The organism is Epibacterium sp. ABZ3_068 (assembly GCF_056159265.1).
Genome location: NZ_JBSWUV010000001.1, coordinates 1,547,731 through 1,605,401, shown reverse-complemented (window position 1 = coordinate 1,605,401; position 57,671 = coordinate 1,547,731). Strand labels below are relative to the sequence as shown.

General features: G+C 57.1%; 44 protein-coding genes (2 of these 44 only partly in view). 23 read left to right on the top strand and 21 right to left on the bottom strand.

The window, feature by feature from the left end; translation table 11 throughout:
* A protein-coding gene (locus tag ACXAEW_RS07530) for a DUF6478 family protein (RefSeq protein ID WP_474940737.1) crosses the window boundary here: on the top strand, positions 1 to 252 show its final stretch. The gene continues 510 nt to the left of window position 1, outside the view; only the last 252 of its 762 coding nucleotides appear in the window; its start codon lies off the left edge, out of view; the stop codon is at positions 250 to 252.
* A 21-nt stretch (positions 253 to 273) separates the two neighbouring features.
* The gene (locus tag ACXAEW_RS07525) at positions 274 to 651 is read left to right on the top strand and encodes a hypothetical protein (RefSeq protein WP_474940736.1); all 378 of its coding nucleotides are present in this window, start codon (positions 274 to 276) and stop codon (positions 649 to 651) included.
* A gap of 3 nt (positions 652 to 654) precedes the next feature.
* Here the strand turns inward: ACXAEW_RS07525 and ACXAEW_RS07520 are convergent, their stop codons facing one another.
* The 8 genes from ACXAEW_RS07520 to ACXAEW_RS07485 form a co-directional block, all read right to left on the bottom strand.
* Complete coding sequence (locus tag ACXAEW_RS07520) at positions 655 to 1,401, bottom strand: isocitrate lyase/PEP mutase family protein (RefSeq protein ID WP_474940735.1); 747 nt, start codon at positions 1,399 to 1,401, stop codon at positions 655 to 657.
* Positions 1,398 to 2,462: a bifunctional transcriptional activator/DNA repair enzyme AdaA gene (locus ACXAEW_RS07515; protein WP_474940734.1), complete on the bottom strand. Its 1,065-nt coding sequence runs from the start codon at positions 2,460 to 2,462 to the stop codon at positions 1,398 to 1,400. The genes ACXAEW_RS07520 and ACXAEW_RS07515 overlap by 4 nt, the downstream gene beginning before the upstream one ends.
* A gap of 123 nt (positions 2,463 to 2,585) precedes the next feature.
* Positions 2,586 to 3,920 carry a S41 family peptidase gene (locus ACXAEW_RS07510; protein WP_474940733.1) on the bottom strand — a complete coding sequence of 445 codons (1,335 nt, stop codon included), beginning with the start codon at positions 3,918 to 3,920 and terminating at the stop codon, positions 2,586 to 2,588.
* A 5-nt stretch (positions 3,921 to 3,925) separates the two neighbouring features.
* The gene (locus ACXAEW_RS07505) at positions 3,926 to 5,026 is read right to left on the bottom strand and encodes a murein hydrolase activator EnvC family protein (RefSeq protein WP_474943001.1); all 1,101 of its coding nucleotides are present in this window, start codon (positions 5,024 to 5,026) and stop codon (positions 3,926 to 3,928) included.
* A gap of 38 nt (positions 5,027 to 5,064) precedes the next feature.
* Positions 5,065 to 6,585, bottom strand: coding sequence for a 2,3-bisphosphoglycerate-independent phosphoglycerate mutase (gpmI, locus tag ACXAEW_RS07500; protein WP_474940732.1), 1,521 nt, complete (start codon positions 6,583 to 6,585; stop codon positions 5,065 to 5,067).
* Positions 6,586 to 6,718: 133 nt separating this feature from the next.
* Complete coding sequence (locus tag ACXAEW_RS07495) at positions 6,719 to 9,667, bottom strand: error-prone DNA polymerase (RefSeq protein WP_474940731.1); 2,949 nt, start codon at positions 9,665 to 9,667, stop codon at positions 6,719 to 6,721.
* 128 nt (positions 9,668 to 9,795) lie between these two features.
* Positions 9,796 to 11,073, bottom strand: coding sequence for an NAD(P)/FAD-dependent oxidoreductase (locus ACXAEW_RS07490; RefSeq protein ID WP_474940730.1), 1,278 nt, complete (start codon positions 11,071 to 11,073; stop codon positions 9,796 to 9,798).
* Positions 11,074 to 11,302: 229 nt separating this feature from the next.
* A complete protein-coding gene (locus ACXAEW_RS07485) occupies positions 11,303 to 12,235 on the bottom strand; it encodes an ABC transporter ATP-binding protein (protein ID WP_474940729.1) in 933 nt (310 codons plus the stop codon).
* A gap of 71 nt (positions 12,236 to 12,306) precedes the next feature.
* Between ACXAEW_RS07485 and ACXAEW_RS07480 the strand changes: the two genes are divergently transcribed.
* Complete coding sequence (locus tag ACXAEW_RS07480; protein WP_474940728.1) at positions 12,307 to 12,489, top strand: zinc-finger domain-containing protein; 183 nt, start codon at positions 12,307 to 12,309, stop codon at positions 12,487 to 12,489.
* Between the two features lie 159 nt (positions 12,490 to 12,648).
* Here the strand turns inward: ACXAEW_RS07480 and ACXAEW_RS07475 are convergent, their stop codons facing one another.
* Positions 12,649 to 13,203 (bottom strand): hypothetical protein, encoded by a 555-nt coding sequence (locus ACXAEW_RS07475; protein ID WP_474940727.1) that lies wholly within the window; start codon positions 13,201 to 13,203, stop codon positions 12,649 to 12,651.
* Between the two features lie 37 nt (positions 13,204 to 13,240).
* On the opposite strand from ACXAEW_RS07475, the gene polA reads away from it, so the two are divergent.
* Positions 13,241 to 16,042 carry a DNA polymerase I gene (gene polA, locus ACXAEW_RS07470; protein ID WP_474940726.1) on the top strand — a complete coding sequence of 934 codons (2,802 nt, stop codon included), beginning with the start codon at positions 13,241 to 13,243 and terminating at the stop codon, positions 16,040 to 16,042.
* Positions 16,043 to 16,272: 230 nt separating this feature from the next.
* Here the strand turns inward: polA and ACXAEW_RS07465 are convergent, their stop codons facing one another.
* The 4 genes from ACXAEW_RS07465 to ACXAEW_RS07450 all read right to left on the bottom strand — a co-directional run bounded on the left by ACXAEW_RS07465 (position 16,273) and on the right by ACXAEW_RS07450 (position 18,943).
* Positions 16,273 to 16,512: a DUF2798 domain-containing protein gene (locus ACXAEW_RS07465; RefSeq protein WP_474940725.1), complete on the bottom strand. Its 240-nt coding sequence runs from the start codon at positions 16,510 to 16,512 to the stop codon at positions 16,273 to 16,275.
* Positions 16,513 to 16,592: 80 nt separating this feature from the next.
* Positions 16,593 to 17,345, bottom strand: coding sequence for a hydroxypyruvate isomerase family protein (locus ACXAEW_RS07460; RefSeq protein WP_474940724.1), 753 nt, complete (start codon positions 17,343 to 17,345; stop codon positions 16,593 to 16,595).
* Between the two features lie 113 nt (positions 17,346 to 17,458).
* Entirely contained in the window at positions 17,459 to 18,232 is a 774-nt protein-coding gene (locus ACXAEW_RS07455; protein ID WP_474940723.1) for an SDR family NAD(P)-dependent oxidoreductase, read from the bottom strand.
* Positions 18,233 to 18,364: 132 nt separating this feature from the next.
* Positions 18,365 to 18,943: a DUF1285 domain-containing protein gene (locus ACXAEW_RS07450; protein WP_474940722.1), complete on the bottom strand. Its 579-nt coding sequence runs from the start codon at positions 18,941 to 18,943 to the stop codon at positions 18,365 to 18,367.
* Positions 18,944 to 19,007: 64 nt separating this feature from the next.
* Between ACXAEW_RS07450 and ACXAEW_RS07445 the strand changes: the two genes are divergently transcribed.
* From ACXAEW_RS07445 to ACXAEW_RS07430, 4 genes are read left to right on the top strand one after another with little or no spacing between them, the layout of a single operon-like run.
* Positions 19,008 to 20,024 carry an AAA family ATPase gene (locus tag ACXAEW_RS07445; RefSeq protein WP_474940721.1) on the top strand — a complete coding sequence of 339 codons (1,017 nt, stop codon included), beginning with the start codon at positions 19,008 to 19,010 and terminating at the stop codon, positions 20,022 to 20,024.
* Positions 20,021 to 20,908, top strand: a complete 888-nt coding sequence (locus ACXAEW_RS07440; protein WP_474940720.1) for a DUF58 domain-containing protein — start codon at positions 20,021 to 20,023, stop codon at positions 20,906 to 20,908. Before ACXAEW_RS07445 ends, ACXAEW_RS07440 begins: the two co-directional genes overlap by 4 nt.
* Complete coding sequence (locus tag ACXAEW_RS07435; protein ID WP_474940719.1) at positions 20,905 to 23,664, top strand: DUF4159 domain-containing protein; 2,760 nt, start codon at positions 20,905 to 20,907, stop codon at positions 23,662 to 23,664. The genes ACXAEW_RS07440 and ACXAEW_RS07435 overlap by 4 nt, the downstream gene beginning before the upstream one ends.
* Positions 23,665 to 23,672: 8 nt before the next feature.
* Complete coding sequence (locus ACXAEW_RS07430) at positions 23,673 to 25,718, top strand: hypothetical protein (protein WP_474940718.1); 2,046 nt, start codon at positions 23,673 to 23,675, stop codon at positions 25,716 to 25,718.
* A 12-nt stretch (positions 25,719 to 25,730) separates the two neighbouring features.
* On the opposite strand, the gene pbpC is transcribed toward ACXAEW_RS07430, so the two are convergent.
* Together pbpC and ACXAEW_RS07420 are read right to left on the bottom strand one after the other, a co-directional pair.
* Entirely contained in the window at positions 25,731 to 27,761 is a 2,031-nt protein-coding gene (gene pbpC / locus ACXAEW_RS07425; RefSeq protein ID WP_474940717.1) for a penicillin-binding protein 1C, read from the bottom strand.
* A complete protein-coding gene (locus ACXAEW_RS07420; RefSeq protein ID WP_474940716.1) occupies positions 27,758 to 33,190 on the bottom strand; it encodes an alpha-2-macroglobulin family protein in 5,433 nt (1,810 codons plus the stop codon). Before ACXAEW_RS07420 ends, pbpC begins: the two co-directional genes overlap by 4 nt.
* A gap of 150 nt (positions 33,191 to 33,340) precedes the next feature.
* Here ACXAEW_RS07420 and ACXAEW_RS07415 point away from each other — a divergent pair, with 150 nt between their 5' ends.
* Entirely contained in the window at positions 33,341 to 35,566 is a 2,226-nt protein-coding gene (locus tag ACXAEW_RS07415) for a response regulator (protein ID WP_474940715.1), read from the top strand.
* On the opposite strand, the gene yaaA is transcribed toward ACXAEW_RS07415, so the two are convergent.
* From yaaA to ACXAEW_RS07400, 3 genes are all read right to left on the bottom strand, one after another.
* Positions 35,563 to 36,333 carry a peroxide stress protein YaaA gene (yaaA, locus tag ACXAEW_RS07410; RefSeq protein WP_474940714.1) on the bottom strand — a complete coding sequence of 257 codons (771 nt, stop codon included), beginning with the start codon at positions 36,331 to 36,333 and terminating at the stop codon, positions 35,563 to 35,565. The genes ACXAEW_RS07415 and yaaA overlap by 4 nt on opposite strands.
* Before the next feature lie 33 nt (positions 36,334 to 36,366).
* A complete protein-coding gene (recQ, locus tag ACXAEW_RS07405; RefSeq protein ID WP_474940713.1) occupies positions 36,367 to 38,415 on the bottom strand; it encodes a DNA helicase RecQ in 2,049 nt (682 codons plus the stop codon).
* Between the two features lie 98 nt (positions 38,416 to 38,513).
* Complete coding sequence (locus ACXAEW_RS07400) at positions 38,514 to 38,804, bottom strand: YggT family protein (protein ID WP_474940712.1); 291 nt, start codon at positions 38,802 to 38,804, stop codon at positions 38,514 to 38,516.
* A gap of 133 nt (positions 38,805 to 38,937) precedes the next feature.
* On the opposite strand from ACXAEW_RS07400, the gene ACXAEW_RS07395 reads away from it, so the two are divergent.
* The 9 genes from ACXAEW_RS07395 to idi all read left to right on the top strand — a co-directional run bounded on the left by ACXAEW_RS07395 (position 38,938) and on the right by idi (position 46,451).
* Complete coding sequence (locus ACXAEW_RS07395) at positions 38,938 to 39,477, top strand: acyl-CoA thioesterase (RefSeq protein WP_474940711.1); 540 nt, start codon at positions 38,938 to 38,940, stop codon at positions 39,475 to 39,477.
* 68 nt (positions 39,478 to 39,545) lie between these two features.
* Positions 39,546 to 40,910 carry an MFS transporter gene (locus ACXAEW_RS07390; RefSeq protein ID WP_474940710.1) on the top strand — a complete coding sequence of 455 codons (1,365 nt, stop codon included), beginning with the start codon at positions 39,546 to 39,548 and terminating at the stop codon, positions 40,908 to 40,910.
* A 50-nt stretch (positions 40,911 to 40,960) separates the two neighbouring features.
* Positions 40,961 to 41,776: a penicillin-insensitive murein endopeptidase gene (gene mepA, locus ACXAEW_RS07385; RefSeq protein ID WP_474943000.1), complete on the top strand. Its 816-nt coding sequence runs from the start codon at positions 40,961 to 40,963 to the stop codon at positions 41,774 to 41,776.
* Positions 41,749 to 42,660: an esterase-like activity of phytase family protein gene (locus ACXAEW_RS07380; protein ID WP_474940709.1), complete on the top strand. Its 912-nt coding sequence runs from the start codon at positions 41,749 to 41,751 to the stop codon at positions 42,658 to 42,660. Before mepA ends, ACXAEW_RS07380 begins: the two co-directional genes overlap by 28 nt.
* 181 nt (positions 42,661 to 42,841) lie before the next feature.
* Complete coding sequence (locus ACXAEW_RS07375; RefSeq protein WP_474940708.1) at positions 42,842 to 43,471, top strand: queuosine precursor transporter; 630 nt, start codon at positions 42,842 to 42,844, stop codon at positions 43,469 to 43,471.
* Between the two features lie 292 nt (positions 43,472 to 43,763).
* Complete coding sequence (arfB, locus tag ACXAEW_RS07370; RefSeq protein WP_474940707.1) at positions 43,764 to 44,183, top strand: alternative ribosome rescue aminoacyl-tRNA hydrolase ArfB; 420 nt, start codon at positions 43,764 to 43,766, stop codon at positions 44,181 to 44,183.
* 14 nt (positions 44,184 to 44,197) lie between these two features.
* On the top strand, positions 44,198 to 45,229 hold the full coding sequence (locus ACXAEW_RS07365) for a P1 family peptidase (protein ID WP_474940706.1): 1,032 nt from the start codon (positions 44,198 to 44,200) through the stop codon (positions 45,227 to 45,229).
* 112 nt (positions 45,230 to 45,341) lie between these two features.
* Positions 45,342 to 45,755: a c-type cytochrome gene (locus tag ACXAEW_RS07360; RefSeq protein WP_474940705.1), complete on the top strand. Its 414-nt coding sequence runs from the start codon at positions 45,342 to 45,344 to the stop codon at positions 45,753 to 45,755.
* A 165-nt stretch (positions 45,756 to 45,920) separates the two neighbouring features.
* Positions 45,921 to 46,451, top strand: a complete 531-nt coding sequence (gene idi / locus ACXAEW_RS07355; protein WP_474940704.1) for an isopentenyl-diphosphate Delta-isomerase — start codon at positions 45,921 to 45,923, stop codon at positions 46,449 to 46,451.
* Positions 46,452 to 46,470: 19 nt separating this feature from the next.
* On the opposite strand, the gene panC is transcribed toward idi, so the two are convergent.
* The 3 genes from panC to ACXAEW_RS07340 all read right to left on the bottom strand — a co-directional run bounded on the left by panC (position 46,471) and on the right by ACXAEW_RS07340 (position 49,533).
* Entirely contained in the window at positions 46,471 to 47,322 is an 852-nt protein-coding gene (gene panC, locus ACXAEW_RS07350) for a pantoate--beta-alanine ligase (RefSeq protein WP_474940703.1), read from the bottom strand.
* A complete protein-coding gene (panB, locus tag ACXAEW_RS07345; RefSeq protein ID WP_474940702.1) occupies positions 47,319 to 48,161 on the bottom strand; it encodes a 3-methyl-2-oxobutanoate hydroxymethyltransferase in 843 nt (280 codons plus the stop codon). The genes panC and panB overlap by 4 nt, the downstream gene beginning before the upstream one ends.
* 250 nt (positions 48,162 to 48,411) lie before the next feature.
* Positions 48,412 to 49,533, bottom strand: coding sequence for an acetoin utilization protein AcuC (locus tag ACXAEW_RS07340; protein WP_474940701.1), 1,122 nt, complete (start codon positions 49,531 to 49,533; stop codon positions 48,412 to 48,414).
* A 160-nt stretch (positions 49,534 to 49,693) separates the two neighbouring features.
* Here ACXAEW_RS07340 and ACXAEW_RS07335 point away from each other — a divergent pair, with 160 nt between their 5' ends.
* The 5 genes from ACXAEW_RS07335 to ACXAEW_RS07315 all read left to right on the top strand — a co-directional run.
* Positions 49,694 to 50,206: a GNAT family N-acetyltransferase gene (locus tag ACXAEW_RS07335; RefSeq protein WP_474940700.1), complete on the top strand. Its 513-nt coding sequence runs from the start codon at positions 49,694 to 49,696 to the stop codon at positions 50,204 to 50,206.
* Positions 50,207 to 50,905: 699 nt separating this feature from the next.
* Positions 50,906 to 51,169 carry a type II toxin-antitoxin system CcdA family antitoxin gene (locus tag ACXAEW_RS07330; protein WP_474940699.1) on the top strand — a complete coding sequence of 88 codons (264 nt, stop codon included), beginning with the start codon at positions 50,906 to 50,908 and terminating at the stop codon, positions 51,167 to 51,169.
* An 897-nt stretch (positions 51,170 to 52,066) separates the two neighbouring features.
* Positions 52,067 to 52,528 (top strand): mobile mystery protein A, encoded by a 462-nt coding sequence (locus tag ACXAEW_RS07325; protein WP_474940698.1) that lies wholly within the window; start codon positions 52,067 to 52,069, stop codon positions 52,526 to 52,528.
* Positions 52,525 to 53,130, top strand: a complete 606-nt coding sequence (locus ACXAEW_RS07320) for a mobile mystery protein B (protein WP_474940697.1) — start codon at positions 52,525 to 52,527, stop codon at positions 53,128 to 53,130. The genes ACXAEW_RS07325 and ACXAEW_RS07320 overlap by 4 nt, the downstream gene beginning before the upstream one ends.
* A 222-nt stretch (positions 53,131 to 53,352) precedes the next feature.
* Positions 53,353 to 57,671, top strand: partial view of a DUF3320 domain-containing protein gene (locus ACXAEW_RS07315; protein ID WP_474940696.1) — the 5' portion only. Its footprint extends 1,537 nt past the window's final position; only the first 4,319 of its 5,856 coding nucleotides appear in the window; the start codon lies at positions 53,353 to 53,355; its stop codon lies beyond the right edge, outside the window.

Genomic DNA, 57,671 nt, shown 5'->3' with positions numbered 1-57,671 from the left:
GTTGAGAGCGAGCAGCCGATTGAAATCTTTGCCCGTCTCAATATCAAGCACGGCCCCAATACGGAACAATTCGTGCGGGAGATTTCGTCGGACCAAAAGGACCAGATGGTGGAATTCGACCTGGCCTTTTCACGCATCAATGAGAAACGAATTGAAAAGCTGTGGCTCGATCTGATTTTCGAAGCCCCCGACCTGAACCAGGTGGTCCTGAGGGACCTTACATTCCTGCGCCTGCCCCGTGCTGCGCTTTGATCCAAACAGACGAGAACCGCGATGCCCGCTCTGACGCTCAGCAAAACCCGCTTTCGCAATGGCCTTTGGGAAGGCCGGATTGAGGGCAAGCCCACCTATGGCGGCCGCCCGATGATAGAGGTTCGCCTGTTTGACCAAGTGCTGGAGCATGTGAACCTGTCCGAAGGGGATCGCCCCGGTGTCTGGAACCTGTCTATCCCGATCCCGATGCAGGCCGTCGGCGAAGGAGTGCAGACCTTTGTGGTCTTTGACACCATGGAAGATGCCACATTGGGCAGTTTCACCCTGATCGGCGGCGAACCCGCCAATGACGACCTCAGGGCGGAGGTAGAGTTGTTGCGCGCCGAGCTTGATATGCTCAAACGCGCATTTCGTCGTCACTGCCGCGATACGGCCTGAGCCTTATCTCAAGGCTTGCTGAAACTGTTCAGCCAGTATCTCCATCAGCTGTGAATGGGGGATCGGGCCAAAGCTCGCACGGGCCGCGCCCGCCTGGCGTGCGTCTTCCAATGTGATCCCACGCATAAATGCGTTGACTGGTAAGGGACAGTCGGCACAAATTCGGGCAATCAGATCCAGATCCCGCAGACCCGGCACAAAAAAACAGCTGCCTCCGACCTCCGCATAGGCGGCAGCACGCTCTAGCGCCTCGGTCATCAGACCGGCATGTTTGGCGGTATCCTTTTCCTTTAGAAACAGATCGGTACGCGCGTTGATAAAAAGGTGAGGTTCCGCCGATCGGACTGCCGCCAGCCGTGTTGACTGCTCTGCGATGCTATAAAGCCCCTCTTGGCCCACAATCTGATCCTCGAAATTCAGGCCCACCGCTCCGGTTTTGACAAGCTGCGTGACATTCTGTGTCAACGCGTCGGGACCACGCGCATAACCGCCCTCAAAATCAATGGTCACGGGCAGTTCAACCGCGCCAATTATCTGCGTCGCTGTTTCCAGCAACCGGTCCAAGGGGATCTGTTCGCCATCCTCATACCCTTGGGCGGCGGCAAGCGGGTGGCTGCCAGTGGCAATCGCCTTGGCACCGGCCCCAGCAATGGCACGCGCGCTGCCCGCATCCCAGATGTTATAAAGAACAACCGGATCACCTGGTTGATGAAGTGCGGCAAAGGCTTTGGCCCGGGTTTCATAGGTCATGCGGACAGTCTCTCCTTATAGGTTGCTTCCACTTCGATCAGACGGCGTTTGCGCCAAAGGCCACCGCCATATCCGGTCAGATCGCCATTGGCTGCTATGATCCGATGACAGGGGATCAGGATTGCAATCTGGTTCTTTCCATTGGCGCGCGCCACCGCCCTGGTGGAGTTTGAGCGGCCTAAACTTTGCGCCAGATCGCTATAACTACGGGTCTGACCGGCAGGTATGTCCCGAAGTGCGCGCCAAACCTCCCGCTCGAATGCAGTGCCATGCAGGCAGCAGGGGGTCGCAAAGCTGTCCAGTTTCCCCGCAAAGAACAGTCCCAACTCGTCGCTGAGCTGGTCGGTGACAGGCGTTCGTCCAAATCCCAGGCCACCGGGCTGACGCTCTTGCAGTCTTTTGACCTCGGTTGGCAGGGCTTTGCGGTCAAAGAACTCCAACAGATGCAGTTGATGCTGGCAGGCGATGGCAACCATTGTGCCCAACGGCGTTTCAATCCAGTCCGCCCGCATCAGCGCATCACCGCGAAACTGTCCCGGAGCCAATCCGATCCGGCGCGCAAAGGCCGCCCGAAAGGCGCTGGCACTTTCAAATCCCGCATCCACCTGCGCCGCAATCACCGGCTCGCCCTCCTTCAAGGTGGTGAACCCCTCGCGCAGACGCCGTTGGCGCGCCATTTCAAGGAAGGTCATACCAAACTGGCGCTTGAACACCCGGCGCACGTTTGATGGATCAAACCCCATCGCAACAACATCGCCCTCTCGCCAGCGCCGGGTTGGTTCACGCTCTAGCGCCGCCAACAAAGGGGTCACAACCGGATCATCCCCCGCCGCCTGATGCAGCGGGCGGCAGCGTTTGCAGGCCCGAAAGCCTGCATCAATACACGCGCCAACAGACGGGAAGAAACGACAGTTTTCGAATTTGGGCTTTTTTGCCGTACACGAGAGGCGACAAAAGATCCCGGTGGAGGTCACCCCTACCCAGGCGCGCCCTTCATAGGTTTCGTCACGGTTCAAAAGCGCCTGATACAGCGTTTGGGAATCAACAGGGTCTATCATCATGTCGACACCCTATCCCAACGGACCAATGCGCAACGCCGTTTTTCGGGCAAGAAACTGTAAATCTCCAACAAAAAGGCCGCCCAAAATCAGGGGCGGCCTTTGCTGTTCTTCTCCCGAAACGGATCAGTTCGGAGCCAGTTTCGACAAACCTTTCAGGATATCGATCGCATAGGCCAGTTGGTAATCCTGCTCGCGCAATTCAGCTGCGGCTTCGGCCTTGGCACGGTCTTCCTCGATCTGGCGGATCTCATCCTCGGTCAGGCTGTCGTTATTCAGGCTGCCCCGCAGATCGGCCTCGGACCGCTGGAAGCGGTTTGGTGTCTCTTCCTCGACCTCGGCATTTGGATCACGACGCGGCTGTTCCACCACGATGTCCGGTGACACACCCAGCGCCTGGATCGAACGACCCGACGGCGTGTAATAGCGTGCAGTCGTCAGACGCATCGCGCCATTGCCCCGCAGCGGCATCACGGTCTGAACCGAGCCTTTGCCAAAGGATTTGGTCCCCACAACAATTGCGCGGTGATGATCCTGCAATGCGCCCGCCACAATCTCGGAAGCAGAGGCAGAACCACCATTGATCAGAACCACCATCGGCAGGCCTTTGGCCAGATCGCCCGGCGTTGCATTGAACCGCTCACCATCTTCGGGGTTACGGCCGCGGGTCGACACGATTTCACCCTTGTCGAGGAACGCATCGGACACTTTGATCGCCTGGTTCAACAAGCCACCGGGGTTATTGCGCAGATCCAGAACGATGCCTTCGATGTTCTCGATCCCGCCAGCCTCTTCGATCTGTTCTTCCAAGCCCGCTTCCAGGTTTGGATAGGTCTGGTCGTTAAAGGTGGTCACGCGCAGAACCGCGGTCTTCCCTTCGGTCCGGGCACGGACAGCGGTCAGGGTAATGGTGTCGCGAATGATCGAAACGTCAAAGGGCTCATCCGCGCCTTCCCGGACCACGGTGATCACAATTTCAGACCCGACGGGGCCGCGCATCAGATCCACGGCCTCATCCAGGGAGAGGCCAAGCACGCTTTCATTATCGACATGGGTAATGAAATCACCGGCTTCGATCCCGGCTTCATCTGCAGGGGTGCCATCAATGGGAGAGACAACTTTGACAAAGCCCTCTTCCTGTGTGACCTCAATCCCAAGACCGCCGAATTCCCCGCGGGTCTGCACCCGCATCGCAGATGCATCATCCGGCGAAAGATAAGAGGAATGCGGATCCAGAGAGGCCAACATGCCGGAAATGGCCGCCTCGATCAGTTCCTTGTCGTCGACCTGTTCAACATATTGCACGCGAATGCGTTCAAAAATGTCACCAAACAAATCCAGCTGCTCATAGACGCTTGTTTCGCGCGCGCCCTCCTGTGCCAGCAGCGGCCCCGTTACATATCCGGTTGCCACAATACCTGCCAGCGTGCCGCCAATTGCGGCCATCGCGATTTTCTTCATGAACGTCATCCATTCTTGCCGGTTTCGAACCAAGTTTCGGGGTCCACCGGGCTATTGTCCATTCTCACTTCTATATAGAGCGTTTCTGAACGATCAGTTCCAGCCCCTTCACCGCTTAGTGACAAAATAGCATCCGCTTGTGGCGTTTGACCGCCCATCAAACCAACCGGCGTGCCTTCAGGGATCACCTGCCCCGTCTCACCAAAGACCTCGGCGAGGCCGGAAAACACAAACAGCATGTCGGGCTGCGGTTCCAATATCACCACATTGCCAAGGTCCAGCAAAGGCCCGCGATAGCGGATCGTGGCAGCGGTGGGCGATTCGACCAGGGCGCGCGGCCGTGTCGCCACCAACAGTCCGGGCCGGGCGATACCCGCAGCGTCCCGTTGACCATAGCCGCGCAGCAACAGCCCCTGCACTGGCAGAGACAGATCCCCGCGCCGGTCACTGATATCGCTGGTATCAGCGGAAATCTCACTGCCTGCAATTTCGGACAAACCGCTGGCAAACCCGGTCAGGGTCTCTGTCGAAGAAATCAGGATCGCGGTACGGACAGGATCTTCGGTGAAACGTTTGGGTAAATCAGTGCGATCTGCGATGGCTGCCGACAGCGCGGAACGCGCTTCTTGCACGCCCTGCAGCCCGTCCTGCAAAGTGCCCAATGCGTTTTGCTGCAAAAGGCGCAGGGTTTTCACTTCTTCCAGATCTGCCTTTAACGCATTGACCCGCGCCTGCAGCCCAGGCGTCACTTCGGCCAGCATCATGGCAGACCGGGCCGCGCCCAAAGGGCCTGCGGGGTGGAGCATCAGAACCGGTGGTTCCGAGGTCTCAATCGTCTGCAAGATCCCCAACAGATCCGCGACCTCCCCCTCGCGCGCTTTCAGCTGTGCTGACAGCGCACTTTCCCGTCGCGCCACGCGCCGCAACCCGTCCCGCATAGCGGCCAGCCCGTCTTCATAGGCTTGCACAGTCTCGGTCAGGGCTTTGACACGGTCACGGGCACCGTCCGCATCGCGCAAGCGTTCACCCGCCGCTTCCAACCGTTCTGCCGCAGCCTGGGCGGCCACTGCAGGCTGCTGTGCGCCCACAGCCGAAGCCACCACCATACCTATGATCAGGCAAAAGGACCGCGCCGCGCCAAGGATCATTTCAGCAGGCTCTCCCCTGTCATTTCCGCCGGTTGTTCCAAGCCCATCAGGTCCAACAACGTTGGTGCCAGATCGGCGAGACGCCCGTTTCTCAGGCTTGCACCCTCCGGACCACCTACCAACGCAACCGGCACCAGATTGGTGGTATGCGCCGTATGGGCACCACCGGTTTCGGGGTCAACCATGACCTCGCAATTGCCGTGATCCGCCGTAACGATCATCGCGCCGTCGGCTTTTTCCAAAGCAGCCACAACCTGGGCCAAACCCTGATCCACTGCCTCACAGGCTTTCATGGCAGCTTGCAGATCACCAGTATGACCCACCATGTCGGGATTGGCATAGTTGGTAACAATCAGGTCATAGCCCGCTTCGATCGCTTCCACGAATTTTGCAGTCACTTCCGGAGCCGACATTTCAGGCTGCAAATCATAGGTCGCAACTTTCGGCGACTTTGGCATAAAACGGTCTTCGCCCACTTCGGGGTCTTCTTTGCCGCCGTTCAAAAAGAAGGTCACATGCGGGTATTTCTCGGTCTCTGCCAGACGGAACTGACGTTTGCCCTGTTTGGCAACCCATGCGCCCAGCGTGTTCACAATCTCCCGCTTGGGATAGGCTGTGGTCATATACGCGTTGTGGCCGTCGGAATATTCCACCATGCCCAAAAGAGCCGCCAGATCGGGGCGTGCGCCGGTCTCAAACTCGGCAAAACCCGGTTCGCCAATAGCGCGCAGGATCTCCCGCGCCCGGTCCGCGCGGAAGTTCAGGCAGAAAAACCCATCCCCATCCTGAACCCCTGCAAAATCGCCGATCACGGTCGCCTTTACAAATTCGTCCAGCTCTTCCCGGTCATAAGACCCTTCCACCGCCGCAATGGCTGTGTGGGCTGTGAATTGGCCAGCGCCTTTTATCATCGCCTCATAGGCCTGGCTGACCCGCTCCCAGCGGTTGTCGCGGTCCATTGCGTAATAGCGGCCCGTTACGGTTGCAACTTGGGCACCGTCCGCCATTTTCTCTTCTAGATCAGCAATATAACCCAACGCCGATTTCGGAGCCACATCGCGTCCATCAGTCACCGCATGCAGATAGACCGGCACGCCCGCGTCCCGAATGGCTTTGATCGCGGCCAAGATATGCGTGAGGTGGCCATGGACACCGCCATCAGACACCAGCCCCATCAAATGCGCAGCACCGCCGGTGTCTTTCAACTTGGCAATAAAGGCCTGCAAAGCCGCGTTTTCAAAAAACGAGCCATCCTCGATCGCCAGATCAATCTGCCCCAGATCCATCGCCACAACCCGGCCCGCGCCGATATTGGTGTGCCCCACTTCCGAATTGCCCATTTGCCCTGTAGGCAGGCCGACATCAGGACCATGGGTGATCAGCCGTGCCTGCGGACCTTTGGCCATAATCGCATCAAAGGTCGGCGTCTCTGCCAGATGCGGCGCGTTGGCGGCACCGCCTTCGGCGCTGCCCCAGCCATCCAGAATGCAAAGAACAACAGGTTTGGGTGTACTCATGAATTTGCTCCGGCGCTGTCTAGGCCCTTTCAGGGCTCAAATCTTTGGTTAGCTGCCTTCTACAGAGTTGCGCGCGGATGGGGAACCTCCTTCGCGCCACGCACTGGCCCCTCTTTCATCTTTTCCCAAATACTTAATCCCCCGCGCCCGGCGTGCCCGGTTCCTCAGCGTTCTGCGGGCTCAGCAAAGGGCGTAACAAAGCGACAGGATGCGCCTTGAGGCTCAGCCGCATGGCCACGTAATCCTCCACCACCTCCTCGCCCAGGGTCATCTTGGGCAGATGGGAGGCAGGTTCCGCAATCACCTCCCCCTCCATTTCGCGTTCAAACAGCGGCAGTGGGCGGCGTGCGGTAATAGCCTTGGCCGCCCACAGGGCCTCGCGCCGGGTCAGACCCAGCCCGGCAAAGGCATCCGCCTCTGCCAGACGCTCAATCACCGGAGGCAACAGCCCTGCCTTGCGCCAGACATCGCCTACCTCGTGATAACCATTGCCACGTGCCGCCGTCAGCCAGCTGGCGTCCTCGTCGCTCATCCCCTTGATCTGGCGGAACCCCAGCCGAAGCGCCAGCCCACCCCGTCCATCAGGCTCCATCACATTGTCCCAGTAGGAGTGGTTCACACAGATCGGGCGCACCTCCACCCCATGTTCACGGGCATCCCTGACGATCTGTGCAGGCGCATAAAATCCCATCGGCTGGGAATTCAAAAGTGCACAGGCGAAAATGCCCGGGTGGTGGCATTTGATCCAGGCCGACGCATAGACCAAAAGCGCAAAACTGGCCGCATGGCTTTCGGGAAACCCATAGGATCCAAAGCCCTCGATCTGGGAAAAACACCGTTCAGAGAATTCGGCGTCATAGCCGTTCCGGGCCATCCCCCGCAGGAACAGGCTGCGGAACTCGCCGACATTGCCGTGTTTTTTGAACGTCGCAAGAGAGCGGCGCAGCCGGTCCGCCTGTTCCGGCGTAAACCCCGCCCCCACCATGGCGATCTGCATGGCCTGTTCCTGAAACAACGGTACGCCCAATGTCTTGCCCAAGACTTCTCCCAGTTCATCGGAAGGGAAATCAACGCGTTCTTCGCCATTGCGGCGGCGAATATAGGGATGCACCATATCGCCCTGAATAGGGCCCGGACGGATGATCGCCACTTCGATCACCAGATCATAGAAATGACGAGGCCGCATCCGGGGTAGGAAATTCATCTGCGCCCGGCTTTCCACCTGAAAAACACCAATAGTGTCCGCCTTGCACAACATGTCATAAACCGCCGGAACTTCGGGCGGCAGAGTGGCCAAGGCGTAATCCAGCTGGTGATGTTGTCGCATAAGGTCAAAGGCTTTGCGGATACAGGTCAGCATGCCCAAGGACAGAACATCCACCTTGAGGATACCCAGTGCATCAATATCGTCCTTGTCCCAGCAAATGACCGTACGCCCTTCCATCGCGGCGTTTTCAATCGGCACCAGTTCATCCAGCCGTCCTTGCGTAATGATAAACCCGCCCACATGCTGGGACAGATGCCGGGGAAAGCCGATCAGCTCTTCCACCAGGGCCAAGGTCAGGCGCAGGCGACGGTCGTTGGGATCCAGTCCGATTTCCCGCAATCGCTCCTCGGTCACGGCACTGCTGGCGTAGAACCCCCACAATTGCGAGGCCATGGCGGCAATCGTATCCTCGCTGAGGCCCATAGCCCGGCCAACCTCACGAATGGCACGTTTGCCCCGGTAGTGGATCACTGTGGCACAGAGCCCCGCCCGTTCCCGGCCATAGCGCTGATAGATCCACTGGATCACCTCTTCGCGGCGTTCATGTTCAAAATCCACATCAATATCGGGCGGCTCATCACGCGCTTCACTGACAAAACGTTCAAAGACCATGGTTCCCATCTCAGGGCTGACAGAGGTCACCCCCAGGCAGAAACAGACCACGGAATTGGCCGCAGAACCGCGCCCCTGACACAGGATATCGCGGGAGCGGGCGAAATCGACGATGTCGTGCACCGTCAGGAAATAGGATTCATATTGCAGCTTGGCGATCAGTGCGAGCTCATGCTCCAGCATCCCGCGCACCTTTGGGGGAGCGCCATCCGGGTAACGCCAGCGCAGGCCCTCCTCGGCCAGACGGCGCAGTCGTTGAGTTGGGGTCTCGCCCTCAGCCTCATCCGGGTAATCGTAACGCAGTTCTGCCAAAGAAAAGGTCAGCGTCGCAGCCAGAGCAACAGTGCGATGGACAGCCTCCTCGAACCCTTTGAACAGATGCAGCATTTCTGTACCTGACCGCAGGCGCCGCTCGCTGTTGGCCAATGCGGCACGGCCCAGCCGGTCCACGCGACGGCCCAGACGAATGGCCGAGAGCACATCCGCCAGCCGCCGCCTGCGCCCGTGATGCATCTGCGGTGAAGCGCTGGCAAGGGTCGGCACGCCCAGCTTGGCGGCCATCGCAGTCACCGCACGGAAATGCACCTGATCCGCCCCATCATAGCGCGGTGCCATCATCAAATGCATGCGCCCCCCAAAGCGGCGCGTCAACGCGGCCATATGTGGCCCCCACCCGCCCGCGCCGCCCGGCATATGTTCCACCTGTGGCAACAGAATCAGGTGGAGATCTTCGGCGTATTCCAGAAGGTCTTTAAGGTGGAGAAGACAGCTGCCCTTTACTGCACGCCCCCGCCCCAATGACAAAAGCCGCGAAAGGTTGCCCCACCCCCGACGCGTTTGCGGCAAAGCAATCACGGGTGGCGCATCAGTGAAACGCAACTGAGCCGCCGGAATCAGCCGCGGGATTGCATAGATCGGAAAGCTCTCGGCTGGGGGGGGCACATGGTCAGGCCGCGGCGGTCCAATTGCGCTATGTCTGCGGTCCCAATCCTGCCGCTCCCGCACCCGGCGGGCGATATCCGCGGCCTCTGTATGGGCCCTCACAATACCGGCCACGGAATTGACATCCGCAATCGCCAGCGCCTCAACCCCGATGGTGAGCGCACGGGTGATATATTCCTCCGGATGTGATGCCCCGGTCAGGAAGGTGAAATTGGACAGGCAGGCGAATTCGACAAAGACAGCAGACATAACGCGGGGCATTATATTCCCCTTTTGTTCTCATTGCGAGTCCACATATTACCAGCCCCCGCCGCGCAGCGCGCGGCGCCAGGCCCAACGGGAACGGTTGCTTTTCAAAGCAACCAGATCCGGGCGGGAGCACCTGTTTCTTAGCTGCGAGCAGAGATGAGATGCATCAGGGTTGCGCCGGTTTCGTAATATGCACTGCGGGCAAAGGGGAGCGTTTCACGGTGGTCCAGCTCCACCGCAACGGGCAGCTGCTCTTTATCCCCCGACAGCAATGCCTTAGCGGCACTGGTGCCAAATACTGTGCCCGGACCTATACCACGTCCAGAGTAGCCAAAGATTGCAAGCGCTTGGGGACCGAACTCCACAATTTTGGGGATGTGGTCACTGGTCATAGCGATCTGGCCACTCCAACAATGCTCAAACGGCTGATCGGCCAGGTCTGGGAACACCTGCGCCAATTTCCGACGTGCCCATTGACCGTGCACCAAACGTCCCGGACCATCCACATTACCCATCCCACCGAGTATCAGCCGACCCGCCTGATCCATCCGAAAGGACGACATCACCAGTGCCGTGTCCCAGCACCCTTCGCCTCCGGCAATGATCTTGTCCCGCTGCGCCTCGGACAAGGGTTTCGTTGCGAACTGGCTGTACGACACCGGGACGAAAGCGGGACGATAGGGACTTTCAATCCCGTTGAAATAGGCGTTCGTCGCCAGAAGCAGCGCCTTGGCCGTGACCTGTCCCTGATCCGTCCTGACCTGCCAGGCCTCCCCGATTCGCGTGATGTCCAAGACGGGTGAACCGGAAAAAAGCTGTGCGCCGACATGCTGCGCCGCCCGCGCAAGCCCCGTGCAGTAGGAAAGCGGCTGGACAGTACCCGCTCGCGGATCAAAAAGCGCCCCGTGATACTGGTTCGACCCGGTACGACGCACGGCCTCTGCACGATCCAGAAGTTGCAATGGCGCACCATATTGGTTGCCCTGGCGGAAGCGTTCTTCCAGATCGCGCAGACCAGCTGGGGAATGCGCCAGATGCAGGGTGCCTTTGCGTGTGGCTTCACACGCAATTCCATGACGGTCAATCAAGTCGAACACGCGCGCTGGGGCCTCGGACAGGACAGAGATCAGCTTTTCTCCCGCCTCTTGCCCCATTTGTTTGATCACAACACCCGGCGGCAACCAAAGGCCTGCGTTGACCAACCCCACATTGCGACCAGATCCGCCAAAGCCGATAGTTTCGGCTTCCAGAAGCGCCACGCTTGCTCCGGATGTCGCAGCCTCCAGAGCCGCAGCGCAGCCGGTGAAACCGCCACCAATGATCACAAGGTCAACGGAGAGATCACCTGACAGCGGTTCTGAATCGCAGGTTTCGCTGCGACTGGTCTGCCAGAGGTTTGTTTGCGGAAGCTGTGGCATGCGAAAATCGTCCAAATTCAATCTGCGGCATAGTTAGCCACAGAGATTTCGTAATGGGAATGCCGAATGCGCACGCTTTTATGTTTTCCCACGTCATATACAACGACCGGGAAGATTACATGCCTTTTTCAGGCATGCCGCACCTCACCATAGGTTTCGCTGCGAAACCTATGGCATTGTTTTAAATATTAAAAATAAGCAAACGTGGCGCGCGCAGATGGCGCAACGCTTAGGCCGCCGAAGACGTCAGCGCGAGGAAAACATCTTCCAGATCGGCCTCTTCGGTTTTGACGTCGCGGATCGAGATGCCCGCGGTGCGCACCGCTTCCAGCACGGTTTCGGCGGTTGTGATCTGGCTGCGATAACGCAGCACAACCGCGCCATCCCCGCGCAGCTCGGCTTCGATCCCGGCACCTTGCGGCAGGGTTTCGACCGGAGCCGCCGGATGCACCACCATCGCGCGCCCATCCAGACGCCCCAAAAGATTGGACGTGGTATCACGGGCAACAACTTCGCCCTGATTGATAATCGCAATCTCGTCGCACATCTCCTCGGCTTCCTCCAGATAGTGGGTGGTGAGGATGATGGTCATGCCCTGCTGGTTGAGTTTGCGCACATTGTCCCACAGCATCTGACGCAGCTCGATGTCCACGCCTGCAGTTGGTTCATCCAGAACCAGAATATTGGGCCGATGCACCAACGCTTTCCCCAACAGCAGCCTACGCCGCATGCCACCGGAAAGGGTGCGGGCATAGGCCTCGGCCTTATCCTCAAGCCCGATCATCTGGAGAATCTCATCGCTGCGACGGTCGGATTTGGGTACACCATAAAGACCCGCCTGCACCTCCAACGCGCCGCGCGGGGTGAAAAACGGATCCAGGTTCAGTTCCTGTGGCATCACCCCAATGGAAGCGCGTGACTGGCGGGGATTGGTGTCCTGATCGAATCCCCAGATCGACACCCGCCCGCTGGTTTTCAGGACCAACCCGGCCAAGATATTGATCAGCGTCGATTTTCCGGCACCGTTGGGACCCAGCAGCCCAAAGACCGAGCCGCGCGGAATGGACAGGTCAATGCCCTTTAGCGCGTGTTTCTCGGGCTGACCTTTACGCCCTTTGTAGGTTTTTCGCACTGCTTCCAAACGGATTGCATCTTCGCTCATCCCAACACTTGCCCCCGGTTTTGGCTTGGCTCATAAATGCGACTATCTGAAATTCGAGAGGACCGCCAGCGATGAGCATCGAAGCGCCTGAAACCAAGATCGTGGATAGCTACCGCGTCGCCTGCGACGGCAGCGAAGGCGCATTGGGCCATCCACGCGTCTATCTGCAGATCCCCACCGACGAGGGATTTGTTGAATGCCCCTATTGCGACTGCAAATACATCCACAAGGATTTTGCAGACAAAGCGGCCTGATCCGGGCCCAGCCAGTTCCGAACGCGCCCCAGTATCAAGGGCGCGTTTTTTTTGTGACCTGGTTTTTTGTGACTTGGGTATGTGCCCTCAGTTAGGCTTGTGCCGTCAGGGGGCGTTGTTCTTTTCCTCAGAACAACGGTCGCTTGGCACGGTCGAAAATCATTCAGCCCAGACCGTGTCTTCGAGAGGGACCATGGTATTGCCGCATTTCAATGTCGGGCGATGATTTTGATCTTCCAGGAAACCCAGCACATTATGGCCGGTCCAGGCCCGGATCATTCTGCCCTGACTGTCCTTGCCAACGCCGATCTTGGTGCCGTCTTGCTCATCCCGGCTATCATAGACCAGATGGAAACGGGAGCCATCCGCGCATTTCAGGCGCGCGCGCCCTTCGCCACGGATATCCGTGCCATCAATGCTGCTCCAATGGCCGGAACACTGCACGCCGGCGCTGGTACGCCCAAGGATAATGCCAACCCCGTCGCCCCGCGCCTGACCGTCAAAGTAAAGCCCCTCGTCTCCGATACAGGCCAGCACCCGCATACAGGCGCGCTCTCCCAGAACCGAGGTATCGCAGGGCGGCAAGCCAGCCTGAAGGTCGGCGGTCAGGGTTGCCGCGGTAGCATCCGGTGAATGTATGTCCGTTGCATGGGCCGTCAGACCGGAAGAAACGGTCAGATGCAAAAGAGCGACTGGAAGAACAAAGCGGAACATGTCAGTAAACGATCAAAGAGGCTTGGAGAAGAATGACATGAGCAATACTGAATTCGGCAAGGGCTGTCACCTGCATCTTATCGATGGTTCTGCATTCATTTTCCGGGCCTATCACGCGCTTCCTCCGCTGACGCGCAAATCCGATGGGTTGCCGATTGGCGCGGTTTCCGGATTTTGCAACATGCTGCAGCGGTATGTCGAGGGGAACACAGGACCAGATGCCCCCACACACGCAGCTGTTATCTTTGACCATTCGGGCAAAAGCTTTCGCAACGAGCTTTATGATCTGTACAAGGCCAATCGGCCGCCCGCACCCGAGGACCTGAAGCCACAGTTTCCTCTGACCCGCGTTGCCACCCGCGCCTTTAACATCGCCTGCAAGGAGATTGAGGGCTTTGAGGCGGATGACATTATCGCGACACTGGCCTGTCAGGCCCGCGCCGCAGGAGGCCGCTGCACCATCATCAGCTCGGACAAGGATCTGATGCAGCTGGTGGGCGACGGTGTTGAAATGCTCGACGCGATGAAGAACAAGCGTATTGACCGGGACGGTGTGGCTGAGAAATTCGGAGTTGGTCCAGAACGTGTTGTAGACGTGCAGGCGCTGGCAGGCGACAGTGTGGACAACGTCCCAGGCGCCCCGGGCATCGGGATCAAGACCGCCGCTTTGCTGATCAACGAATTTGGCTCGCTCGAAGAGCTGCTGGACCGAGCCGAGGAAATCAAACAGCCCAAGCGCCGCCAGACCCTGATTGAGAAACGCGACCAGATTGAACTGTCAAAGAGACTGGTACAGCTTGACTGTGAGATGGAGCTGGATTTCACGCTGGAGGATCTGGAGGTGAAGGAGCCTGAGGCGGATGTGCTGTTGGGCTTTTTGGCGGAGATGGAATTCCGCACCTTGTCGAAACGAATGGCGGACCAATTGGGCAGAGAGGCCCCGGATATCCCAGAAGCCCCAGCAGCGGCTGCAGCAGTTGCGGCACCGGAAGCGGTTCCCTTTGATGCCACGAAATATGAATGCGTGCGTGACGCTGCGGCTTTGCAAGGATGGATCGACCAGATCCGTGAACGCGGATGGGTGGCGGTGGATACCGAAACCACGGGACTCAATGAAATGCTGGTGGATCTGGTTGGTATCTCGCTCTGCGTCGAGGCTGGGTCTGCCTGCTATATTCCACTGGCCCACAAGGCGGGTGGAGACGACCTGTTTGGTGGCGAAGGGCTGGCCGAGGGGCAGATGCCGTTGGAAGAGGCGCTGGAAATGCTCAAGCCTGTTCTGGAAGATCCGGCAATTCTGAAAATCGGCCAGAACATCAAATACGACAACAAGATCTTCAACCGTTACGGCGTCAACGTCGCCCCGATCGATGACACGATGTTGATGTCCTATGCGCTGCACGGTGGCGAACATGGACACGGGATGGACACACTGTCCGAACGTTATCTGGATCACACACCGATCCCGATCAAACCTTTGCTGGGAGCCGGTAAATCCGCCATTACCTTTGACAAGGTGGCAATTGATGAAGCCACCGCCTATGCCGCAGAGGATGCGGATATCACCCTGCGTCTGTGGCAACGGTTCAAACCCAAATTACATCAGCGTCAGGTCACCACAGTCTATGAGACGCTGGAGAGGCCACTCGTGCCAGTGTTGGCCGAAATGGAGATGCATGGGATCAAGGTCGACCGCGACACATTGAGCCGCATGTCCAATACGTTTGCGCAGAAGATGGCGGAGCTCGAGGCCGAGATTCATGAGCTGGCCGGAGAGAGTTTCAACGTGGGTTCTCCGGCGCAGTTAGGGGAGATCCTGTTTGACAAAATGTCCCTGCCCGGCGGCAAACGCGGCAAGAACGGCAAATACTCCACCGGAGCGGACATCCTGGAAGATCTCGCGACCGAGCATGATCTGCCGGGTAAAATTCTGGATTGGCGGCAATTGTCGAAACTGAAATCGACCTATACCGACGCTTTGCAGGATCATATCAATCCGGATACCGGTCGGGTGCATACCTCCTATCTGCAGACCGGGGCAAATACCGGCCGTATGGCATCCAGCGATCCAAACCTACAGAACATCCCTGTACGGTCTGAAGAAGGCCGCCGCATTCGCGAGGCGTTTGTGGCAGAGCCAGGGAACGTGCTCTTGTCGCTCGACTACTCTCAGATCGAGCTGCGTATTCTGGCCCATGTGGCCGGAATTGATGCGCTCAAGGCGGCCTTTGCGGCGGGCCAGGACATTCACGCGATGACCGCGAGTGAGATGTTTGACGTACCACTGGATGAGATGACGCCAGACATTCGGCGGCAGGCAAAAGCCATCAACTTTGGCGTGATCTACGGGATTTCCGGCTTTGGCCTTGCCCGAAACCTGCGCATCCCTCGCAAAGAAGCGCAAGGCTTTATCGACCGCTACTTTGAACGCTTCCCAGGCATTCGCCGTTACATGGATGAAACGGTGGAGTTCGCAAAGGAGCACGGCTACGTGCAGACGCTGTTTGGGCGCAAAATACACACGCCCGAGATCGCCGCCAAAGGGCCCAAGGCAGGCTTTGCCAAACGGGCGGCCATCAATGCGCCAATACAAGGCACGGCGGCGGACGTGATCCGCAGAGCCATGATCCGGATGCCAGCGGCCATTGCGCATCTGCCGGCACGTATGCTGTTGCAAGTTCATGACGAACTGCTGTTCGAAGTGCCCGAAGCCGCTGTAGAAGAGACCATTGCAGTCGCCAAAGCAACCATGGAAGGCGCTGCTGATCCAGCCGTGCATCTGGACGTGAAGCTTGTGGTGGAAGCAGGCCGTGGACAAAACTGGGCCGAAGCTCACTAGGCCGGTTTCCAACGCCCCTTAGGTGGGGCTCCCGCCTACTCTCCCCATCTCCTGACGGAGTTGGGGGTCACGGTTGGGCCTGGCGCCGCGCAGACGCGCGGCGCGGCGGTGGCCCGCATAGACCGGTGAAACCAAACGCAACCGCGCCGGGCGTCTGCCCGGCGCCAGGCCCAACGGGAGCAGATTTTATCTAAAATCAGCGACGGGCGGGAGTACTTCCCTAATGCGTCTCACGCAGAAGTTTCAGGGTCTCGAACCAATTTAGCAACTACGCGCCGCACAAATGGGGCAACAACCAGAACTACGCAAAAGGCGACAGGCCAAGCAAAACCCCAAGCTCCGAGCCAAGCCGTCAGGGTTTCTTCCCCAAACCCAACGGTCTTAACGCTCGCCACCAAGGTAACGATGCAGGACATAATCCCGGACAGAAAAAATCCAAAGAGGATCGGGGCGAAACGCGCAGGAAACATATGAACTCCGAAATATGTTATATGCCCTAAATAGTCACAATCCCATTCCAAACAATAGGAAAGATCCGGTCAAATTTTCATCAGCGCATCCAGTGCAGAGAGTCTGCAGTCCGCGCAGTCGTTGGGGTATATTCGGCACTGATCCAGCCAGCATACCCACTCGCATCGATAGCGACAAAAAGTTCTTCAAAATCAATAGGACCTGTGCCCGGTTCAATCCGTCCGGGCGCGGCGCCGATCTGTATATGAACCACGCGCGCGGAGAATTCTCGCCATACTGCAATCGCATCGCCATGGATCATCTGCGCGTGATAGGCGTCATATTGCAGGCCAACATTGGGCCGATCAACCGCATCCAATATCTCAATGGCCAGCCCGTATTCCTCCAGAAAGTAGCCGGGCTGATCGCCGCTGTTGAGAGGCTCAATCGTGAACTGCTGTGCAGGCGCAAGGTCGGCGGCAAATTGAAGGTTTCGGACAAAACAGGCACGCGCTTCAGGCCCTCGCGCATAGCCGGCCATCACGTGGATCATCTTGGGGCGTAGCGCATCCGCATAGCGCATCACCCGTTTGATATCGCGTTTAAAGCGCTCCTCCATCTCCGGCATGGCCGCATAGCCGGGGCGCCCGCCGGTGTAATTCGGTGGTGGCGCGTTGATCAGCAGAAGTTCCAAACCGTTCGCCAGCAAAGCCCGCTGGGTATCCTTGGCCGCAACCTCATAAGGGAACAAAATCTCCACCGCTTCGAACCCGGCATCAGCCGCTGCAGAAAAACGCTCCAGATAGGGTAGCTCGGTAAAGAGCATCGACAGATTGGCGGCAAAGCGTGGCATCGGCGTCCTGCTGGGTCGTTGTTGGCAAGCGTGGTGTAGTCGCAGCCTAAGGGAGCGCCAAGGCTGCGAAAACCCGGAATTTATCGCAAAATTTCACAATAACGGCAGAGTGCCTAGGTCTGCTCAGTCGACTGGGATGCCCGCAAGGCCGGGAGGCCAACGCCTGTACTTTCAAACCCTCCGTCCGAAGCAATGATCTGCCCGGTGACATAGCTTGCCTTCTCGGAGCAGAGGAAACAGATTACCTCGGCAATCTCATTCTCGGTCCCGTAGCGGTTCAAGGGGATCGCATCATGATAGGCGTTAATGATCTCTTGTGAATGCACCGCCATCGCCAATTTGGTGCGCACCGGCCCCGGGCAGACGCAGTTGGCTCGGATCCCGTATTCACCAAGCTCTGCGGCCTGTTGTTTTGTAAACTGGATTACCGCAGCTTTGGACGTGCCATAAGCCAGACGCAAGGTGCTGGCCCGCAGACCGGAAATAGAGGCGATATTGACGATGGCCCCTTGTGTCTTTTTAAGCGCGGGCAGCACTGCCTGGCTGACAAGGAAAACACCATCCAGATTGGTCTCCATCACGCGGCGCCACCTGGTAAAATCATGCTCTTCAATCGGACCGAAATCAGCAACTCCGGCATTGTTGATCAAAGCGTCTACCCTGCCAAAAGCGTCCAAAATAGCGGCGACCATCGCGGCGACCTGTTCCGGGATGGAGACGTCAAATTCAAACGGCACACCTCCTGCAAGGCCTTCTGCAGCGGTTTTAAGCTCAGCCCCGTCTCGGTCGACCATGGCAACCTGCCAGCCTTGCTCCAGAAACAGTTTGGTGGTTGCCAAGCCAATGCCACGGGCCGCCCCGGTGACGACGGCGATTTTCTGGGTCATATTATATCCTCCCCTGCGTCATAGACGCGTCTTCCAAGTCGTGAATTTCCCGGCAACTCTGAGGGTCGGACAGCAGTTTTTCAATCTGCCTTACGGGATGTGCCGTAGGGGAACTTCACCTCTCGGCACCGCCTAGTTCAATTCATCTGACGGGATTACCGGGAAGAACTGCCCGCCCGACCACAGACCGAACCATCCGTCATGATGAACACCAAGCTCCACCAAACGATAAAAGCTCTTGCGGTCAATCAGTGCTTCGAGATCGGCGCGGATCAAAACGTAGGGCGAAGGCTCTCCGGTTTTGGGGTCACGCTCTACCCGGATCGGATGCGCGGATCCGGCGCTTGCTTGATCGCCCACATGCGTCGTGAACGTTAGGGTTTGCGACTCACCTTCGCCGGACACATCGAAATCAACCGCCACAAATGGCGCGTCATCGACCGTGATGCCGACTTTTTCAACGGGTGTGACCAAAAAATATTTTTCATCTTCCCGCTTTAGAATCGAGGAAAAGAGCTTCACCAGCTCAAACCGCCCGATTGGTGTTCCAAGGTAGAACCAGGTGCCGTCACGGGCGATACGCATGTCCAAATCGCCACAAAAGGGCGGATTCCAAAGATGCACAGGCGGCAGGCTTTTGCCTTTGATGGCCGCTTTTGCGGCGGCAGCCAGCCCATCTGCCGAGGGCGTCACAGTTTTTTGTCCACTCATTGCTTTTGCCATTTCCAAGAAGCGCGATAGAGTAACAGTGTATAGGCCGTACAAAGGGAAAGCTATGTCCGAACCCGACGAATTGTTGACGGAAATCGAGACTTTGGAAGCAAAGTTGCAGGAGGCACGGGCGTCAATCACACGCCGGTTCATCGGGCAAGAGCGCGTCGTAGACCTGACATTGGCCACATTGCTGTGTGGGGGTCACGGGTTGTTGATCGGCCTTCCGGGACTTGGAAAAACGCGACTGGTGGAGACCCTGTCGACAGTTATGGGGCTGAACGGAAACCGCATTCAGTTCACACCCGATCTGATGCCTGCTGATATTCTGGGGTCCGAGGTTCTGGATACCACGGACGACGGCAGCCGGGCGTTCCGGTTCATTCAGGGGCCGATTTTCTGCCAGCTTTTGATGGCAGATGAGATCAACCGGGCGAGCCCGCGGACGCAATCGGCTCTGCTACAAGCGATGCAAGAGCGTGAGGTAACCGTTGCTGGTGAAACCCGATCGCTTGGCACGCCTTTTCACGTGCTGGCCACCCAGAACCCGATTGAACAGGAAGGCACCTACCCGCTGCCCGAGGCACAATTGGACCGGTTCCTGTTTCAGATCGACGTACCCTATCCGGATCGGAAGACCGAGCGGGAGATTCTGCTGGCGACCACAGGCACCGAAGAGGCCGAGGCCACCGCTGTGTTCACCACCCATGAGCTGATGGCGGCGCAGGTTCTGCTGCGGCGGATGCCAGTTGGCGATTCTGTTGTTGAGCTGATCCTGGATCTGGTGCGGGCCTTCCGCCCCAATGTCCAGGATGTGGCTGACAAGGTACGGGACACCGTGGCCTGGGGTCCTGGCCCCCGTGCGGCGCAGGCCTTGATGCTGGCGGTTCGCGCGCGCGCCCTTTTGCAGGGGCGTCTGGCCCCCGATGCAGAAGACGTGATCGACATGGCCCTTCCCGTGCTCAGCCACCGGATGCAGCTGACCTTTGCTGCACGGGCGCGCGGGGACAGCCTCACGGAGCTGATCCAGACCATTGCCGCCGAGGTCCAGGAGCAGCCGCGAACAGGTGCGGCGGCGTGAGCCTCTCCCCCGCCCCAATCGGAGTTTTACGCCAACGCGCTGAAGAAGAAGCCAGCGCTTTGCCGCCCCTTCTGGTGCAGGCAGAACATCTGGCAGGGTCAATCCTGCTGGGAGAACACGGGCGTCGCCGGTCGGGCATGGGAGATGACTTCTGGCAATATCGCCCGCTGCAACAGGGGGACAGTCGGCGCATGATCGACCACCGTCGGTCCGCCAAAGGGGATCAGCAATTCGTACGCGAAAGGGAGTGGCAGATCGCACAGACCGTGCATCTGTGGTGCGACCTTGGCGCCTCGATGCGGTTTGGATCGGATGATCAGCACCCGCAGAAAATTGATCGTGCGCGGGTGCTTGCACTCGCCTCGGCCATTCTGATGATCCGCGCAGGAGAACGCGTCGGACTGACCGGGGGTGTGCTGCCGCCGCGGCGCGGCAATACGCAGGTGTTGCGATTGACCGAACTGCTCAGCCGTGACGAACAGACCGATTATGCCCCCCCTGAACATCGCGCCATGGTGCCCCACGCGCGGGCATTGTTTATCTCTGATTTTCTTGGCCCCTTTGATGAGCTGCAGCTGGCCCTGACCAAGGCCGCAGATCGCGGGGTGCGCGGTGTTTTATTGCAGGTTCTGGATCCGGTCGAAGAAACCTTTCCCTTTGTCGGGCGCACACGGTTCCAAAGCGTATCTGGCGGGTTGGAACATGAAACACTGAAGGCCTCTGCGCTGAGGGACCGCTATATCGAACGGCTGGCAGAGCGGCGTGACCTTCTGGACCGGCTGTGTCGGGATGCAGGCTGGCGCATGGGCATTCACCACACCGGAGAAAGCGCGCAAGCCGGGTTGATGTGGATCTATCACGCATTGCAAAGGAGCCCGGCATGAATGTGATTGCGGGCATCGGGTTTACCGCGCCCTGGCTGCTGCTGGGGCTCGTGGTGCTGCCGGTTCTGTGGCTGCTGTTGCGCGCGGTGCCGCCGGCCCCGGTCAAACGCTTGTTCCCTGCAGTGACATTGCTGTTGGAGCTCAGAGATGACGACAGTCAGACAGACCGCACCCCATGGTGGCTGTTGCTATTGCGGATGCTGGCGGTGGCCGCAGTGATTGTCGGGCTGGCCGGGCCTGTTTTGAACCCACAGGAGCGGTCAACTGGATCAGGTCCGCTGTTGATGGTTCTGGATGCCGGCTGGGCTGGTGCGCGCCACTGGAACGCCTTGGAGCGGCAGCTGGTAAATGATCTGACCGAAGCCGGGCGGACAGGCCGACCCGTTGGAATCCTGCGTTTGACACAGCCTGCCCCCTTGCAATTTCAAGCAGCCGATGTCTGGGCACAACAAGTCCCTGGGTTAGAGCCGGAAGCCTGGGCAGCCAATGGTGTCACGATTGAGAATAGCCTGCGCCATGTGCTGGCCATCGAAGGCGGTTTTGACACGGTTTGGTACAGCGACGGGCTGGCGGTTGACGGTCAGGACGCCTTGTTGGAAACCCTGGAACAACGCGGGACGGTGACCGTTGTGGCTCCGCCAACGCCGGTTGTAGCCTTACGCCCGCCTGTTTTTGCCGATGGGGCAATCGAACTGAGTGCCACGCGTATCGACAGTAGTGCGCCGCAGTCGTTGACGGTCCTGGCACAAGGCAAGGATCCCGCCGGGACATTGCGCACCTTGGCCACGGCGACAATTGATATGGAACCTGGAGAAAGCGACGGCACAACGCGTCTTTCGTTACCATCTGAGCTGCGGGGACGTTTGCAGTGGTTTACCTTGCAATCTGTGAGATCTGCAGGTGCGGTTGCGCTCACGGATGACAGCCTGCGCCGCCGCGAAGTAGCACTGATTGGTTCAGTCAGCGGCAATGAAGGGCTCGCCTTGTTATCGCCGCTGCACTACCTGCGCAAAGCGCTGGTGGAAACCACGGATTTGCTGGAAGGGAGCCTGAGCGATCTGTTGCCGGCCAATCCGGATGTCATTGTATTGGCCGATGTGGCACGTCTTCCCAACAGCCAGGAAACTGAATTGGTTGAATGGGTTGAAAATGGTGGTCTCCTGCTGCGTTTTGCCGGTCCCCGACTGGCCGCAAGCGATACGGCACGCGGCGATGAACATCCGCTGATGCCAGTCAGGCTGCGTGTGGGCGGCCGTAGCCTTGGCGGCGCGATGAGCTGGGGCGCACCCAAAACGCTTGCGCCCTTTGCCGAGAACTCGCCGTTTTACGGTTTGTCTATCCCGGATGAAGTCACTGTCACCTCTCAAGTTGTGGCGCAACCGGATCCTGATCTGGCACAGCGCGTGATTGCCGAACTTGGTGATGGAACCCCGTTGGTCACACGTAAACCGTTGGGACAAGGGCAAATCGTCCTGTTCCATGTCACCGCCAATGCAGAATGGAGCAGCCTGCCCCTGTCGGGCTTGTTTGTAGAAATGCTGGAGCGTCTGGCCGTGTCGAGCGCCCATACCAGCACAAACGGCGCCGAGCTTGAAGGAACAGTCTGGAGCCCGGTGCAGGTGCTGGATGGCTTTGGACAGATCCGTGATGCCAGCACCCTGCCGGGCGTCGCAGGACCAGATTTGATCACCGCCCCTTTGGGACCTGAATTACAGCCCGGTGTGTATACCAGCAATGGCCGCAGTCTGGCGCGCAATGTTCTTGATGGGGAACAGGTTCTGCGCGCACCGGTTTGGCCCGCCTCTGTCGCATTGCGTGGTTTTGAGCAAGCGAAAGAACGTGTGCTGGGAGGGTGGTTCCTTGCCGCTGCGCTATTGGCGCTGGCGCTTGACGCTGTGGCGACACTGGCCGTTTCCGGCCTTTTGCGCCTGGGTCGTGCGGCCACGGTTGTTCTGGCGTGTCTCTGTGCGGTTGCTGCGGAGCAAGGTCAGGCTCAGGAGACGGACAACCCAACCGCGCTCGCATCCGAAGTGACGCTGGGCTACGTGCTGACCGGTGATGCGCAGCTGGATCAATTGGCTCGTGACGGGCTGCGAGGTTTGAGCGATGTGCTGTATTTCCGCACCTCCGTCGAACCTGCAAACCCGGCTGGTGTCGACGTGGAAAAGGATGAGCTGGCATTTTATCCACTTCTCTACTGGCCAATATCGACAACGCAGCCGCTGCCCTCTGCCGAAGCATACGAGAAACTGAACGCATATCTCCGGTCCGGTGGCATGATCCTGTTTGACACCCGGGATGCGGATCTGGCGCGGGTCGGGGCCACTAGTGACACTGCACGGTATCTGCAACGCCTTGCGCGTCCTCTGGACATTCCCCCGCTGGAACCGGTGCCACAAGACCATGTTCTGACCCGTGCCTTCTACCTGCTACAGGATTTCCCCGGACGTCAGCGCGGCGCGCCAGTCTGGGTCGAAGCCGCTCCGCCGGATGCAGAACAGATCGAAGGCCTGCCCTTCCGGAACCTCAATGACGGGGTGAGCCCGGTTGTGATTGGCGGCAATGACTGGGCCTCGGCCTGGGCGGTGGATGAAAACGGACGCGCGCGCTTGCCCGTGGGGCGCGGATTTGCCGGTGAGCGCCAGCGAGAACTGGCCTTCCGGTTTGGCGTGAACCTTGTCATGCATGTTCTGACAGGTAATTACAAATCCGATCAGGTCCATGTACCAGCGCTTCTGGACCGGCTGGGGCAATAGGAGCAGAGATGAACCAAACAATTCTGTTCGACCCTTTGCTGCCCTGGCCTGTGATCTGGGTGCTTGTCGCGCTCAGTGCCGCAGTGCTGGCGCTTGCGACATTGAAACGATTGTCCGGATGGGCCTTGCGCGGCGGGGCCGCGGCGGTTTTGGCGCTTGCTCTGGCCGGGCCTGTTTCCCAGACCGAAGACCGCGCGCCACTGGACGACATTGTTCTGGTGGTCAGCGACCAAAGTGCCAGCCAGCATTTGTCTGATCGCAGCAACCAAAGCCTAACGGCCCTGGAGCACATTCGCGCCGCTGCTGCCAACCGTCCCAATACAGAACTGCGCGAAGTGACATTGGGCGATGGACTGGATGACGCGGGCACCGAGCTGATCACCGCCATAACCGAGGCCCTGGCAAATGAACCCAATGGGCGCGTCGCCGGGATCATCGCGATTTCGGATGGCCAGGTTCACGATCTGGACACTCTTCCTGAATTACCCGCACCGCTGCACCTGCTGCGAACCGGGCATAGCACCGATTGGGACCGTCGGCTGGTGGTGCAGAAAGCGCCCAGTTTTGCGATCATCGGCGAGCCCGTCACCCTGACACTGCGGATCGAAGACCAGGGCGCAGCACCGGACACCGGCGGTGTGGCCCCGCTTGGCATATCAATCGACGGAGACGAGCCGCAGCAGTTTACCCTGCCCATTGGCGTCGATTTTGAACTGCCGCTATCGCTCCCCCATGGCGGGCGAAATGTCATCCAGTTTACCGTTCCAACCGCTCCGGGTGAATTGACGGATCGCAACAATACGGCTTTGGTTCAGATCAACGGCGTACGGGACCGGTTGCGTGTTCTACTGGTTTCAGGTGAGCCTCATCCTGGCGGGCGGACCTGGCGCAATCTGTTGAAATCAGACAGCGCGGTTGACCTCGTGCATTTCACCATTTTGCGCCCACCCGAAAAGCAGGACGGTGTTCCGGTCGAGGAATTGTCGCTGATTGCCTTCCCCACGCGTGAGCTGTTTCTGGAGAAGATCGATGATTTCGACCTGATCATCTTTGACCGCTACAAGCGTCGGGGAATTCTGCCTTCGGTCTATTTGGACAATGTCGCCAATTACGTACGCAGAGGCGGAGCGGTTCTTGTGGCAGCGGGGCCCGACTTTGCCAGTGCCGACAGTATCTATCGCTCACCCTTGGCGCGGGTGCTGCCCGCCCAGCCAACCGCGCGGGTGATAGAACGCCCGTTCCGGCCCAAGGTATCCGAGCTTGGTGCGCGTCACCCGGTGACCGCTGACCTTGAAGGGGTTGCGGACTGGGGCCGCTGGCTGCGCCAGATTGAACTGAATGCACCCGAAGGCAATGTTCTGATGAACGGCGTGGACGACCGTCCGCTTTTGGTGCTGAACCGGGTGGAAGAGGGGCGTGTGGCGCTTCTGGCATCGGATCACGCCTGGTTGTGGAGCCGCGGGTACGAGGGTGGTGGCCCGCAGCTCGAATTGCTACGCCGGTTGGCCCATTGGATGATGAAGGAGCCGGATCTTGAGGAAGACATGCTCTGGGCAGAGGCAAACGGCCAGACCATGCGGATCCTGCGACGCAGTCTGGAAGACAGTATTGGCGACGTGACGGTCACTCATCCCGATGGGACAATCACCATCTTGAAAATGACCGAGGTATCGCCCGGGCAATGGGAAACCCGGTTTACCGGACCCGACATCGGTCTTTACCGATTGCAAGAAGGCGAGGAGGAGACCGTCATCGGCCTTGGACCCGCCGCACCGCGAGAGTTTGAGGAAACCATCGCAACCGGGGACGTGCTGGCTCCGCTTTTAGGCGCTTGGCAAGGTGGAGATGTGATAATTGAGAACGGTTTACCACGTTTACGCGATGTGCGTGCAGGTCGGCCTGCGGCAGGACGTGGTTGGATCGGTCTTACGCCGCGCAATGCCTATGAGACTTTGTCCGTACGCCAGCACCCCTTGCTACCGGGCTGGCTGCTGTTGATGATGAGCGGCCTTCTGATTCTGGCGGCATGGTTGCGTGAAGGTCGGCGCGGGTAATCCTGCGGCGGGTCAGCGTAGCTGGATGTCCACGCGGTCACTGTTGCCAAGCCGATCGACAACCACGAGTTCTGAAAACCCATGGTCTGAAACTGGAATGTCGAATTCCCGCTGTTGCACCCGTGTCAGAACGGGACGCCCATCCTGAAGGACCGTAAATGGCGCTTCACCCCCTCGCAATTTCAACGTGAGAGTGTCAGAGGCCAAAAGCTGCGCACCGTTCGGAGGGAAGACCAATTGCAGATTGTCGGCAGCCGATTTGGCAGTGAAACGATCCTCAAACCGGCGCATCGGGAGCGGCAGTTCGGAGTTTGAAACCGTTAATGCAGCAGCTGGGGCGGACGGAAGCGGCGTGAATTCGGGCTTGAGCGCACCAAAACTCTGAAACAGCAACGGTGCCGCCAGATCGCCACCAAAGGCGCCCGGCACTGGGGTGCCATCCGCACGCCCCATCCAAACGCCGATAACATGCGCGCCATCCCAGCCAATCGCCCAGGCATCGCGGTGGCCATAGGATGTTCCGGTCTTATAGGCCAAACTTCCATGCCGGGCGCCGGGAGGTGGTTGCAGATCACGAAGAATGTCACCCAGGTACCAAGCCGACACTGCAGAGATCATACGCGCCTTTCGCGCCGGTGCTGTGCCCGCCAAGTAATGCAGTTCCGGCCCCTCCCCTCCGGCCGCAATGCCAGCATAGACCTGCACCAGATCTTGCAAGGTGATGCCAAGGCCGCCCAATGAAATGGCAAGCCCGGGGCGTCCATTCGGCACATGTGCTGTCGCGCCGCCACGCCGTAGCGCCTCCATCAACCTTGTGGGCCCAAGGTGGTCCAGCATCCGCACCACGGGTGTGTTCAGCGACTGCTGCAAGGCCTCACGCAGACGTATGTCCCCACGAAAGCGACCGTCAAAATTTTGCGGTGCGTATCCTTCGAAATTGACTGGGCCGTCGTGGATCAAGGTTTCGGGGTGGGCAAGACCACGATCAAAGGCCAGCCCATAGACCAGCGGTTTCAGGGTAGACCCCGGCGACCGCCGGGCAACGGTCATATCCACAAACCCCTGTCGGGCGCTTTGATAGGCTGGCGAGCCAACACTTGCCAGAACTTGACCCGATTGGTGATCTGCAACCACAATTGCGGCGGAGAGCTTGGTATCGTGATCGCGGACGGCACTGGTGGCCAAATCTTCCAAAGCCCGCTGAAGCCCCTTGTCAATTGTGAGCGCAATTCGCCCGGAATCCGGGTTCCGGGCAGTCATCCGATCCGCCAGATGCGGCGCAACCTTCGGGAAGGCGCGCATTCTGGATGGTATTGCCGCGGCGTCCAGAGCAGCCAATTGCTCCGCAGACAAAAGTCCAGCATCAGCCATCCGAGCCGCCACACGGGCCCGTGCCAGCCGGGCCGCATCTGGCGCTCGATCCGGGCGGCGTGTCTCAGGGGATTGCGGCAAGGCGACCAACAAGGCGGATTGGGCCGGTGTCAAACGGCGCGGCTCCTTGCCAAACCATGCGAGGCTGGCGGCGCGGATCCCTTCCAGATTGCCGCCATAGGGCGCATGAGTGAGGTAGAGCGTCAGGATGTCTTCCTTGCTCAGTCGCCGCTCCAAGGCCAAAGCCAACCGCATCTGACGCAGCTTGCCGCTCCAACGTCCGGTCGGGCCATCTTCCAACAGCCTTGCAACCTGCATTGTAAGGGTTGACCCACCTGATACCCTGCGCCCATTCCATATCGCCTGACCAACGGCGCGCAGGATTGCTTGCGGGTCGACGCCCGCATGACCGTAAAATCGCTTATCCTCATAGCGCAGAAGCATGTCGACAAAATCAGGATCGACCTCTGCCGTCGTCACCGAAAATCGCCAGATCCCATCGGCAACGGGGTAGGCGCGCAATAGCTCACCATGGCGATCGCGCACCTCAACCGATGTTTCCGCCAGAAGAGGCGGCAGGTTGGTCTCCTCGATCCATCGGTCCAATGCCATTACTGCCGACCAGAGGATCACGCCAACCAGACACGCCAGAATATGGCGGCGGTGCCTCATCGAATGGTCACACGTCCGGTTGAAGTATTTGCTCTATAGGCCGGGCGGTACATGTCCTCGACCGAGGCCGCGGGCAGATGGTACTCTCCCGGCGAAACCGCGCGCGCCACATAGGCCAAGGTTATCGGAGAGCTATCCCGACTGTCGACAGCCGCCAGAAACCGGTCACTGCGAAACTCCGTATGTTCGGCAGCTGACGGGTTAAGCCATTGTAAATCCTTCAAATCCCCACTGCGCAAGAGGTTCGGATTGTCGATCTCGATCCCTGCCGGAAGCGGGTCATTGATCATCAGGCGAGCCCCTTGGCTGGTCGACGGAACAACTGTAACAATCGTCACAAATCGGGTGCCGATTGCCAATGTATCCAATGAAAGAGGCAAACCTTCCATCGTGTAGTAGCTGCGGTCTATCCGATACCCGTAGCCGCCGGCTTCTGGCGGCAGCTTGGGCACACCGACTGTTGTCAGTGTCAGGTCAACAGTCTGCCCGGTTGCCGCGCTGATAACCTGCGCCTCCCCAGCTTCTCCTGCCCGCAACTGCACAAAGGGGCCGGTCACGTCTGATCCATTGACACGCAGTCCCGACGTCTCGGGGCGGTCGAGCAGTGCCTGCGCGGCCATCAACTGCCAGGCCGCCTCTTGTGAGGAGAGCCCATTTCCCTGGCTTAGGTCGCGACTGAGCGCATCGCTGCTGATCGCGGTTGACCCCGCCTCGGCCGCAAGCGCCAAAACAGCTGCGGTGTCGCGGTGGTAGGTGCCGAAATCCGCGCGCCAGACTGGCGTTTCGGAGCTACGCCCACCCAGCATGCGGCCCGCCCGGACAAAAAGCGCATCTGCACGGGTCTGATCACCATAGGTCGCAAGAGCAGCCGCAAGTTGTGCAACTGCCATCGGAGTTGCAAAGGCATCTGCCTTTACATCCGCATAATAGCGCAGGTCTCCCAAGGCAGCCGCCCCTTCGCGTGCCAGAACCAACAGTGAATAGGCAACCGCCTCACCGCCGTGATCGAAGTCTGCTGCATAGTTGACCCGGTTTTGCAGGTTATCCAATGCCTGTTCAAAGGCGCGCTCTGGCACGCTGTACCCTTGCGCGCGCGCACGAGACAGGAAATCCGTGACATAGGCACCCAGCCATTGCTCTCCGTTGCTGGCGTTCCAAAGACCGAACCCACCGGATCGCGTTTGCCGGGACAAGACCGTGTCGACGGCATCATTGACACGCGCCGAAAGATCCGGTTCCGTACCCAGGCCGGACATTTCGGCCACGGAGGACAGATACAACAACGGTAACGCACGGGACGTTACCTGTTCGGTGCAGCCATAGGGGTATCGATCCAGTTGAGACAAGAGCCCCGGCACATCAAACCGCGCTAGCGGGCCAGCCGAAAGCATGGCGTGCGCTGTGTTCGGTCGAAAATCAGTGAAGACATCGTCCGAGAATGCAAAATTGTCGCCCGCCGCCAAAGTGAAGCGGCGCGTGGTGGAGATAGCCGGATCATTGTCAACGACGGCCAATTGCAAGTCCTGAGTCAGCTCAACACCATCTGGCGTGGTCAGCGCGAGGGTAAGTGTTGTCAGGCCAACTGTATCGGATGCTGTGATGGGGATCTCCAGAACCTGTTTCTCCCCTTCATTGAGGGACAGCCTGTTTGGAACGTCGCCAAAAGTTACATCAGCCGAAGAGGAAGACAGGCCGAAGTCCATCCAGCCGCTGGGCCCGTCAGCATGGGTTACATCAACCAAAAGACGACTTGTGTCGCCGGGGGCCAGAAACTTTGGCAAGCTGGCATTTACAACAACCGGGTCACGGATAATCACCTCGGCCTCTGTCTGGCCCAAAGCGGATTTGCTCCAGGCCATGGCCATCAGGCGGACAGAGCCGTTGAAAGCCGGAACATCGAACGGGAAGGTCACCCAACCGTCAGATCCGACCTCAATGATCCCGGAGCTGCGCGCCATCAACTCTTGGGTTGGTGGAGGCGACTGCATTTTCATTCCGTTGCCCGCGTCTCCACCGGATCGCACCAGTCCAAGCGCACCGTTACCCGGATCAATCAGCCGACCGTAGAGATCGCGCAGCTCCATTCCCAAACGACGTTGACCGTAGTAATGCCCGCTGGGATCCGGCGTTTTGAACCCGGTGAGGTTCAAGATCCCCAGATCAACAGCCGCCATAGACACAAAGACCTGATCGCCCGGCGCTGCGCCTTCCACCTTGAGCCGGATATTTTGGGTGCTGCGCGGTTGCAGGATCTCAGGTGTTTCAAAGCTCAGCGCCAGCGATTGGCCAGGTTGGGATACGGTGGCGTGTACAATCCCAAGGGCACGGGTTGGTGTCTGATCAGACTTTTGGTCAAGGGGTTGAAGCACGGCCGCAGAGACATATGCTCCGCTGCCCCAGTCGGCCGTGACGTCCAACGGGATCACGGTTTCTCCCGGTTGAAGGGTCACCGCACGGCGTTCTATCAGAGTATTTGACAGCACCGAGACCAATGCTGTCCCGCCTGCCGGAGATACGATCCTTACTTTGGCGGTGTCACCAGGGGTAAAGCTATCCTTGTTCAGCGAGATCTCCAGCCGGTCCGGTGCGTCGCCAGCATCTGCGCCCGTGTACCATCCGGCATAGAAGTTTTGCGATGCGGACAGATACGCGCCATCCGTGCGTTCGACCACAAACTCATATTCCCCCCATTCAACCGGCAGATCCAGTTTAAGAGGATCGGTTCCCAAAGTCGCCTCGCCCTGGGCCACGCGGGTTCGGCGCGTTGTGGCTTCCCAGTTCCAATCCCCATGCAGCTGATACCACTGATACCGGGTCTCCACGCGGTTCAAAATCCAACGGACCGGCATCGGAGTTGGTGTCAGATCAGGGGACAACGCGATGAGGTCAAACCGTGCCGACGTCCCGTCCTGCACCACATCCTCAAAGCCCTTGCGAATGCCGATGATGGGCGTTGCCGGTCGGACGGGCAATGTCAGCACACGTTCCACAGGGCGGGCAGACCCGTCGCTGACACGTGTGACAATCGCGGCCTTCAGTGGACGGCCGTCACTTGGGGCATCCGGCAAGGTCACGGAAACAGTGGCCAGTCCTTCTGCATCTGTGATTTGCCCTGGAAGGCTGTTGCGGCGCAGACTCGCAGGTTCATCATGGCGGCCAAATCTATAGCCGGGCCAGGTCGGGACATCCGTGACGGCTGTCAGGGTCACTTCGCTTTCGACTTTGAGATCCGCACCCGGCGCACCAAACAGATAACGCGCATCTATTTCCATCTCTGAGGCCTCGTTGAGAGTCAGAGATGCGCTGTTGACGGTCTGCGTGAAATCAATTCGTTCTGGCAGGAAGTCCTCGACCAGCAGGCGCTTGGAGCTGAGGGGAGGGCCTTGGGGATCGGCCATGACGTCCAGTTGCCAGGTTCCACGCGGCGCGGACGGCGCAATGGGAAAGGCAAAGGCGTGACCGCCCATATGACCACTGTCCGAGATTTGGCGAGCGTATTCAACACCGTCTGGCCGCGTCAGCACGGCGATCAGGGGCAGGCCTTCAATGGCCTGCGCGCGGCCATCCCGTGCCAAAGCGGTTATGTGGATGGTTTCTCCCGCCCGGTAAGCGCCGCGTTCAGTTGCCAGGAAAACATCCACTGGTCCCGGCGCCGCACGCCCCTCCACTCCGCGATCAGACAGGTCAAAAGCGGGATCCTGAAGCGACAGAAACGCAAAATCCTCTGCCCCGGCGCGGGCCACAACCAAAGCCGGGGAAGCGCCATTTTGCCCTCGCGTTTTGCCAACGTCAAAACGTGCATAGCCGGTGTCATCCGTCGTTACGGTATCCAGCACGGCATTTGCGGAAGAAACAAGAGACACTTCTATGCCGCCGCGGGGGTGGGCATCGCCCAAACCCTGAACCTGAACGTGCAAGCCATCAGCACCCAACATGGTGGAGAGCCCCAGATCTGTCAGCACAAACCACTGGACCGCTGCCGGGCTGTCATAGGGATCCGCGCCCGGAATATGTGCTGACAGTGCATAGATACCAACAGGCTGATTATTCAGAGCCTCTTCCAAGGGCAGGCGGCTGGTGACCTCCTGGTTCAGATCCTGCTGGACTTCGGCACTGCCTTGCCAGACATCCTGCGCGACATCGGTAGAAAAATCCCGTTCTTCCCAATGGGACAAGGGACGGGCAAAATAGCCTTCCTGGAAACTGCGCAAAAGGTTCCGGTCGCTGATACGACGCAGGCGCAGGTCCAGTTGGGTCAGATTGACGGTCTCAACGGGCAATGCGGCGGTTCCTGAGCGGGCCAGCACATAGGCTCGTCCAGGGAAGCGCACCACAGGTTTGCGGTCCCGCACATAGTGGGTGAGTGTCACATCTTTGTTGAGCAGTTCACCGCTGGCTGCGGGCAGTCCACGACGCAGGGTGAACTCATAGCGTACGCCATGTTCGGCCCCGTCAATACACAGCTGTTGCCCATTGCTGCGCACCACAAGGTCAGAAGCGGGCAAGCGTACGAAGGGTTCGTAGTCCTGCGTCTCGCCCAACAGTTTTTCGCTGAAGCTCACACAGATCTCGGGCCGGGCACTGTCGCTTTGAACTGTGCTGTCGGTCACCCGGAAACCATATTTCCCAATCGCCTGATCCAGCAAATCCGCTGCGGCCTTACGCGGGGCAAGGCTTTGTGCCAAACGCAATGTCGGGATCATGTCACGCCCCCGATTGAGCGTCTCCAACACGCGAGCGACCTGCATCAATGCAGTTGCCTGACCGCCCTCGTCTTCCGAGCGAAGAAAACCATTAATCGCCGCAGACAGCGCGTTGTTGCGCCGACTTTCTTTTTCGCTGTACGATCCCGTGTCGTCCTTGCGCAGATAGCGCGCATATTCGACCCAAAGATCGGCCCGGTCAGTAAGCAAAATGGACTGCGCCATGGCATGTGCAGCTTCACCATTGCGCCCGGAACGCGCCAAACGGCGGGCCGTTTGCACCAGCGCCTCTAAGTTCTGATCCGGCCAGGAAACCCGCAACCCGAGGTCGCGCGCCAAGGCTTTGGCCGCCCTGATATCGGGTTTTGACAGGAAATCCAGCTGGGCGGCCCGGAGTTCGCCCTGTCGGACAACATTTGCGGAAACATTACGTTTCGCGACAGAAAACGCCCCATCATAAACCGACGAGGTTTCCATCACGGATTTGGGAAAACAGGCCTTTGAACCGCGATTAAAGACAAAACCTGCGCAATTGTCATCCCCGTCGCACAAACGTTGGCAGGTCTGCAGGTCAGTGTCAAAAAGCGGTTGGAGATCCGCACCATAGAAGTCGGTATTCTCGAATCCTTGATACCGAAAAGTCGGGATTGCGTCCTGCGCCGCAGCATATTGCGCTGTAAGAGGAAGGGTAACAGCCAGAAAACTGACAACAAGCAATCGCCGCATAAATCTCTCCTTCATTCCAGCGGAGGCTGGCACGTGCTTAACGCCATAGCAAGTATTTCTACCGTAACACCAGACATGACAGGGTCACATTTTGACCAAGGTCACATTGGTTTTTATCGCCTTCTGGCAAAGTTTTGGAGTTGCGCAGGGATGAGCCTTGCAAACCGGTTAGCAGAAGAACGGCGCGCAAGACTGGCCGCTGAGCGCTTGCTTGAGCTGAAGCAGGCGGAACTGACAGCTGCAAACCGCAAACTTGGGCGCCATGCTTTAGCGCTGACCAAACAAATTGGCGTCACCCAAGCAGAGGTTAAGACCGTCCGTTTCGAGAACGAGAAGGTCAAAAGCGATCTAACACAAGCCCACGAGAAAGTGGAACAGGCTGAACAACGGCTCTGGCACTCGATCCAAGCCTTCCAGGACGGGTTTGCCTTTTTTGACAATGACAGCAATCTGATTGGCGCCAATACTGCCTATTTGAACATTTTCGACGGGTTGGAAGAGGTCACACCAGGGATTTCCTACATCCGCATCCTTCAGCTATTGACTGACGAAGGATTGATCAACACGGGCGACATGCCGATGGGGGTCTGGCGCAAGATGATGACCGAGCGGTGGATGTCCGCCTCGCCTGAACCCGTAGTGGTACGGCTTTGGGATGACCGCTATCTGAAGCTGCTCGACCAGCGCGGCCACGGCGGAGATATGGTCAGTCTTGCGCTCGATATCACCACCACCGTTCAATATGAAGAAGAGCTGCGTACAGCACGCGAACGCGCGGAGGCGGCAAACAGGGCCAAATCGGCATTCTTGGCCAATATGAGCCATGAAATCCGAACGCCCATGAACGGCGTTGTGGGCATGGCAGAGCTTCTGGATGACACAGATCTTACCCCGGAACAAAGGCTCTACGCCAATACGATCAAAAACTCAGGCGAAGCCCTTCTGGTCATTATCAATGATGTTTTGGACTATTCCAAGATCGAGGCGGACAAGCTGGTCCTGCATCCAGAGCCTTTCAACCTGGAACAAAGTATTCACGAAGTGGCCACTCTGCTACAGCCATCGGCGCGTGACAAAGGCCTGTCAATCATGGTTGACTACGACCTGTTCCTGCCGTCCACCTTTGTCAGCGACCCGGGACGGATCCGGCAGATCCTGACAAATCTGGTGGGCAACGCGGTGAAGTTCACCACCAGCGGGCATGTGGCGCTGCGGGCAACCGGTGTTCCGACACCAGATGACAACAGCTGCGCCATCCATATCACCATCGAAGATACAGGCATCGGCATCCCCGAAGAAAAACAAGGGCATATCTTTGGGGAATTCAATCAGGTCGAAGACGAACGCAACCGAAAATTCGAAGGCACAGGGCTGGGTCTTGCCATAACCAAACGCCTGATCGAGCTGATGGGAGGCGAGATCTGGGTCGAAAGCGAAGAGGGCAAGGGATCCTGCTTTGGCTTCCGCCTTGTTCTTCCAATCTCCGAGCCCAAGACTGTGGCGGTGCCCAAACTGCCGGACACTTTGAAGCATGTTCTGATCATCGACGATCAGGACGCCAGCCGGGAAATTGTGGAAAAACAACTGCTTCAACTTGGCCTCGTGATCAACCGCGCGACAAACCGCGACGAAGCGCTGCACAGGCTGCAGTCCCGCGTCGATCTGGTGATTTGCGATTGCGATATGACGCAATCCGATGGTGTTACCTTGGCCAGGGAAATCCGGGCTGCGCACCCCCAGGTTCCCATGCTTGTGCTCAGCGCCTCCCCGAATGTTGTTGGCGACGAGGTTTTGCAAAACCTAGCCAATGCTGTGATAACCAAACCAGTGCCGCGTCTGGAGTTGTTCAAACAGCTCGCCGCAATCGGCAATGGGCAGCCATCTTCAGCAGCTGAACAGACCACGCCCTCCCCGGTCAACACGGTTTCGGTTGAAGTACAAAGCGGGGATGATCTGGCCCATGCAGCCGTTTCGGGAGCCGCCAAAATGCGGATCCTGGCCGCCGAAGACAACAAAACGAACCAGCTGGTATTCCGAAAGATGGTGAAAGAGCTGAACATTGACCTGCAGTTCGCCAACAATGGCGTCGAGGCGGTGCAGCAGTATCAGGACTTCAAACCAGACCTGATCTTTATGGATATTTCCATGCCGATCATGGACGGCAAGCAAGCCACAAGTGAAATTCGCCGGATAGAATCCACCACGGGGAAACATGTTCCAATTGTCGCACTGACAGCCCACGCAATGACCGGCGACAGCGAGGGAATCCTTGCCGCGGGACTCGATTTTTACCTCACCAAACCGCTGCGAAAGAACCTGATCCAAGAACGGATCGAGTTTCACCATCCAAAGACCACGCAGCCTTTGCGCGTTTAACCCTCGGCACGGCGCACAAAGACGGGCTTGTCAGGTTCAGACATCGCTGGTTGGTAGGCATAGCCGCCCGCGTCAAATTCCAACAGGCTTTGTGCTTCCTTCAGACGGTTTTGAATGATATACCGGGCCATCGCACCCCGGGCTCGTTTTGCATAAAAGCTGACGATTTTTGGGGTGCCCGCCTTGTCTTCCATGAAGACCGGTGTCACCACACGCAGGTTCAACGCATCCAGGTCAACCGCGCCAAAGTACTCCTGACTCGCACAATTGACCAGGACATTGCTTCCCGTCTCCTCAGCCTGCGCATTCAGCGCATCCGAGATCCGGCTTCCCCAGAATTCATACAGGTTTTTACCGTTGGGGTTCTTTAACCGGGATCCCATTTCCAACCGGTATGGCTGTATCCCATCCCGTGGCCGCAACACCCCGTAAAGACCGGACAGGATGCGGAAATGTCGCTGCGCCCAGTTCAATTCATCCTGATCAAGCGATGCAGCTTCCAACCCCTGATAGGTGTCTCCGGCAAATGCAAAAACAGCGTGGCGCAATTCCCTTTCATCAGGCTCAGGCGCAAAGCTGTGGAAACGGTCGTGGTTCAGCTGGGCGAGATTCTCACTGATGTGCATGAGTTTTTGCAAATCCGCGACACTCAAACCCCGAGCGACCTCTGCCAAAGCGATGGCCGCATCCTGAAACGCAGGCTTGGTCATGTCTCCGGCGCGTTCCGCCCAATCCAGCTTTTTGGCCGGTGATACAACTACCAACATCTCGGTTTATCCCTCTTTGATCCTTGGTCAGACCTAACCTGCGTCGCGCAAGACGTCCAGAAACGCCGCAGCGAAACGTTGCGCGCGACGCTCCCCCAGAAGTTTGTGCACGGCAAATTCATCGTTTGGGCGCAACTGCGCGACCTTTGCCAATATCGAAGCCGAACAGCTCAGTGGCTTGTCCAGGCCAGTTTCTCCTCGTGCCAGCCGTGCCTGCGCCTCCAAGAGCGCGTCATAGACATCCCCAACCCCGGAACTGGCAAGTTTACGACGTGCAGGGTGCATCTGTTCGGCTTCGCCAGTGATCACTGTCAAAAACGCGTCGCCATAACGGTCCAGTTTTTTGGCCCCTACCCCGTTAACTCGGGCCATCTCATCCAGAGACTGTGGACGTTTTTCAGCCATCTCAATCAACGTGCGGTCCGGGAATATCACATATGCCGGAACTTTTTGAACCTCGGCAAGCACGCGGCGTTTGGCTTTCAGCGCAGACAAGAGCGGCGCATCTTCTTCAGAGACCAGCGCTTTGACAGCCGGACGCCGAGTCGCCTTGGCAATAGTATCCCGGCGCAGATCTATCCCGGCCTGCCCCTTGAGGATCGGCAACGCCGCTTCGGTCATTCTCAGCGCTCCGTGGCGCTCCGGGTCGGGGCGCACCAGATCATGCCCCATCATCTGCCGAAACACGGCCTGCCATTCGCGCTTGTTGTATTCCTGACCACAGCCATAGACCGAAAGCTCATCATGGCGACGTTCGCGGATACGATCCGTTTTCTGGCCGGTCAGAATGTCGATCAGATGCCCGCTGCCATAGGTTTCTTCCGTACGCAGAATGGCCGACAGCGCCTTGCGCACGGCGGTAGTTCCGTCAAAAACCTCAACCGGCGCGTCACAAAGGTCACAATGGCCGCAAGGATCAACCGCTTCATCAAAATAGGACAAGAGGCTCTGGCGCCGACATTTCAAAGCCTCGGCCAGCCCCAACAGCGCATTGAGGCGCGCATGATCTGCAGTGCGCCGTTCGGGAGGGGCCAGCCCTTCGTCAATTTGCGACCGACGCAAACGAATGTCTTCCGCCCCATAAAGGGTCAGCGTCTCAGCCGGGGCGCCATCGCGACCGGCGCGGCCGATTTCCTGATAATAGGATTCGATTGATTTCGGCAGGTCTGCATGGGCCACCCAACGGATATCGGGCTTGTCGATGCCCATGCCAAAGGCCACGGTGGCCACCACAATCAACCCGTCTTCGCGGGCAAACCGGGTTTCCACAATACGGCGATCCTCGGCCTCCATCCCGCCGTGATAATGGCAGGCAGAATGTCCCGCTTCCCGTAAAGCCTGTGCAAGCCCCTCCGTCTTGGCTCGTGTTCCGCAATAAACAATGCCGGACTGCCCTTTGCGTGCGTCGGCAAAGTCCAGAATCTGGCGACGCGGGCCGTCTTTGGCTGCAAAAGCCAAGTGGATGTTAGGACGATCAAACCCCCGCAAGAAACTGCGCGGCGCCTCCCCGTCAAAGAGTTTTTGAACAATCTCTTCACGGGTTTCCTGATCCGCGGTTGCTGTAAAGGCTGCCAAAGGCACATCCAGCGCGCGGCGCAATTCCCCAATTCGCAAGTAGTCAGGGCGGAAATCATGGCCCCATTGGCTGACGCAATGGGCCTCGTCCACCGCGATCAGGCTGACGCCGATCCGTCGAAGCGTGCCCAGCGCCGCGCCCGAAGCCAGACGCTCCGGTGCCATATACAACAGCTTCAGCTGCCCCTGTTCGATGGCGTCCCAGACCGCTTCGGTCTCTTCTTCGGTATTGCCCGAGGTCAGCGCGCCTGCCGACACGCCCGCCTCCTGCAGGGCACGAACCTGATCACGCATAAGGGCAATCAGCGGTGAAATGACAACGGTAATGCCTTCCCGCATCAGCGCAGGAAGTTGAAAACACAATGACTTTCCGCCGCCCGTGGGCATGATGGCCAAAACGTTTTCACCATTGGCCACGGCCTCCACGATCTCCCCCTGACCGGGGCGAAAATCATCGAATCCAAAGATATCCCGCAAAAGCGGAGTGGCGCCTGTAGGGCCGGACATTCGGGCCTCGTGTTGTGAGAATTCTGCTCAGGTTTGAGCCACAATCTCACAAGGCGAATCGCGGTTCAAGGGTGCTCGACAGGCATTATGCGCCGCTATCAGCCAGCGAAACCGAATATCGTTGGCAAAATATATTGCCTCAGAGAGATTACAATCAGAAGCGCAACCAGAGGCGCAAGGTCAATCGGGTTGGTATTGGGCAATATACGCCGAAGCGGTTGATAAATTGGCTCCAACAACCGGTTTATGCCGTACCAAATCTGAGAGACCAATTGCTGATGCAGATTGAGGACCTGAAAATTTATGAGCCAGCTCATAATTATGTGCACAATCATGATTGTGTAAACTACGCCAAGCACAAGCTGCAGCGGCCCATAAATTGCCAACATCTGATGGTTTCCTCAATAACTCCATCCATCAGATAATCATGAGCATCTAATTGCGCAAGGTTTCCGCGAGGTCGCGGTTGACGACCGGTAAACTCATGGCATCACAGGCACAGGTTCATACAAGGAAAACGGCATGTATCCTGTTGTTCGCATGATCAAAGATCTGATTGTCGCCACTCGGCAACCGCCGCTTTCACTGCTGGATGAGCACCGATCAACCCATATCTGCTGGCCATGGGATCTGGATATCTGGCTGGAGCTGAACAACGGGCGGACCATGACGTTGTTTGACCTTGGACGCACGATGCTATCGCAACGGGTTGGTTTGATCCGCGTGCTACGCCAAAAACGATGGTCTGTCACAGTTGCTGGCACATCGGTTCGGTTTCGTAAGCGCATTCGCCTGTTTGAACGGATCGAGATGCGATCCGCCTGTGTCGGCTGGGACGACAAATTCATCTATGTCGAGCAGAGCATGTGGAAGGCAAATGGCGACTGCGCCAACCACGCGCTGCTTCGCACAGCCATAACGGACCACAATGGCATTGTCGCGCCCGACCGCCTGCTGGAGGCCTTGTGCGAAACTCTTTCACGCCCCGACCTGCCGAAATGGGTAGCAGCCTGGTGCAACGCAGAGTCAGAGCGCCCCTGGCCACCGAGAGTGACGCAATAGCCAGACAGGGTTGCCAGTCCGCCGCGCCAGGACCATAACAGCCCCAAGACCAACCTGAGGGCGGTGACATGAGTAAGATTTCTGCGCGCAAGCGCATTTGGGGTTGGTGGTTTTTTGACTGGGCCAGTCAGCCATATCACACATTGTTGATCACCTTTGTTTTCAGCCCCTTTTTTGCCGCCGTTGCGACTGATTACTTTATGGGGCTGGGCACCGAAACCGAGGCCGCTAAAGCGCAGGCACAGACATTATGGTCGGCCTGTATGACCCTGACCGGGCTGACGATTGGGCTGCTTGCCCCGTTTATCGGCGCAATGGCGGATGGGTCCGGGCGCAAACTGCCCTGGATCTTCGCTTTCTCAGGTCTCTATGTATTGGGCGCGTGCGGCCTTTGGTTCACCGATCCGGGTGGCAGCAACCTGTATCTGATGCTTGTCAGCTTTGGTCTGGGATTTATTGGCGCCGAATTTGCGGCGATCTTTGTGAACGCGCAACTGCCTTCGCTTGGAAAACGCGAGGATGTTGGAGCAATTTCAGGCTCTGGCTTTGCCTTTGGCTATCTAGGCGGCGTGATCTCCCTGTTCATTATGCTGTTGCTGTTTGTGGAAGAGAGCAATGGCAAGACATTGATCGGCCTCGACCCCATTCTGGGACTGGACGCATCTGCACGTGAGGGCACACGTGCCGTTGGCCCCATCGTGGCGCTGTGGTTTGCCCTCTTTATGATCCCCTATGCCATGTGGGTCAGAGAGAAGCCCCAAAGTGGACAACGTGTCAGCCCAAGCGCCGCAATTGCCAAGGTGATTGCTTCGATCAAAGCGCTGCGTCAGCGGAAAAGCCTCGCAGCATTTTTGGCCGGCTCTATGCTCTATCGCGATGCGCTGAACGGGCTTTATACGTTTGGTGGCGTCTATGCGCGACTGGTGCTGGAGTGGGAGATCACCCAGATCGGGGTCTTTGGAATAGTCTCAGCCATTTCCGCCGCAGCCTTCAGCTGGCTTGGTGGACTTGCCGATCGCCGGTTTGGTCCGAAACCCGTAATCGTACTTGCAATTTTGGTTCTGATGGTGGTTTGCGGTGTCATTGTGGGCATGTCTCGAGACCATATTTTTGGCATCGCACTGGCAGACGGCTCAACCCTTCCGGACACTGTCTTCTTTGCCTGCGGCGTCTTAATCGGCGGTTTTGGGGGCATCCTGCAAGCCACCAGCCGCAGCCTGATGGTGCGCCACACGGACCTAAAAGCCGCGGCCGAAAGTTTCGGCCTCTATGGGTTATCGGGGCGTGCAACGGCCTTTCTTGCGCCACTCTTGATCGGGATTGCCACAACTCTGAGCGAAAGCGCGCGGCTTGGCATTACACCTTTAATTGGGCTCTTTTTCCTGGGGCTTCTTCTGCTACGGTGGGTCCGAGCAGAAGGAGATCAGGTTTGAAAACAGCACTTGCCTCTTTAATCATTTTTATCAGTTTCATCAGTTCGGCAATGGCCGAGACCCCGGCAAAACAGCTGTTCGGCGCCAAGGCTGAAGGGTCAGAACAACGTCCAGCCCCGTTTGGCTCATACGCCAAAGGATGTGTTGCCGGCGCGGTTGAACTGCCTGAGACAGGCCCGACCTGGCAAGCCATGCGGCTGTCTCGCAACCGGAACTGGGGACATCCAGAGACCATTGACTTCATTGAGGATCTCAGCCGGTTTGCCGCGCGCCAAAAGGGCTGGAATGGGCTCTATATCGGCGACATAAGCCAACCCCGTGGCGGGCCGATGCTATCGGGACACCGCAGCCACCAAATTGGTCTGGACATCGACATATGGATGCGCCCGGCGGACCGGCTGAACCTGTCGCGAAACAGTCGTGAAAACATCTCGTCCATATCCATGCGGCGCGCCAATGGTGCCTACGTAAACAGCAGCTGGACCCGTCAGCATCACGCAATCCTCAAGGCAGCGGCCAAGGATAAGCGGGTGGCGCGTATCTTTGTTTTCCCCGGTGCCAAAGTGCAAATGTGCAACGATGAAAAAGGCGACCGCCGCTGGCTGCGCAAAATTCGGCCCTGGTGGGGACATCACTATCATTTCCACGTCCGTCTGGCCTGCCCAAAAGGGGCCAAGGGCTGTGTTGACCAAGCCGCCCCACCAAAGGGCGATGGCTGCGCAGATGCTCAAAGATGGGTCAATGACATTCTGAACCCGCCCCCGCCAGAGCCCGTTGACCCGAATGCCCCAAAGCCTAAACCCAGACGTGATTACACCCTTTCGGATTTGCCCCAACAATGCGCCGCCGTTTTGCAGTCAAAATAATTGTTCCTGTCACCATAGCTGCCTGCTTGGCGGTGGCAGCCTATGCGGCAGGTCGCGCGGACCTCGAACAGAGTCCTGCCCGCTTCCTCAGCAGCTATGAATTGAGTGCCAAGGCGAAATGGTTTGGCGGCTTCTCGGCCATTGTCTTGGGTCCTAACGGGCGTAATGTCTTTGTCCTCACGGACCGTTCAGATCTGGTCTCCGGCCAGATCGCGCGAACGGACGGCAAAATCACACATGTTTCCTTTGATAAACACTCACATTTGCGAAACACGCGTGGGCAAGCCATGGTCAGTGACCGAGATTCCGTTGACAGTGAAGGACTGGCCTTGGGCTCAGATGGCACGATTTTTGTATCCTTTGAAGGGCGCGCCCGTGTCAGCCGTTATGCGACTGCCGATGCCGCTGCTGAGGATTTGCCACGCCCAAAAGCGTTCACAGCGTTTCGTGATAACAAGGCGCTGGAAGCTTTGGCAGTGGACGGGGCGGGACAACTCTATACGCTTCCGGAAAACGCCCCGGGCGACGCATACCCCGTCTGGATTTGGACGGGTACCGACTGGCAGCAACCGTTTTCAATTCCCAAGGATCGTGGTTATCTGCCGGTTGGTCTGGACATCGGTCCGGACGGTCGGTTTTACCTGCTGGAGCGTAAGTTCGTCATTGTTGGATTCCGTAGCCGCTTGCGCCGTTGGGACCTGACCCCAAAAGGCCTGAGAAATGAAACACAGTTGGTTGCAACGTCGATCGGTACGCATGACAATCTGGAAGGCCTGTCAGTTTGGCGCGCTGAAGACGGGAAATTGCGCGCAACAATGGTGTCCGACAACAACTTTATGCCCTTTCAGCGTAGCGAGCTTGTTGAATATCTCCTGCCCGAGTGAGACAACGCCCGCAGCGCGCCCTGCGCGCTGCCCAGCCCAACGGGAGCGGACTTTTTTCAAAAGTCCTCGCGACGGGCGGGAGCACACCAGTTGATTTTATCCACAATGCCGGTTAATGGCACGGATCGGTTGCATTTAGCAGCCCAAGTCTCCGAAACCTTGCTAAAACGGATCCTTATTTATGTCTCGCACCTACCTGCCCGGCATCGCCGCGATGGCTGCCATTGTTGTCGCTTCCAATGTTCTGGTTCAATTCCTATTTGGGAGCTGGTTGACTTGGGGAGCTTTCACCTACCCGCTGGCGTTTCTGGTCACCGATGTGATGAATCGCATTTACGGCGTGTCAGCCGCACGCAAAGTGGTATTTGCAGGTTTTGTAACCGGTGTGATCTGCTCGTTGATTGGCAGCCAGATCATGCTGGAATTTGGTCCGGCTGTTCCCCTACGTATCGCGATCGCCTCTGGAACCGCATTTCTGGTTGCTCAATTGACGGATGTCGCGATTTTTGACCGCTTCAAATCGGGGATTTGGTGGCGCGCGCCCCTGATCTCGACCTTGGTCGGCTCGGCTCTGGATACTGCGCTGTTCTTCAGCATCGCATTTTCCGCGTCGGTGACTCTTTTTGGCACAGACGCCGACGCCGCCATTAATTGGTCCTGGGAAGCCGTTCCCTTTATGGGAGGCGGTGCCTTGATGCCGCTTTGGGTCTCGCTCGCCTTTGCGGATTGGTGCGTAAAACTTGCCCTTGCGTTAGTCGCACTTGTTCCTTTCCGCATCATCGTGGGGCGCTTTACGCAAAACGCCACATGATTTTGTTTTGACATCTATCCAATCTGTGGCACGCTACTCTTACGCGTAACATTCAGAAAGGAGGTGCTCTAGTGTCTATTGAGAACTTGGAGATCGGTGTCGGAACAGTTCGGGAGGCACAAGGCTAGGGCAGCCCTTAGCTGAGTTTAACCCTGAATTGGTGACCGCCTAACCGGCGCACCTCCGAATACTCAAGAAGGGCTGTTCGTTGCGCTATTTCGAACAGCCCTTTTGTATTGCCCCTTATCACAGCGGTCATATCGCGGCATAAACCGCGCAAAGGACCACGACCATGCTGCGCATTTCAGATCATATTTCACTGCAAGACTGGGAACTGACCGAGCAGTTCATCCGGGCATCCGGTCCAGGTGGGCAGAATGTGAACAAGGTTTCAACTGCTGTAGAACTGCGATTTGAAGCTGAACGCTCTCCCTCCCTGCCTCCGGCCGTTAAGAAACGCCTACGGCGATTGGCCGGACGGCGTTGGACCAAAGAAGGGGCGCTGATCCTGTTTTGCGATGAGACCCGCAGCCAGGCACGCAACCGTGACTTGGCGCGAGAGCGTCTGGTGGAGCTGATCCAGAAAGCTCTGGTTGCCCCCAAACGCCGCATTGCAACAAAACCCACACGGGGATCAGTTCAACGCCGCCTTGAAGCCAAAAAGCAGCGGGCAGAGGTGAAAACCATGCGCGGCCGTGTGCAAGACGATTGAGCGCAGGAGAATCGATGAAGCCCGGCCCCAAGAACCTTTTGACTGACATACCAGGTCTTCTGGTCGGGAACGCCCAGGATCACAGGCTAAAATCCGGCACAACTGTGGTTACTGCGAATAGGCCGTTCACAGCCTCGGTTCACGTCATGGGCGGAGCCCCTGGAACACGTGAAACAGATCTGTTGGCGCCAGATAAATCCGTTTCCAAGGTAGATGCGCTGGTTCTTTCCGGCGGGTCTGCCTTTGGGCTTGATGCCTGTTCTGGTGTGATGGACGGGCTTCATGCGGCGGGGCGGGGCTTTCGGCTGGGGCCGACGGTTATTCCTATCGTTCCCGGCGCAATACTCTTTGACCTGTTAAACGGGGGCGACAAATCTTGGGCAGAAAACCCATATCGCTCCTTAGGACGGGCAGCTTTTGAGGCTGCTGACGACAGTTTTGAAATCGGCAGCACCGGCGCGGGCTGTGGCGCCACCACCGCAACGTTAAAAGGGGGACTCGGCTCTGCCTCTCTGGTGCTGGAGAGTGGCGTCACTGTTGCAGCACTGGTGGCCGCCAATCCAATGGGTTCTGTGACCACACCCGGTGAACGGCATTTTTGGGCTGCACCCTTTGAAATTGATGCAGAATTCGGAGGCCTTGGCCCCGATCCGGCATCCGGTTTGGGGCGTGATCTAGACAGTCGTAAACTGCGCGCGATGCGCAAGTTGATTGACGGTCCGGAAGGTGATCGCGCCAATACAACGATTGCAATAGTGGCAACGGACGCAGCCCTTTCAAAAGCACAATGTCTTCGGCTCGCGACGGCTGCACATGACGGGATCGCGCGCGCGATCGTTCCGGCCCATACACCTGTTGATGGCGACTTGGTCTTTGCCCTGTCAACTGCGCGTGTCGATCTGGATGACGCCGACCAATCCCTGGCAGACCTGTGCCATGCATCATCTCTGTGCCTCAGCCGTGCAATTGCCCGCGCCATTTACCACGCACAACCGGTAAACGGTGACCTCCTGCCAAGCTGGCAGAAAGCTGCACAAAACCGATAGGGCAGATTGTCCCGATCACGGTGATGCGACAATTTCGCGACCATCGTCGCGTTGACTCCGGCACGTCAGAAGCTCTTTAAGAATGCAGCCGGATTTACTGGAGCAAGCTGAAATGAAACGAATTTTGACAGTCGCTGGAATGATCATGCTAGCCACCCCCGCTGCCTTTGCCGGGGACGCCGCAAAGGGAGAGAAAGGCTTTAAGAAATGCAAAGCCTGCCACATGATCGTGTCGGACGCAGGTGAAACCATTGTCAAAGGTGGCAAGACCGGTCCCAACCTTTATGGCGTTGCGGGGCGCACTCTGGGTACTGCCGCAGACTTTAAATACAGCGCGTCCATGGTCGCAGCTGGCGAGGCGGGCGCTGTTTGGGACGCAGAAAATTTTGCAGCCTTTACTGCAGACCCCAATGGCTTCTTGAAAGAGGTCACGGGTGACGGTTCTGCAAAATCGAAAATGTCCTTCCGCCTGAAAAAGGGTGCTGAGGATATATATGCCTATCTGGAAAGCGTCGTGGCTGAGTAAGCTCGTCACATGACGGTGGCGCAAGTGCCGCAAACGGAATGAAAGAAAAGCCGCGACCACTGGCCGCGGCTTTTATAGTGCAAGATTGGCACTTTGCCTGTTACTGTACTTCTCTAAAATGGTCTAAACGGCCTTGCGCGAACACTTTTTGGACATGACTTGCAGATGAGCCATCTGATCCCAGCCTGGGTAAATGGAGAATTGCAACCCGTCGAAAAGCTTGCAGCCCATGAACAGGGGCTGCGGCACAAAGCAGTATCGGTTTTTGTCGTAAAATCCGGGAAGATCCTGATGCAACGGCGTGCGCTTGGAAAATACCATACTCCGGGCCTATGGGCGAACAGCTGCTGCACCCACCCCAAATGGGGTGAAGAGCCTGTTGTCTGTGCCATGCGCCGCTTGCGCGAGGAACTCGGGATCTCGGGCCTGTACCCCGAGTTTCGTCACAGGCTCGAATACCGGGCTGACGTTGGTAGCGGAATGGTAGAACATGAAGAGGTCGATGTTTTCCTTGCGCACGCCCATCGGCCGATCAACGTCACTCTTAACCCAGACGAGGTGATGGAAACCCGCTGGGTCGACTACCACGACCTGCAGGCCGAGGTACGCCGCCATCCGGAGCGCTTTACGCCATGGCTCAAAATCTATTTGGCAGAATACGCCAATGTGATCTTTGGTCCCGATCTGCAGATCTGAACCAGGAAATCACATCGCCCTAACGTCCGGAAACTGCAATATTGTCGATCAACCGGACGCCGTCTAACCAAGCTGCAGCCAAAAGGCGTGCAGGTCGCTGGTGTCCGCTGACAGGTTCAAGGGTTTCGGCGCAGCGCAATTCAAAATATTCAACGTCACCAAATCCTGCCTCGGCCAACTGCGCCTTGGCTTGCGCCTGCAACTTCAACCACTCTTGCCCATCCGCGACTTTGGCTGCGGCTGCTGTCATGACCTCGTGAAGTAACGCCGCCTGTGCGCGCGCCGCCGGGGAAAGGCGCATATTTCGAGAGGACATTGCCAGTCCTGAAGGCTCTCGAACGGTTGGGCAACCAATAATCTGGACAGGAATATTCAAATCCCGTGCCATCCGGCGAACCAGCAAGAGCTGCTGATAGTCTTTCTCTCCAAAAAACGCTTTGTGAGCGCCCGTCATCAAGAACAGCTTGGCAACAACTGTAGTCACCCCATCAAAATGGCCGGGACGAAATGCACCTTCCAACATGTCGCTGACGCCACTGACCGAGACCGTCGTTGCATAGCCATCCGGATAGATTTCCTCCGCCTCGGGCACAAAGACAACATCCACATCAAACGGCGCAAGCCTGGCCGCATCGGCATCTTCAGTCCGGGGATACTTGGCCAAGTCTTCCGGGCTGTTGAACTGCTTTGGATTTACAAAAATGGTTACAATCACACGATCGCACGTTGCCTTGGCTTCTTTGACCAGAGAGAGGTGGCCGTCATGCAACGCACCCATTGTCGGCACCACACCAACTGTCTCACCTGATCTGATCCACTTGCCGTGCAACGCACGCAGGTCTGACAACGCACGCAGAATCTGGGCAGTCATGCTTTTGGGCTTTTCTTATTTGGGGCTTCATCAGCGAACACATGTTCAGCCGCCGGAAACCTGCGCGCACGGACCTCCGCCGCATATTCAGCTATGGCGGCCTCGGCAGACGGACCCAGATCCGCATAGCGCTTCACGAATTTAGGTTTGAATGCGGTGAAGAAACCAAGCATGTCGTCCACAACCAGAATCTGCCCGTCACAACCGGCGGAAGCGCCAATTCCAATTGTTGGAATGGCAATCTCCTGTGTGATTTCATTTGCCAAACTCTCTGGCACTTTCTCAAGAACCACTGAGAATGCGCCTGCGGTCTCAACTGCCCGTGCATCGGCCAGTACCTGATCAGCAGCATCATCGCGACCCTGCACTTTGTAGCCACCAAGGGTATTGATTGACTGCGGCGTGAGCCCAATATGCGCCATCACAGGAATTCCACGCTGCACAATAAAGCGAATGGTCTCTGCCATTTCGACGCCGCCTTCGAGCTTGACCGCAGCTGCGCCTGTTTCGCTCATCAATCTTGCCGCATTGCGAAATGCCTGGGTTGGGCTCTCTTCGTACGAGCCAAATGGCATATCAATCACCATCATGGCGTTGCTCAACCCACGGGCGACGGCTTGCCCGTGCATTATCATCATTTCCATGGTCACCGACAGGGTCGACGTCAGACCGTGCAAGACCATTCCAACACTGTCCCCGACGAGGACAAAGTCGCAATGCGCATCCATCAGGCTGGCCATCGGCGTGGTATATGCCGTCAGACTCACAAGGGGCTCTTTGCCTTTGCGGGCACGAATGTCTTCGGCATTCGGAGCTTTTTTTCGGGCCGTCGCGCTCATTGGCGGTCCTCCAGTCGGCTGCAGTTGGCGAGACCTATCAATTTAATGCGCTTATTGCCAGTGGTTCAAACGTCGCCCCTGCTGCACTGCGGCAAAATCTCTTCTAAGCCAACCACCCGAAAACTTGATAAATGAGTGAATTCTTTCAGTGCCTTGCGAAACCCAGGGGACACCACGGCTCTGCGGCTGGCACGTTCCCGAAAGGTTTCCGTATTAATACGGGTCCCCATTTTCATAAAAGCGCCGGATGTTAGTCCAGTTTCAGCGTGGATTTCAGATACGCAATTCGGTCAGAAACCTCCAACCGGATTGGGCCATGTCGTGGCGTGTCACTAAGAGTTGTGAACCAATGCTCTGGCGGGTTTCTCCCCAGCCGGTGGCCGTTGAATTTTAAGGCACGCAGAACATTCTGCGCCTCTTGAGGCAAAATGTCCGGGATAACAAAACCGTTCAATGTCCCCCATAACCCTGTCCACAAACGCGCCACAGACCAAGGGTTATATCCACCTCCCCCCAACACGAGAAGGCGTGGAGATATGCCAACAATACGCTCCAGAAATTCCCAATGCGCGTTATTCGAAAGGGCCAGATGTGCCAACGGATCTTCGAGGACGGCATCCGCACCACATTGCAACACGATCGCATCCGGTTCAAACCGCGTGAGCAAGGGCAGAACCAGACCTTCCCGTGCCAAAGCCATTTCGCTGTCGTTAAATCCTCGCGGCACAGGCAAGTTGACCGCAGAGCCGCCGGCCGTATCTGTAAGTCTTCCGGTCCTTGGCCAAAGGTTCTCTTCGTGGATGGAAATCATCAGAACATTCGGGTCCCCATGAAAACCAGCTTCGACCCCATCTGGGTGATGCGCGTCGATATCAACATAGGCAATTCGACGCGCTCCGTGATGACGCAGAGACAGAATGCCAAGAACGGGATCATTCAAATAGCAAAATCCATTTGCGCGATCCGGCATCCCATGATGGGTTCCCCCAGCGGGTGAGAAAACCGTTCCACCCTGTGATAAAAGCTCACCCGCAAGGATCGACGCCCCGGCAGACGTCGCAGGACGCCTGAACATTTCAGAAAACACCGGGTTTGAATGCGTTCCCAACTGATGTCGAGACCGCACTTTCTCTGACACCTCCTGGGTTTTCTCAGCCTTTTGCAAAGCATCAATATACTCCTCTGCATGCCATTGATGCAGGGCGGATGGTTTGGCCCGAGGCGAGCGAATGAATACATCGGTAGGCAACCAGCCGAGTGCTCTGGAGAGATCCATAACCGTAGAAACACGCGGCACTCGCAACGGATGAGAGCTTCCATAGCTGGAAAGCCGGTAAATTTCATGTCCGATAAAAATTGGGCGTGTGTTCATAGTTGTGGTCTAGCGCCAGACTGCGCGCTCCCAAAGGCATTCTACATGGAAGATTAAAGGTCTTCGGTCACGATTTATACCACAGAGAGAATCGCCCAGTGCCCTGCATAAATTCAGGCTCCTTTGAACCAAAAGACTGAAGGGATCAGAAGTTATCAATATGTGGGCTCCACAGACAAAAAGTTGGACGGATAGCCTGGCGCCGCAAGTGACCTTGCAGACGGTCACAGATAGTGAGCACTGCCGGTTCTTGCCTGTTTTGTCTCGCTATTTGTCCGAGATCGCTCCTGAAAGCCGTCTCAACGCCTTCCAAAAGGCACGGCGTGTTTTGAACCGCGACGACCACAGCACGTTCTGGATAAAGCAAAAAGGCCGAACGATTGGATTTTGCATAGTTCTGCTTCTGCCCGAGGGTCAGAAAGAACTGTCCGACTTCACCATTTTCCCGGAACACCGCAGATGCGGTTCAGGCTATGCCGCCTTTGAAACCCTATTGCGGCGGTTTCCCGGGCGATGGCGTTTGGGCGTTTCTGAATCCTCTGAAAGTGCGACATCTTTCTGGGGAACATGTCTCAGCGCGTCGCCTGTCGTCTCGGATCTACAAACCGGCGCTCCCTTCACACCCCATCAAGCCAAGAGTTTTAGCTTTCAGTCGCTGACTGACACTCCGTAAGCTTGCAACGCCCCTTAAACAAAGAATGCCCCGCATTGGCAGGCGGGGCATTCTTATCACATTGTCCAAAGGGGGCGAACCGTCGAGCTCCTTGGTTTCTGGAAGGTCTGTAGGACGTCGCGAACGCGTTCGCGGCAGCTTCCGTAATACAAACAAAATTTCCGCAGAAGGCACCCAAAGTAATTCGCGCTGGATTCCCAAAAGAATTCGCGAAGCTCTCATAATGGTTCGTTCGGTTGGCCTTCAAAAAAGGCATTTCTCGACTCGGCGAAACGAACCCGTATCCTAAGATTTTGATAGCAAAATCAGTGACTTTTGGGAAGCGCGAAATTTGGGCTCAAAATCGAGAATTTCGGCGTAATTTTTGCCTGGCGGGAAGGCGTGATCGGCAGATTCCGATGTCAGCGATGCCCTCGTTGCCACTTTTTTGACCCACAGCAGCAAATGTAGGGCAACTTCTTACCCCACAAAGTATTTGTTGTAGGGTAGGCAACTTCCCGTCGATGCGCACGAAGTTGACCTTCGCTCACCTCAACACAGATCTTGTCGTCAAATAGGCAGGCGCAGGCTGCGCCGAACTCAAATGCACGCAAGTTTCTCCTTCAAGCATGAACTGTCAGAGCGTGCGATTTCTGGCGCTGGATCCTTCAAAAAGGTAGTATGGTGCCGTCTCATGGCTTCAAAGTGGAGTGCGTCTAAATGGTAGATACGAGAAAGCGGAATACCAATCTGCCTGTTGTTGCTGAGTTACTTGATCGAGCGACCGATCTGGGAGTCAATGTGCCCGAAGTGAATGAGACGAATTTGATGAAGGCGGCTGCCGAGGCTCGACGCCAGAAATGGCTTGATGAAAACGCCAAGGCTTTTTCGGAACATTCCGACTGGCACGAGCGCAATGGCCACCCGCTTGTCGACCTCATTGAGGCGCCAGGAGGTTCCACGTGGTCCACTGACCTGCCATGAGCCTACGTCTTCTCGTTTCCTGGGGCTTTGGTGCCGTGTTCTCGAAGACGATGGTAGGGGGCGTTTTCCAGAAATCTCTTTACGCGGTCAGGGTCGTCGATTGGCTCGCTCCCTGAAGTTCTGACCAAGTGACGCAAATACTGGAGAATAGCCGCTGTGATCAGCAGCACGCATACGCTGAATGCGATTTCGAAGCTTGTCATTTTCCGGCCTCCTGTAGCAGATGATGGGGCGCGCCTTTGACGATCTCGTGGATGTTGGGGGCTGGCCTGAGACGCGATTTCCACGAAAAGATGGCGCCGAATGCAATCCCCGAGCTCACACACCCAATCAAAATCACTGTTTCAATGTCCATTTAGCTATTCCCGCACACTGTGGGTATTTATGCAAGTTGGGGCGAGAGCGTTCATATCGCTTTTGCGCTGTGACAATGAGAACTGCTACAGTCCACGCATGAAGGAGAAGTCTTTCAAATTCTCTGAGCGCTCGGAAGAGAAAGCTCGCAGCAGAGCTGAAGATTTGCGAAGGCTCGAAAACAGCGAGGTATCCGCTGTTAATCTTAGGCGCGAGAACGCCTTTGTGAAGAGCGGCGGCTTCGCCGGCAGGAAGATTGGCTTCTCGAAGAAACACCCACCCGAGAATGGAGACCGCTGGTATTCGCCAGATGGTCGGGTGCGCAGAGCTGATGGCTCCGTTGAGTGGATCGGTCCAGCGAGAAAACGTTAGGTGTTTCGTATCTTTCACTGCACGACTTGAGCGAGAAAACGTAACTCAAAAGTTACATTATCTTGATTTATCGTGCTCTATAAGATACGAAACCGGTGAAAATCGTAGCTTATAAGCTTCTAATTTTTCGCCTACCGTGCCATTCAAGGCACGCATTATCGGAATGCCAGAATGAGAAACGTTAAGAGCACCGTGAGACGTAGGAATGTCGAGCTGATCGACTTCGCAAGCTCGACAATGAGCAATGCACCAAGTCGCAGAGGATGGATCGAGAGGTTCAGAGTGGCGTTGGGGATGAGCATCACCGATCTTGCCGAACGTGTAGGTGTCTCCAGACCTTCCGTCTCGAAACTGGAGTCGAGAGAAAAAGACGGTTCTATTACTATCAAACAAATCGACAAAGTTGCCGAGGCCATGGGTGGGAAGCTTGTTTATGCGATTATCCCCGCCGAAGGAAAGATGGATGATATCGTCATGAACCAGGCACGTAAAAGGGCCAAGCGGATCATCAAACGAACAAGAGCACATATGGCTCTTGAGGCACAATCTGAAGGCTTGCAAAGTCAGGAAGAAGCAATCGAGGAACTCGCCGAAGAAATGGCAAGAGAAATGGCGCGTGACTTCTGGAAATGACAGACATTCTGAATCAGCCAGAAGGCGCAACGCCGCTCACTGCGGACGAGCTTCAAGGGCTGAAACTCCCAGGGATAACGACGCATGGCGAGCTCAACGAAGTTGAAGCCGTCAATATTGAGCAAGGACTCAGGTGGCTTGACCGTCGGCCGAGAGGGTTCGATCTCCTGACCGACGAATCTGCAAAAGAGATCCACCGGCAGCTATTTGGCGATGTCTGGACTTGGGCGGGTGAATACCGTTTGACAGAGAAGAACATCGGAGTGCAGGTCTGGCACATCTCGACGGAGATGCGATACTGCCTGGACGACGCCAGGGTTTGGCTCGAAAACGAGGTCTATGAACCAGCCGAGGCAGTCGCTCGCTTTCACCACCGACTTGTCAGCATCCATCCATTCCCGAACGGCAACGGACGTTGGTCCAGGATTATGGCAGATGAGCTGCTGCGTCGAATAGACGATGATCTTTTCCTCGACTGGTCGGGGGGAGGTAGCCTTCAAAGCGATAATGACCATCGTCGACACTATATTGACGCACTTCGCGCGGCAGATGGCTATGAGTTCGATCCCTTGATCGACTTTGTAGCGGCTTCAATTTCATAATCATTGCCGTAAGTTTTCGACGATGAATCCTTGGACTGAAACTCAGAGACTGCAGAACAAATTTTCAGAATAGAAAATGGCTTTCCGAAGCCCGGAGATCATTCAACATTTGCTGTCAGTGGCTGTATCTATAGCCAGCGTTTTTGAACCATTTTGAGTTGCTCGCATTGACAGGAGTTCAACCATATGCAGCACTTAGCATTATTGCCGTGAGGAACCTCGATGTCCGGTGAAGACCTAATTGAATTAGAAAATATCAAAGAAAAGTTGGTTGAAATTGAATTCGACGTTGTTTCAAAGGTCAACTTCTCGTCTGCTCAGAATGGTGTGTCCATACTCAAAAGATTGTCGGTCAAAAATTCCTGCGATGACCCGATCGAGAATGTGAAGGTGACACTCGAGTGCAGCCCGGCACTTGTTCGCACGAAAAGCTGGATGATCGACCGGTTGGCACCTGGCGACGATCGGCACCTGGGTGAACTGGAAACTCCACTCGATGATGCGCTGCTGGCAGGTCTCAACGAGGCTGAGTTTGGCAACATAACCGTTGCGCTGCATGTAGGCGACACAGAACTCATTAAGGACAGTAGTCGTATTGAGATGCTTGCCCGTGATGAATGGGGTGGTGTGGGAGATATGTCGCAGCTGTTGGCTGCCTACGTGTCGCCCAATGACGGTGTCGTTGCGTCCATCTTGAAGGATGCAGGACGACTCCTGGAAGGGGCAGGTCGGAATGGCGCTATAGATGGCTACCAGTCGAAGGACCCTGGGCGTGCATGGATGCTCGCGGGGGCAATCTGGTCTGCCGCAACTGCAATGGGGCTTACCTATGCGGTTCCTCCAGCTTCGTTTGAGCAACGCGGTCAGAAAATTCGAAACCCAGGGCGCATACGATCAGAAGGCCTCGCAACGTGTCTTGATTCCTCTCTATTGCTCGCCGCCTGTTTTGAAGCTGCGGGGTTGAACCCAGTGGTTTTGTTCTCAGAGGGGCATGCTTGGGTTGGAGTCTGGTTAACGGAACGAGATTTTGGGTCTGTGGCAGAGCCTGATGTTATGACAGTGCGCAAAGCTGTTCAGGCGCGAGAATTCGTCATGATGGAAACCACGCTCCTGACAAAGCGTCCAACAGTCGGATTCGAGGAGGCAGTTGAAGCAGCAAAGGAACACACAGAAGAACGCAACGAGCATACCTTCCTTTTGGCAGTTGATATCGCGCGGGCGAGAGCTGCCAAGATACGTCCCTTGGCGTCCCACCGAATTGAAGAACGGAGCTTTGGTGAAGACATACCCGCCAGCCCGGCAGCATTGCCGAAACCACTGGAATTTGGGTTCCTTCCTGGAGATTTGGTTGAAGAGGAGGCAAATACACCGGCAGACCGAATTTCGCGTTGGCAGAGAAAGTTGCTCGACCTTTCATTGCGCAACCGGCTTTTGAATTTTCGCGACACCAAACAAACTCTGCCGTTCCTTTGTCCCGACGTTTCTCGTCTGGAAGATCAGCTTGCTGACGGGAAAAAGTTCAAGACCCTGGCTCTCAAAGATGAAGATCCAATTGGGCAACGTGATTTGGTCCCCAATCAGGAGACGCAAATCCTCGAGGATGTGTCGCGGGATGCCTTTGCAAGATTACAAATTGCAGTCCCTCTGACTCGAAAGGACGCAAACAACCGCTTGGTCGCCCTGAACCGGAAAGCCAAGAGCGACATGCAGGAAGGTGGGACTAATACACTTTTTCTTGCTGCAGGTTTCCTGAGATGGAAGAAAACTGAACAAGACTCGCGAAGTTATCGGGCACCTTTGTTGCTGATCCCAGTAAAGTTATCGAGGCGCTCAGCTCAGTCGGACTTCATCATTGAGCATCATGAAGATGATGTCAGGTTCAATTCGACACTTCTTGAGTTCCTAAAGCGCGATTTCGACCTCAAGATCCCCGAACTCGAGGGTGATCTGCCCAGAGATGAAAGCGGATACGACCTGCCACTGATCTTTGAGATTGTGCGCAGGAAAGTTCGGGATGTTGCTGGATTTGAAGTGGTCGAAGACCTGGCTATGTCAACGTTCTCCTTTGCAAAATTCCTGATGTGGAAGGATCTCGTGGAAAGGACTGACAGCCTGCGCGAAAGTGCGTTGGTGAAGCACTTGGTCGACAATCCTACTGACGTGTTCACACCTGAAGGCCCCGGCGATCTTCCTGAAGCTGCAGATGTCGATCGGCGTCTGGCTCCGCGAGATCTGTTCACGCCATTACCGGCAGACTCCTCCCAACTTGCAGCTGTATTGGCGGCGCAGGAAGGACATGATTTTGTTCTGATTGGCCCACCGGGAACAGGTAAAAGTCAGACGATTGCGAACATCATTTCGCAGTGCCTTGCCGTAGGGAAAACAGTTTTGTTTGTAGCGGAAAAGTCTGCTGCACTTGACGTTGTGCATCGACGCCTTTCGACACATGGGCTGGCGGATGCAGTGCTTGAGCTTCACTCAAACAAGTCTGATCGGAAATCGGTTCTTACCCAACTTGGCCGTAGTTGGGAGCGCGCAGGTCAATTAAACGAAAGCGAATGGCTTAAGGTTACAGACGACCTTTCGGTCACGCGAGATCAACTGAATGCCTATGTCGAAGCGCTTCACAGGATTGGAACGCAAGGATTCAGCGTTTTTGAAGCTGTCGGGCGGACCGCCGGAGCGGAGCAACCCTTCAAATTGGCGTTCGACAACAAGGACGCGCATGATGCAGAGAGTTATAGACATCTCAAAAGGCTGTCTGAAGCAGCCGGCCGCTGCCATGCTGTCGTTGCGGATCAGCCGCCACTTCCGCTGATCAAGTCTGAGCAATGGTCGTTTGGTTGGCAGGCGGATCTCTTGGAGCGCGCAGGGCAACTTCTTACCGCCTCCCGTGACCTCATGGATGCCGCATCACACCTTTCAAGTTGCTCAGGTTTGAAGTCGAATCCTGACTGCGAGCCTGAACATATTGAGAGTCTTTGCAAGTTGAGCAGCCTCCCAGAAGCCAGCGAAGACCTGACCTTGGGTCTCACGATCGACATGAGTATTCTGCGTCTGGAAAGTGATCGCTGTGTTGCACTTCTATCTGAATATCGGAAATCTGAAGGGGCGTTGACCGGGGTTTACCCAATGGATCGCTTGCAATCGCTGCCACTTGATCAACTGGATTCTGACTGGCGACGCGCGCAGACAAAGATCTGGCCGATTTCGTTTTTTGCCAGATCCGCAGTCCGCAAGCTACTGCAGACCTATGCGGTGGCAGGGAAGTCCAACCCCGAAACCGATATCTACAACTTGTCCCAGGCTAAGCAGTTGCGCGAAGATATTGAAGGCTTGTCACTGGTAGGTTGTCCAGCGTTTAACGGTGTAGAGACAGATGGACAGCACTTGTTGCGATGGTGCCAAACCGCCTCCGACCTGAGAGCAACACTGGAAGCTCTTTCGGCCAATACAGGTGAAGCAGACATCTGGGAAAAGTCCCGGATCGCGTTGGCGTCGGGAGAGACCGGCGACCTGCGCGCAGCCATGGTCAGGTTTGAGGGTGCTTTCGAACTTTGGTCTGAGGCCTCGAGAGCATTCAGTGCGATCTCTCAGGCGGATCCGCGGGTGATGTCTCTCCGAAACCTCTGCGACCAGTTGCAAGAAACAATTGCGCGCCGCGACCAATACCAAGATTGGACTCGTTGGATGGAGGTGCGCAATCAGGCGATTGCCGCCGGTCTTGCACCCCTGGTTGAAGCCATTGAGAACAATCAGCTGTCACCGAATACGGAAGATGCCTTTGAGGCGGCCTATGCCGCCTGGTGGCTACCGCTCGCGATGGATTCCGGGTCTGAACTTCGATCGTTTACTCATTGGGCACACGAAGACCTTATCGAGAGATTTAGGAGGCTTGACAGCAGCGCCACCGAAATGGCGGCTCAACAGGTGTTGCACAGAATTCAGCACGGTCTTCCATCCGTAGATGGTGTCGCGCGCCGTTCCGAACTTGGAACTCTCCGCCACCAGCTTTCTCTTCAGAGACCAAGCATGCCGATCCGCACCCTGATTTCAGAAATGCCGGAGTCATTCCTCAAACTTGCGCCTTGCGTTCTGATGTCGCCGCTTTCAGTTGCGCAGTATCTGCCAGCAGGTCAGGCGGCATTCGACGTCGTGATTTTTGATGAAGCCTCACAGATCACGACATGGGATGCGATTGGTGCAATTGCGCGTGGAAAACAGGCAATAATTGTCGGGGATCCGAAACAACTTCCGCCCACTAATTTCTTTGGGCGAACAGACGATACGGACGAAGAGCTGCACGAAAGCGAAAGGGATCTGGCGTCGATTCTTGATGAGGTCTCCGCTGCAGGTGTGCGCACGAAGCAACTTGACTGGCATTATCGCAGTCGTGATGAGTCGCTCATTGCTTTCTCCAACTGGCATTACTACGGCGGCCGGTTAGTCACTTTCCCATCCCCGGCAACATCTTCGCAGGCAGTCCAGCTCCATCAAATAGATGGGACTTATGCCCGAGGCATGGGGCGAACAAACGAGGA

Bases quoted from the DNA above. Each gene is read 5' to 3' on its own strand.
- ACXAEW_RS07335 (WP_474940700.1), top strand. From the start codon at position 49,694: ATGTGGGCTCCACAGACAAAAAGTTGGACGGATAGCCTGGCGCCGCAA.
- ACXAEW_RS07330 (WP_474940699.1), top strand. From the start codon at position 50,906: ATGGTAGATACGAGAAAGCGGAATACCAATCTGCCTGTTGTTGCTGAG.
- panC (WP_474940703.1), bottom strand. From the start codon at position 47,322: ATGACTGCCCAGATTCTGCGTGCGTTGTCAGACCTGCGTGCGTTGCAC.
- ACXAEW_RS07360 (WP_474940705.1), top strand. From the start codon at position 45,342: ATGAAACGAATTTTGACAGTCGCTGGAATGATCATGCTAGCCACCCCC.
- pbpC (WP_474940717.1), bottom strand. From the start codon at position 27,761: ATGAGGCACCGCCGCCATATTCTGGCGTGTCTGGTTGGCGTGATCCTC.
- polA (WP_474940726.1), top strand. From the start codon at position 13,241: ATGAGCAATACTGAATTCGGCAAGGGCTGTCACCTGCATCTTATCGAT.
- ACXAEW_RS07520 (WP_474940735.1), bottom strand. From the start codon at position 1,401: ATGACCTATGAAACCCGGGCCAAAGCCTTTGCCGCACTTCATCAACCA.
- ACXAEW_RS07380 (WP_474940709.1), top strand. From the start codon at position 41,749: ATGCGCCGCCGTTTTGCAGTCAAAATAATTGTTCCTGTCACCATAGCT.
- ACXAEW_RS07375 (WP_474940708.1), top strand. From the start codon at position 42,842: ATGTCTCGCACCTACCTGCCCGGCATCGCCGCGATGGCTGCCATTGTT.
- ACXAEW_RS07450 (WP_474940722.1), bottom strand. From the start codon at position 18,943: ATGAGTGGACAAAAAACTGTGACGCCCTCGGCAGATGGGCTGGCTGCC.
- ACXAEW_RS07510 (WP_474940733.1), bottom strand. From the start codon at position 3,920: ATGAAGAAAATCGCGATGGCCGCAATTGGCGGCACGCTGGCAGGTATT.
- ACXAEW_RS07420 (WP_474940716.1), bottom strand. From the start codon at position 33,190: ATGCGGCGATTGCTTGTTGTCAGTTTTCTGGCTGTTACCCTTCCTCTT.
- ACXAEW_RS07435 (WP_474940719.1), top strand. From the start codon at position 20,905: ATGAATGTGATTGCGGGCATCGGGTTTACCGCGCCCTGGCTGCTGCTG.
- ACXAEW_RS07495 (WP_474940731.1), bottom strand. From the start codon at position 9,667: ATGCCCCGCGTTATGTCTGCTGTCTTTGTCGAATTCGCCTGCCTGTCC.
- recQ (WP_474940713.1), bottom strand. From the start codon at position 38,415: ATGTCCGGCCCTACAGGCGCCACTCCGCTTTTGCGGGATATCTTTGGA.
- ACXAEW_RS07430 (WP_474940718.1), top strand. From the start codon at position 23,673: ATGAACCAAACAATTCTGTTCGACCCTTTGCTGCCCTGGCCTGTGATC.
- ACXAEW_RS07395 (WP_474940711.1), top strand. From the start codon at position 38,938: ATGTATCCTGTTGTTCGCATGATCAAAGATCTGATTGTCGCCACTCGG.
- idi (WP_474940704.1), top strand. From the start codon at position 45,921: ATGAGCCATCTGATCCCAGCCTGGGTAAATGGAGAATTGCAACCCGTC.
- yaaA (WP_474940714.1), bottom strand. From the start codon at position 36,333: ATGTTGGTAGTTGTATCACCGGCCAAAAAGCTGGATTGGGCGGAACGC.
- ACXAEW_RS07490 (WP_474940730.1), bottom strand. From the start codon at position 11,073: ATGCCACAGCTTCCGCAAACAAACCTCTGGCAGACCAGTCGCAGCGAA.
- ACXAEW_RS07485 (WP_474940729.1), bottom strand. From the start codon at position 12,235: ATGAGCGAAGATGCAATCCGTTTGGAAGCAGTGCGAAAAACCTACAAA.
- ACXAEW_RS07445 (WP_474940721.1), top strand. From the start codon at position 19,008: ATGTCCGAACCCGACGAATTGTTGACGGAAATCGAGACTTTGGAAGCA.
- ACXAEW_RS07390 (WP_474940710.1), top strand. From the start codon at position 39,546: ATGAGTAAGATTTCTGCGCGCAAGCGCATTTGGGGTTGGTGGTTTTTT.
- ACXAEW_RS07415 (WP_474940715.1), top strand. From the start codon at position 33,341: ATGAGCCTTGCAAACCGGTTAGCAGAAGAACGGCGCGCAAGACTGGCC.
- gpmI (WP_474940732.1), bottom strand. From the start codon at position 6,585: ATGAGTACACCCAAACCTGTTGTTCTTTGCATTCTGGATGGCTGGGGC.
- ACXAEW_RS07475 (WP_474940727.1), bottom strand. From the start codon at position 13,203: ATGTTCCGCTTTGTTCTTCCAGTCGCTCTTTTGCATCTGACCGTTTCT.
- mepA (WP_474943000.1), top strand. From the start codon at position 40,961: ATGGCCGAGACCCCGGCAAAACAGCTGTTCGGCGCCAAGGCTGAAGGG.
- ACXAEW_RS07460 (WP_474940724.1), bottom strand. From the start codon at position 17,345: ATGCCACGCTTTGCCGCCAATCTGTCGATGCTCTTTACCGAGCTACCC.
- ACXAEW_RS07505 (WP_474943001.1), bottom strand. From the start codon at position 5,026: ATGGTGGTGGCTTCGGCTGTGGGCGCACAGCAGCCTGCAGTGGCCGCC.
- ACXAEW_RS07325 (WP_474940698.1), top strand. From the start codon at position 52,067: ATGAGAAACGTTAAGAGCACCGTGAGACGTAGGAATGTCGAGCTGATC.
- ACXAEW_RS07515 (WP_474940734.1), bottom strand. From the start codon at position 2,462: ATGATGATAGACCCTGTTGATTCCCAAACGCTGTATCAGGCGCTTTTG.
- arfB (WP_474940707.1), top strand. From the start codon at position 43,764: ATGCTGCGCATTTCAGATCATATTTCACTGCAAGACTGGGAACTGACC.
- ACXAEW_RS07365 (WP_474940706.1), top strand. From the start codon at position 44,198: ATGAAGCCCGGCCCCAAGAACCTTTTGACTGACATACCAGGTCTTCTG.
- ACXAEW_RS07525 (WP_474940736.1), top strand. From the start codon at position 274: ATGCCCGCTCTGACGCTCAGCAAAACCCGCTTTCGCAATGGCCTTTGG.
- ACXAEW_RS07340 (WP_474940701.1), bottom strand. From the start codon at position 49,533: ATGAACACACGCCCAATTTTTATCGGACATGAAATTTACCGGCTTTCC.
- ACXAEW_RS07320 (WP_474940697.1), top strand. From the start codon at position 52,525: ATGACAGACATTCTGAATCAGCCAGAAGGCGCAACGCCGCTCACTGCG.
- ACXAEW_RS07400 (WP_474940712.1), bottom strand. From the start codon at position 38,804: ATGTTGGCAATTTATGGGCCGCTGCAGCTTGTGCTTGGCGTAGTTTAC.
- ACXAEW_RS07465 (WP_474940725.1), bottom strand. From the start codon at position 16,512: ATGTTTCCTGCGCGTTTCGCCCCGATCCTCTTTGGATTTTTTCTGTCC.
- ACXAEW_RS07455 (WP_474940723.1), bottom strand. From the start codon at position 18,232: ATGACCCAGAAAATCGCCGTCGTCACCGGGGCGGCCCGTGGCATTGGC.
- panB (WP_474940702.1), bottom strand. From the start codon at position 48,161: ATGAGCGCGACGGCCCGAAAAAAAGCTCCGAATGCCGAAGACATTCGT.
- ACXAEW_RS07480 (WP_474940728.1), top strand. From the start codon at position 12,307: ATGAGCATCGAAGCGCCTGAAACCAAGATCGTGGATAGCTACCGCGTC.